The sequence below is a fragment of the Amphritea atlantica genome, from assembly GCF_018860855.1.
Classification (GTDB): Bacteria; Pseudomonadota; Gammaproteobacteria; order Pseudomonadales; family Balneatricaceae; genus Amphritea; species Amphritea atlantica_A.
Genome location: NZ_JAHKQE010000019.1, coordinates 173,014 through 229,921, shown reverse-complemented (window position 1 = coordinate 229,921; position 56,908 = coordinate 173,014). Strand labels below are relative to the sequence as shown.

The window sequence follows — 56,908 nt, the reverse complement described above, 5'->3', positions numbered from 1 at the left end:
TATTCCAGCAAGTCGGTATAGACATAGGCGATTACATAGGCGGGCACTGCGAACGGCAATAGTAGCGCCCACTCGAATAGCTTGCGTCCAGGAAAACGGCACATGGTTACCAGCCAAGCACCACAGACACCGGTGGCGACAGACAGTACGCCGACACCAAGCATGAGTGCCAGTGTGGTGGTGATATACACCGGCAGCACTGTTGAAATGAGGTGCGACCAGATATTTTCGCTGGGAAACAGTGCCAGATAAAACACCGAGAGGATCGGCAGTGCCACCATCAATGCGGTGCCCCAAGTAGCACTGTACCAACCAAACAGGTAGTTTTTTTGTGGTGTCATCAGAGCTGGGGCTTGCTTGATTGTTGGGATGGCTTGTTCTGCCTGCATAACGCTGTCTTCTTAAACAAAAAACGGTAGCGCGCAGACTACCGTTTTGATGTCGAATTGTCCAAATATGTCGGCGTAGGCTTAGTTATCAAAACCTACTTTATCAACCATACGTGCTGCGGTTCCGCGTAGTTCGGCAATTTTTTGCAGGCTGACGTTATCCTGTTCGAAGTCGCCCATATATTCGTCGAGCAGTGCTGAACGCTTGGTGCCTGGGCGAATTGGGAATTCAAAGTTAGCTTCAGCATACATGGATTGTGCTTTGGCTTGGCTGAGGAACTCCATCAACTGAATTGCTGCTTGTTTGTTAGGCGCATATTTTGTGAGAGCTGCACCGGAGATACTCATGTGCGCGCCGCGACCTTCCTGATTCGGGAAAACCAAGTTAACTGAGTTGGCCCATTCTTTCTGTTCGGGTTGTTGCTCGTTAGTCAGCATTTTGCCGAAGTAGTAAGAGTTACCCAGCGCTAGGTCACATACACCCTCTTTAACGGCTTTAACTTGAGCGCGGTCGTTGCCCTGTGGTTTGCGGGCAAGGTTAGCTTTCAGACCTTCGAGCCACTGTTCTGCTTCGGCTTCACCGTGGTGAATGATCATAGAGCCGATCAGTGACAGGTTGTAGGTGTGCTTACCGCTGCGGGTACAGATGCGGCCTTTCCATTTAGGATCGGTTAGCTCTTCGTAGGTTTTAATTTCACCGGGTTCTACCCGATCTTTAGAGGCGTAGATCAGACGGGCACGGCTAGTTAGGCCAAACCAATGATCATCAGGATCACGGTAGTGAGCTGGAATATTTTCCTCTAGTACTTCGCTGTGAACGGCTTGCGTCAGACCCTTAGCAACCACATCGTAAAGTGGACCAATATCAGAGGTTAGTACGATATCGGCAGGTGAGTTTTTACCTTCGTGTTGCAGGCGCTCAATCAAACCTTTTTTAGCGAATATTACATTGGTTTTAATGCCCGTCTCTTCACTAAAGGCATCTAACATTGGCTGAATCAGAAACTGTTGGCGGTAAGAGTAGATGTTCACTTCATCGGCAGCAGACACATGGGTTGCGGCTAGAGTGAGGGGGAGAGTAAGAAACGCCAGTTTTTTCAAGTTATTACGCATTATAGGGATACCTGATCGATGAGACCGCATGCAACTAACGGGTAACGGCGAATGCGTTGCGCCCGAGAGCGTTGAGTCATTGTGTTGCTAATGGGAACTATTCTTATTTATAGAGGACTTAATGTCAATGGTAATGCGTATGATTCTCAATTAAATTGATCGAAATCAGTTTGACAGCCAACGTTAAGCGCTAAATTTATGCTGTGGGCCCGTTTCACACGGGGAACAGCTTGGACAATAACACCGGCACGGCATTTTCGACCCTGAGGATGCGGGGGCCGATATGGATGGCTGCAAAGCCAGCATCCTGCAATTTTTCCACTTCATAGGGGATAAACCCCCCTTCAGGGCCGACGGCAAGGGTTGTTTTAACCGACTCTGCGGGTGGGCAAATCGCGGCGTTATAAGGGTGGGCGACCAGTGCGCGGCTGTGCTGTGCGAGTGCTGGTAGCTCATCTTCGACAAAGGGTTTAAAGCGTTTACGTAGATGAACTTCGGGCATCTGGGTGTCGCCTGCTTGCTCAAGGCCAAGCAGTAACTGTTCTGTTAGGGATTGTGTCTGCAACAGCGGGGTTGACCAATAACTCTTATCAACCTTGTATGAGTTGATCAGATAGATCTGTTTGACCCCCATACTGGTAACGGTTTGCAGGGTGCGCTTGAGCATTTTGGGGCGAGGCAGCGCCAGCAGCAGGGTAAGGGGGAGCGGTGCGGGTGGTTGCTGAGTCAGTTTAATCTGTAATGTGATGCTTTGCTCTGTCAGGCTGAGGACAATGCCTTGGCCAATTTCGCCATTGAGCAAACCCACTTTGAGCGACTGATCTGGCACCGGTTGGTGAAACTGTTTGATATGGTGAAAACGTCGGTCGCTGATGACGACGGTATCGGCGGCGGTAAAATCACTTTCAAAAAGCAGAATCAGATTCATGGTGTCCCAGCGTAGCATCAATTTAGGTTCGCCATTCTAAAGCAGCCTTTTGCAGTTATCTATCTTGCCGTGAATGACTACGACATATAGTCGATTAAGCCATCGGCAAATGCTTTTACTTTGGCCGAAAGATGTTGGCGGTGCGGGTAGATAATATTCACCGGTATCTGTTTGTGGCAGATGTCTGCCAATACGGGGACGAGTTCACCGGTTTGTAGCATTCCATTGACGGCAAAGTCCGGACAGTAAGCGATCACCGTGCCGCTGCGGGCCATATTCGCGGCGGCGAGGGCGCTGTTAACGCGGACAACAAATGTCGGACGGACTTCAATTAACCCGTCGTCCGTTTGAAAGCGCCAGCTGGCCCCTGCTCGATGGTTGCTGTCAAAGACGCAGGGCAGCTTGTTAAGCTGTGTTAGTTGATGCGGTGTGCCGTAGCGTTTTAAATAGTCAGGACTGGCACAGAGCATCATCTGCAAAGATCCGGCGGAGCGGGCGATTAGGTTGGAGTCGTCCATCTGGCCAATACGAATGCCTAGGTCAAAGCCTTCAGCGATCAGGTCCGTAAAGCGATCATTCAGCACTAACTCAATGGTTAGCTCCGGGTTGTCTGTCAGCATCTGGGCGATATAGGGCATCAACACGAGCTCGCCGAAGGTAGTGGGGGCGGCAATCCGTAGGCGTCCAACTAATGTACGGTTTTGATGCTGCAGCTCGGCTTCGAGTGTGGCGATATCATCGATTATTTTCTTCGCTTGTTCATAGTAGCTCTGACCTTCGGGGGTCAGTTTCATGCTGCGGGTCGAACGGGTAATCAAGCGAACTTTAAGCCACTCTTCTAATTGCGATACGTGAGTACTCAGCAGTGCTTTGGTTTTACCCAGTTGTCGTGCTGCGGCGGTAAAGCTGCCTTGTTCCGCCACCGCGATATAGGAGGTCATCAGGTTGAGCTTGTCCATAACTGTTAAATATATCCGAACAATAAGTATAGTGAATGGATTATTGTTTATTTTTCCTCTGTGGTCAAAAATCACCTTATCCAATACATAGTTTTTTTAAGGAACAGATAGAGATGAATACACAACAGGCATACGCAACCACCTTGCTTCGCATCACTCTGGGCGTGATGTATCTGGCTCATGGTTTACTCAAGCTATTGGTGTTCACACCTGAGGGCACCGCCGGCTATTTTGCCTCTTTAGGTGTGCCCGCCTTTATGGGGCCGTTGACCATGGCGATTGAGATTGCCGGTGGCACCGCATTGGTATTAGGCGTTTATGCTCGCTGGGTCGCGTTGGCCTTGGTGCCGGTATTACTCGGTTCTATTGTGTTGGTACACGGGGCAAATGGTTGGGGCTTTGGTAATCAAGGTGGTGGTTGGGAATATCCTGCGTTTCTGATCGTCGCATCCTTGGTACAGGGCTTATTAGGCAATGGTCGTTGGGTGTTGTTCGATGAAAATAAGGCGGCTGAGCGATCCTTGAAAGTGAAAGCAGCGGTTTAAATACCCAAGTTTATGGTGAGGCCCCCGACTCATGGGGTCTCTTCCCAGGAGGACGAGTGATGTTAGTTAACGGCAAATGGCAAAAGAAATGGGATCCGGTACAGAGTAAAGATGCTCAAGGGCGGTTTGTACGCCAGAGTAGTGCTTTTAGAGCTGTCCCTAGCGCTGCGCGTGTGATGGCTGCGGTTGATGGCGATGCCGAGGCGTTAGGGTTGAAGTTGTATGTGGCGTATATCTGCCCTTGGGCGACCCGCGCGCTGATTGCGCGATCACTGTTGGGCTTGGATCAGCATATCCCGATCAGTGTCGTTGATCCGGTGTTGAGTGATAGCGGTTGGCAGTTTGGAGACTTTCCTGGTAGTACGCCGGTAACAGAGGAAGCCGTCACCTATATTCATCAACTGTATACCGCTAGTGATCCCACCTATAGCGGGCGGGCCACGGTGCCGGTGCTCTGGGATGTGAATGCCGGTGCGATTATGAATAATGAGTCGGCCGATATTCTACGCATTTTCAACCATGACCTGCGACCGTTACACTGCTCTGAGAGTGATCTATTACCGACTGCGCTGGCTTCTCAGATTGATCAATTTAATCAGGGGATCTATGAAAGCTTAAATAATGGTGTCTATAAGGCGGGGTTCGCTTCCTCTCAGCAGGCCTATGAAGAGGCGTATACTGGCGTGTTCGATACGCTGGATAGTTTAGAGCAACACTTTAGTGAGCATCAGTTTGCCGTGGGTGAACAGCTGACAGAGTGTGATATTCGCTTGTTTGTCACCTTGGTGCGTTTTGATCCGGTCTATTTTAGCCTGTTTAAAACCAATCGGCAGCGCATCGGCGATTATTCCGCTTTATCGGCTTATCTGGAGCGTTTATTACAGGTCGATGCCTTTAGTCAAAATACTCGAATTGATCATATTAAGTCGGGTTACTATTCGATTAAGGCATTAAACCCTAATGGTTTTGTCCCCGCTGGCCCTCAGCTTAGCTGGTATCGTTATTTACAGGATGGCTAACAATGTCTAAAGCACCGGTTATGTTTATCAGTCATGGCTCGCCAATGTGGGCGCTAGATCCCGGTGAAGCCGGCGCGCAGTTGATGCAACTGACTGCGCAATTTGCACAGCTCAACGCCGTGGTGATTATCTCCCCTCACTGGATAACCGCTGAGGCCGAAGTGACCTCGTCGTCGCAGCCTGACACCATTCATGATTTTGGCGGTTTCCCCGCGGCTCTGTATCAACTGCAATACCCGGCTCCCGGTAGCGCTGTGATTGCGGGCCAAGTGGCTGATTGCTTAAGCTGCGCGGGCATTAAGGTATCCCTTAATCATCAGCGTGGACTGGATCATGGTGCTTGGGTGCCGCTGCGGTTTTTATTGCCGCAGGCGGATATTCCTGTGATTCAATTATCTCTGCCTGCGAACTTATCACCCATGCAGCTGGTGGCTTTGGGTGAGTCATTAGCACCCTTACGGGAGCAGAATATTGCCGTGATTACTTCGGGCAGCATCACCCATAACCTGCGGGATATTGTGCGGCATGAGGATGCAGCGCCAGCGGACTATGTGGTGCGCTTTCAAGCATGGGTTCGACAGCAGGTGAGTGAGCGGCAGATTGCGGCGCTCTGTCAGCCGCAGCTGGAAACGGAAGCGTTTAGCCGTGCCCACCCCTCAGCTGATCACTACTTGCCGCTGCTTATCGCGATGGGAGCGAGCAGCGCAAGCGATAGTTTAAACGTGCTGCAAAGCCCAATCTTATATAGCGCACTATCAATGGAATCTTACCTTTGGCAATAAGGTTGTTTGAGGTTTGCCATCTCTCAAAAGTCTGGCTCTATCTAGGCTTTTGAGTAGTAGGGATAAGATGGCGTTTTAAAATAATGGTTTATTTGGACCTATTTGCAACTGGCTCCGTGTTTTCTTAATTTTCAGAGCTAAAGCCGAATGAATAGAGTGGCGATGTTTATACATCGATTTCGCCTGCCGGCAGTAAAGCCTGAAAAGACTGTTCTGTTGCGGACTGAGTTGAACCCTGCCACGAAAGTCGGTTGCTATAGCCATTACAATATGTCGAATATGCTAGGCGAAGAGCTGCCCGCAGGCGCTTTTGTCATAATCTGTGCGATTGCCGCGATGGTGCAGTTGAATAAAGATGATTATTTTTGTGTTCGTTATCAGGGTTTGGGTACAATCAGAGGTAAATGTGTATAACTGATTGAGGTGTAAGAGTGACGGGCGAAAGTGGTATTGAACAACAGCTGACCGAACCGGGTCAGGAAGGCCCTGTCACTGTCAGTATCTCCCGCAAGATCATTCCGGGGAAAGAAGCGGACTTTGAACGCTGGGTTTCCGCCGTCGTTGAAGAGGCGTCGGTCTATCCTGGTCATCAGGGCAGTAATGTACTGCGGCCATCCGCCTCCACGGGTAACTGCTATGTGCTTATCTACCGGTTTGATAATTATCAGAATTGTCAAAATTGGGAAGAATCTGAGGTACGACGGAAATGGCTAAAAAAACTTGAGCCAATCATTGAGGGAGAGCCTGAGGTACAGCGTGGCACCGGACTCGAGTTTTGGTTCGATCTGCCCGAGCTGCCGGTCAGTAAACCGTCACCCCACAAGATGACGTGCGTGTTGCTGGTGGTGGTATATGCGTTGGTGATGGCGATCAATGTGCTGTTAGGGCCATTCCTTAATAGTCTCGATCTATGGTTGAGATCAGTGGTGATTGTGCTGTTACAGGTATTACTGCTGACCTATATCGTGATGCCCCGCGTCACCCGGTTGCTGCAATCTTGGCTATTTCGTCAGGGGCCTAAATAGGGCGATTAAAAAGAGGCAAACGCCATACCTATCGTAATGGTTAAATCGATAAAACCTCCTGCGGGAGGTTTTTGCGTTTAATGGCCGCGGTACTCAACTGAACCGCGAGAGATGGTATGATGGCGGCCCGATAATTCCTGTCTATAAAGGTATTGAGTGAAATCCGATCTGCTGAATGATGAGGTTCGTCCTACCCTGATTAAAATGACGCTGCCGATGATGCTCGGTATCGTTAGCCTGATGCTGTTTAATGTCGTTGATAGTTATTTTGTCAGCCAGTTAGGTACCCATCAACTGGCGGCACTGGGGTTTACCTTTCCGGTTTCATTCACGGTGATTAGCTTATCGATCGGCTTGAGTATTGGCACCTCTGCAACCATCGCTAGGCTGATCGGTTCGGGGAACGAATCCGGTGCCCGACAACTAACCACCGACAACCTATTAATGACCTCCCTGTTGATGATCACCATCGCGGTGTTGGCTATTCAGGTGATCGATCCGTTGTTCCGCTTATTAGGGGCAGGGGACGACTTACTCCCCTATATCGACCAGTATATGTCGGTGTGGTTTGCCGGAGCGGTTTTCTATGTCCTGATTATGGTGTCTAACAGTTCATTACGGGCCAGCGGCGATACTCGTACACCCGCATTGTTGATGGGGATCTCATCGTTACTTAACTTGGTGCTTGATCCGTTAATGATTTTTGGTTGGGGGCCGGTGCCGGCGTTAGGGATTCAAGGGGCCGCGATTGCTAGCTTTATTGCTTGGAGTGTGACGGCGGTTATTGCTTTATTAAATCTTTATTTTAATAAAGGTTTATTGGTGCTGCGGATAGAATCGGTTTCTGTTGCGCTGCAGCACTGGTTGATGGTGATGAAAATTGGTTTTCCCGCGGCGCTGTCGAATATGATGACACCGATTGCTGCGGCTATTATGACGGCGATTGTGGCAACCCACGGGCCTGAGGCTGTGGCGGCATTTGGTGTTGGCAGTCGCTTAGAATCACTCTCCTTACTGGCGAATTTGGCACTGTCGATGACTCTGCCACCCTTTATCAGTCAGAACTTTGGTCGTGGTCATATCGAACGTGTTCGCGGAGCTTATCTGTCCGCAGTAAAGTTCGCGCTGCTATGGCAAGCCGTTGTTTATCTTCTGTTACTCCTCTTTGCCGGCGGCATTGGTTCGCTGTTCAGTGACAATGAATCGGTGATTAGTTTAATCGGATTGTGGATTTTTATTGTGCCCCTAGGGTTTGGCTTTCAGGCGGTTACCTTTCTCACTGCATCCAGCTTTAATGCTTTACATCAGCCAATTAGAGCGATGCGAATCAGCGTGTTTCGGCTGTTTTGTCTCTATGTGCCGTTGGGATTATTAGGTAATTATTTGGCCGATTTGCAGGGAATGTTTATTGGTTTTGTCATTGCAAACATGTGCACTGCAGCAATGGCTTATTGGTGGATGCGGCGACATCTCAACCGCTTGTGACGCTTTGACAACAGAGAAATAAGTTGTATCTTGTCTTTAGGCCGTATCGAGCGATCTGTAAATTTTTGAGCTAGATCAATGGATAGTTTAATTGTTTATTTAAGTGCTGTTTTACGTGCTGAGTATGAAATAATTATGGCGATAATATTGGGTTGAGTACTCAACCAAAGTCATATTATCACGCTGGTTTGTTATCTATATGATCGGTGTGGATTGAAAATAATTACATAATAACTACAACGCTAAACAACGACTCGAAACAATTAACTCTCAAAAAGCAAAGGGGACACGAGCATGACACAGAAAATTGCTCTAGTTACAGGAGGTACTGGTGGTATTGGCTCCGCCATCTGTCGGGCATTAGCTGACGCAGGTGTCAAGGTTGTTGCAGGTTATAACTCCGGTGGTAACCATGAAAAAGCCAAAGCTTGGCAGGCTGAGCAGAAAAAGGATGGCTATGACATTCTGGTTGCCTATGGCGATGTTACCGATGAAGAATCATGTGCTGCCTGTATTAAAACGGTAGAAGAAGTCGCCGGTGGTAGCGTCGACATTCTGGTAAATAACGCGGGTATTACCCGTGACGGTACTTTCCGTAAAATGAGCTGGGAACAGTGGAACGAAGTATTGTCTGCCAACCTCGACTCTATGTTCCATATGACCCGTTTGGTTATCAATCCTATGCTGGATAAAGGCTGGGGTCGGGTTATCAATATCTCTTCTGTTAACGCTCAGAAAGGCCAGTTTGGTCAGTGCAACTACTCTGCGGCCAAAGCAGGTATTCATGGTTTCACTAAAGCATTAGCGCAAGAAGTGGCGGCTAAAGGTGTGACGGTTAATACCGTTTCTCCAGGCTACGTTATGACTCCGATGGTTGCTAAGATTCCTGAAGAGGTTCTGGAAAAGATCATTCGTCAGGTGCCTGTTGGTCGTCTGGGTGATCCATCTGAAATTGGTAAAGCGGTTTCTTACTTGGCCAGCGACGATTGCGGTTATGTGACCGGTTCTGACTTCTCTATTAACGGTGGTCAACACATGTCATAAGCTGTATTCAGCTGATAAAAAAAACCCGCGATTGCGGGTTTTTTTGTGCCAAAAATAAACTATTTCAGGCAGTTATATTGACAGACAACACTCAGATGGCTTGTTGTAAGTTACTGTAGAAGCGGATTTGCAGTGCTTCATGTTGTAATGTTAATGGCTGACATTGCCATTCCAGTTCCAGCCGTTTGAGGTCGCTGTTGTCGGTCGAGGTTTGCCGCTGCTCCAGTGCTTGTTGCAAGCGGTCCATTTGATATTCCATACGTAAGCTTTGATCTTGTTCTGGTGATTCTAGCCCTAGAAGAATTTCCAAGCGAATACAGAGCTGACGTAGCGATTTTTCGGTGATCTTTAGCAACTCCTCTATCTCTATCTCGCCGGAGATAAAGGCTAATAAACGTTCGTAGCGGGCGTTGATTCGAGGACCGAAGTCGTCATTAACGGGGCCGCACTTGGCCCAGGCTGCTTCAATATCATCCAGCGCGAGTTGATCCAGAGTGCCATCCTGAATAAAGTGCTCCAACTGATCACATAACTCGATGCGGCTTAGTAACGCTTGATAGGATGCGTTATCGGCGAGTGGTAAGGGCTGCGTTTCAGTGGTTGAATGTGCTTGTTTATGATTTTGCTGCTCTTGGTTGAGCTTTTCAAACACTAGATTGCAAGCTTTACGGAAGGCTGGCCAAAGCGCTTGTTCGAGGCTATGGAAGGTATTACCCGCCTCTTTCCAACGCTTCTGCAGTTTTTTGATATCAGTCGCGGCGGCGGCTATATCATCCTCTAATAGAAGTTGTTCTGCTTGTTCTAGTAGGGCTTTTTTCTCGCTTGCGACCTGATCACGATGTGCTGAAATTTTATGATCAATCTGTTTTAGGAGAGCATTAAACTCGGTTTGCACCTGACGTCCAGGAGTTCGGTCGACGGGGGCATATTCTTTCCATTCCCGTTTAGCGGTACGGCTAACCTGTTCAATCAGTGACCAATCGGCCTGTTGCCAATCAAGCTGTTCGAGAAAATGACTTAGCTCTGCTGCCAAGTTGATCCGTTTATTGAGGTTGTCGGTACGCTGCTGTTTCTGCTGCCGAAAGTATTGCTCGCAGGGGGCGTAGGCTTGATCTGAAGCGGCTTTAAAGCGCTGCCAAGCTTTATGGGAGTGTAGAGGGTCGTCGCTGTCGAGTGCCTTCCACTGTAATTGCAAGGCGTTAATCTGTTTCGCTAGATGAGGAGGTTCTTCAATACTCCCGATCAGCGCTTCCATCGCTTCGCAGAGCTCTTCTTTCTTGGTTGATACAGCAAAGCCCTGCCAGTTTTTTAGTTCACTCAAGCGGGCGGTGAGACCTTTATAGCGCTGCTGTAGTGATTTAGGCATGGTGCCGTTGAGTTCATCGAACTGCGTTTCGGCTTTTTGTTCCAACTGACTTGCACGTTTAATCTGACCGGCTTCTATCTGTTGCTCTAGCTGATCTAACAGCTCAGAAAGGTCTTGATTACTGTGTTGCTGTTCACGTTTTAGTCGATTGATCTGCTGCAGTATTGATTCACGTCGTTGGTTAAGGCTTTGTAGTGGTTCGGGTGACTTTATATCGTTAGGCCAGTTGAGCTGTTTGGTGAATCGATCAATCTGCTCTAACTGGTCTTGTAGTAGGGGCTTCTCTGCGGTATCAGGCAGCTCTGCGTCTAATAGCGTGATGATTGCGGGTTGTTGTTGCAGCCACGCCCGACCTGCTTGCTGATAATGCTCAAAACGTTGCTTCAGCGGCTTGATAAGGCTCGAGGCTTTGTTTTTATTGATGTCATGCAGTTGGGTGCAGGTATTGTCCCAGCACTCCTGTTCGGCATCGAGATCGGCTTTACAAAAGAGTTCGCCGGTGATCAATGATGCGCAGCGTTTAACCGCGTCTTCCAGTTTTTGTCGTAGCGCTGTTTGCTGCAGTGCTTCGCTGTGTACCTTCTGCTGTTCAGCCTGCTGCTGCTCGTGTTTAACCTGCTCTGCGTTAATCGTTTTCTGGCAACCTTCAACTAGCTCGGCATAACGCTGATCCATCGTTGCATCAGCGATCTCCGCTAGCGTTGCCCACTGCTGACAAAGGGCATCCAGTTTAGCGCTGTAAAGGGGGAAGTATGCGGTTCTGCTGAGCTGCTCAAGGCTGCACAGCAGCTCCTCTTTACGTAACAACTGTTGCTCTTGTTGCCGTGCTTGTTCTTGCTGCTGTTGCTGTTTGTTACGGATAATTCGGTAAACCGTTTTGTCCCGTCCTCTGATCGCTTTAGCGGCTTGTTCTAACAGTTCAGGTGACTCTAGCTTATCAGCGGCTAACTGGCGTAGTTGTGTACAGTTACCGTTAACGACGACCGAGACAAGGCTGTGCTGATCATTGATGCGGCGTATGGCTTGTTGTTGCAGCTCTGAGTTTTCGCTGTTGAGGGCGATATGTGCGAGCATATTTTCATCTTGAAGGCAGCTTATGCACTCATACTGTTGGCTATAGGTATAGCCGGGATCCAGTATGATTTCACAGATCCGTTTGGCCACGCTACGGCGGATATCGGGGTCCATATCATGGGCCAGAATATCGGATAAAAGATCCGGCGCGGCAATCTTTTCGACGGCCGCTAAACGGACATCTACACTTTGATCTTGTCGAGCCAGTCGGGCAAGTACTTCACGGTGTTCGGTGTTACCCGGACTCAAACGATGCACAGCTCGGATACGAACAGTGGCTTTATTGTGCTGCCAACGGGGTTTGAAAAACTTTGCAAACATTACATCGATCCTACAAGGGCCACTCTATAAGTAACGGTACTGGTGGCAAAAGCCCGTATTCTACCGGCGTTTGGCAGTGCAGGAAAAGCCTTGACATAAAAGAAAAACGTCTCTGTAAGACGACATATAAAGCTGTTTGCCTGTCTGTGGGGCTTTACGGTGATTTATCGAGGTGAAATTTATTTAATCTTATTTATTATTTCGACGTCTCCCTCAACATAAACCCAGTGATTCTGCTGTTTTCGGAAATAAGAACGCTCGTGAAGGTCTGCTTTTTGCTCTGGGGTTTCAAAATGAGCAATAAATTCCACGATGCCTTCTTGATCATCCGGCTGGCCGGCTTCGGTACTGAGGATCTTCAGCCCCGTCCAGGTTGTTGCTTTAACCTGTTCTGCAATCAGCGCAGCATCATCGGGATCGCGCTGCTCAATTGCGGTGGTGTTGATCAGATAATCGACGGCACCGAGCACAAAAGCAGTGTAGCGAGAACGCATCAGTGCTTCGGCGGTAGCCGCGGGTTTATGTCCCTCTATGGCCGCTTCACAGCAGAATGAAAATGGCTTATTTGAGCCACAAGGGCAGGCAAGCGTGGTATCTTTATGATTGTGAAGCATATGGGCCCCGGCTGAGATAGAAGTTACTATTGATAGGCTAGTATAAGGGGCGCAGAAATTAAACCTATTGATCAAAAGCATTAGCCGGTAGACCCGGTGCAAAGGCGAATAGAATGGCGGCATCAGCAACACCCACTTTTTTTTGGCATGACTATGAAACTTCTGGCGCGGACACCAAGCGTGATAGACCGTTGCAATTTGCCGGTATTAGAACCGATCAGGACCTAAATATCATCGAAGAGCCGGTGATGTTTTATTGCAAGCCAGCAGAAGATCTGTTGCCCCATCCACAAGCCTGTCTGATTACGGGTATTACACCGCAAAAAGCGTTACAAGAAGGTTATTGCGAAGCCGAGTTTATGGCTATGGTGCACGAACAGTTGGCACGGCCTGGCACTTGCGGTGTGGGTTATAACAGTATTCGCTTTGATGATGAGATTACTCGCTATGCGCTGTATCGTAATTTTTACGACCCCTATGGCCGAGAGTATCAGAACGGTTGTTCCCGCTGGGATATTATCGATATGCTGCGGTTGACTCGAGCACTCCGGCCTGAGGGTATTGAGTGGCCAATCTATGAAGATGGCCGCCCGAGCATGCGTTTAGAAGACCTGACTAAGGCGAATGGTATCGATCATGGCAATGCGCATGATGCGTTGGCGGACGTTCATGCCACCATTGCGATGGCTCGGCTGGTCAAAGAGCGGCAACCGAAGCTGTATCAATATGCCCTAAACAACCGTGATAAGCGCACCATACAGGGCTTGCTGGATGTGCTGACCATGAAGCCGGTACTGCATATCTCATCCATGTACCCTTCTGAATGGGGTAATGCCGCCGTGGTGGCACCGGTAGCTCAGCACCCAGTGAATAAGAATGCGGTATTAGCCTTTGATCTGCGATGTGATCCTACGCCGCTGCTCACCTTACCGGCAGATGAAGTACGACGCTTGATATATACCCGGACTGAGGATTTGGCGGAGGGGGAACAGCGCATCCCGCTGAAACAGATTCACACGAATAAATCGCCTATTATTGCCCCCGCGTCGATGTTAACGGCGGTAGAGGCGGAGCGTTTGAATATCTCTGGCGATCTGTGTCGTACGCATTTGGCAATGTTACGTAACAGTCCCGATTTGAAGCAGAAACTGGCTGAGGTTTTCTCCGTCAACGATTTTGAGGAGGATTTTGACCCTGACCACATGCTTTATAGTGGCGGATTCTTTGGCGATGCCGATAAGAAGAATATGGAGATCATTAGAAGTACTCCGCCGGATCAATTAGGCGCGCTGGACTTGGCGTTTCAAGATACCCGTTTAGAAGAGATGTTCTTGCGCTATCGTGCCCGTAACTATCCGTTTAGCCTTAATGAAGAGGAGCGTGCGCGGTGGGAAGAGTTCCGTCACCTGCGCTTACTCGGGCCGAACAATGGGGGTCATCTAACCATGACTGAACTCTTTAGTCAGTTGAATGAACTGTATCAACAGCCGGATCTGTCCGCCTCCCATAAAGAGATTCTGGAAGAGTTGGCGTTGTATGCTGAAGCGATCTATCCGATGGATGAGGTTTACTGATGAACTGTTCTGTTAGCACAATGACATTTGCTTTGCTGACCTTGGCTGTCAGCGCGAATGTTATGGCTGACAGAAAAGAGGATCTTGTTAATCCTATTCGCTATGAGGTGATTCAGCCTGTCGGGGGGGATCTGCCCGTTGATCCGAAAACCGTGTATGAATATAAGCGGCGTGGTTTTGTGGATAGCGAGCCGATGATCGAGGTTAAGCCTTATGTGCTGCCCGAACGGCAGTTGCCGCCACCCACGGTGGTGCCTTACAGCGAACCCGAACCGGTTGAGCGGGTTGTCAGTGTGAAAAAGAAAGCGCCGCCACTGACCGGTGAGGATAAGGTCTTTGCGCAGATTGCGCGGGATCAATTGGAAATTCAATGTGCACTGGATGACACCCTTGACCAGTGTGAAGGGATTGAAATTGTTCAGCCCAAAGAAACGAAACCCCGCTCGCGCAGGGTTATCGAGCGTCAAATTCAGGCGTCTGGGACAAACTGATCGGCCTGTTTAAGTTTGGCTATCTCACTATCACATATTTTCTGCAAATCCTGCTTCTCTACTCCCTGTCTGTGTTGTTCACCAAACGAACGAACGGTTAGTCGGCGAAGCGGTAGCTGGGCATAGCATTTGTGAAGGTCCTCTAGGGTTAATGCTTCAATAGCATGGGTGAGCTGTTCGCGGCTATCAAAGTTGAGATCCCCTCGATCAATCTCCTGCCAATATCGCTCGCTAAGTTCGCCCATACGATTTTCTTTGCGGTTGATACGGGAGATCAGGCTTTGCTTAAAGGCATTGAGCTGCTGTTCATCCATGGCGGTTAAGGTTGTTTCCATCGAATCGATGAATTTATTGATCTGCTGCTCTAGTCCCAGAGGGTTAGTATTTGGGGATTGAACCACAAAGGCGAGTCCCGGCGCTTTGCGCATGGGTAGGGCGGTTTCGAAAACAACATAACCTAGCTGTTGCTCTGTTCTCAGGCTGCTGTAAAACGGTGCCGATAACATCTCCCCAAGCAACGCATATTCAGCGCGGGTTTGGGTGTTACTACTCTCGCCTTGAAAATAGACACTAATGGCGGAATCGTTATGATCCAAGGGGAGCGTCTGAGTGAGTTCAGTATTTTCTTGCAACAGAATAACGGGTAATGCATTGCTGTTATGCAACGTTTTTTCAGAAGGTAAGCCCGCTTCAACCGTTTGAGCCATCTGTAATGCTTCCGCTGGCGTTAGGTTTCCGTGGGCCAGCATTCGCACTTCGACCTGACTGAGGAGTTGAGGTACAAAGGTGTGTAGTTTTTCTAGGGTAAGGGAATCTAGAGCGGCTAGCTTTTTGTCAGTGCTCCAGCTTTGCAGTAGTAGGTTATACACTTCACCGATAGCTTGGTTGAAGGGCTTATCTTTACGGCTGTTTTCCAATTCCTGTGTGTATTTTTCTTTAATCCGCGCGAAATTAGATTCGTTGAACTGAGCGTGCTGTAGGCTGGTTATGACCTGCTTTAGCAGTTTCTGCTGTTTATCATTATAACCAGAGATACGCACACTCAGACCGCGCATATGGGGATAAATACGGGTGTTTAGTCCTGCCAAAGAGGCATCGTAGAGTGTTTCGTTGAGCTGGTCGTTGATCAACTTGGTATAGAGGGACGTCATCACCGCGTTTTCAGCCGTTTGATTGGCCTGTGGTGAGATAATAGAGAAAAAGAAGTCGGCTTTTGGCAGTTTGAAAATATTGTCCTGTTTATGCCAAAGGGAGAATCCACCCTCTTGGAGAATTTTTTCTGGGTGTTGCTGCTCATGCTCAATCGGTTTAAGCGCAAAGTTATCGGCAATATAGGGGTTTAGTTGACGAATCTGTAAGGCGGCAACGGCCTCTGGCTGGCGCCATTTTTTTAGTCGATCGGTATCGATAGGGTTAACACTGTACTCGGCCTTGAACCAAGGGTCTTGTTGATCCGTTTGGACGCTTTTTGCCTGCAAGGTGATCAATAGATTATCCGGCGTCATCTGCTGCAGAATATTTTCGATTAATGCAGGGTCAAACTTTTCCATTAAATAGTCAGCACTGATAACGGCATCAGCTGGGTAGAGTTGCAAGTTGTGCGATAGCCGAGTGACTTCATGGATCGGTTCAGACTGCTCTTTGAAGCGAAAGCTGATCTCGCTTAGTTGCTGCTCTTCTTGATAAAGTTCGGCGGAAACCCCTTGCTGTTTCAATAACTGAATGGCGGCAAAAGTCGTTTCAATAACCTCATTGTAGTTTTTAAGCCCCTCATCGGTCAGCGATATGGACAGCTCAATCGATGATTGGTCGGGTAGATCGGTGCCCCGATAAGCGCTTAGGCTGTTGACCCAGCCTTTTGATTTAAGTGCTGAGAATAAGCTGCCTTTACCCTCATAACCGAGCATTGATGCGATATAGTGAGCGGGTTTTTCACGATAGTATTCGCGGGTGGCCTGAATGGGGAAGGTCAGCGTTAATTGTTGTAGGTCTTTCAACGTTTTAATGTTTTGTTGTTGCGGCAGGTGCAGATAGAGCGGCACAGCGGTTATAAATGGCGTGGCATGACGATTTTCTACGGGGGAGAACTTTGCTTCAACCAGTTTTTTTAGTTCGGCAACAGGGGCTTTACCCAATACCACCAGTGACATCAGGTTGGTAGAGTAGTAACGATGATAGAAATCGATCAGATCCTCTCGCAGTTTGCCGTGGTCATTGGATAGGGTTTTCAAACTACCGACGGCAAATCGACTCATGCTGTGCTGAGGGTTAATCAGATGTTTGCCCGCAGAGTATCCTCGGCGACCATCGTCCCGCAGTTTTGATTGGTATTCGGAGTTGACCGCATGGCGTTCACGATCGACATATTTTTCGGCAAACAGTGGATCGATAAAGAAGTGTGAAAAACGGTCGAGAGCGGGTTCCAATTCATCGGCTTTAATATCGAAGAAATAATTGGTGTTTTCAAAGGCGGTAAAGGCGTTGTGAGTACCGCCATGATTACTGATGTACTCTTGATAACTTCCTGCTTCAGGGTATTTTTCGGTGCCAAGAAAGAGCATGTGTTCGAGAAAGTGGGCCAGCCCTAGGCGGTTGTCTGGATTAGCATTCGAGCCGACACCAATATTCACTGAGGCGGCTGCTTTATCGGTGCTTGGGTCGGAGATGACCAGCACTTTCATTTCGTTAGGTAGGGTGAACGCCAGATAGTCTCGCTGATCGGTGGGGCTTTTTTGGATGGCGGCATAGGCAACGTTGGTTGTAAAAAATAACAGTAATACAAGGGTGTAGATTATGTTTTTGTTGTGTCCTGTGTCACGCATAAACTCGAGCCTCTGGATGTTATCGCGATTATATTCAAAATATTGACTACATTGATTGAAAGGGTGCTATCAACTTTCAATCTTCAGCTGGCCGTTATGGGTCGCTGTATTACCGATCAAGGTTCTTGATCAAAAACCCTGTTGTTTTTTGTTCAGGGGTTCCTGTTATATCTCATTGCTATCTGCTTATATATAGCCAGCGATAACCAATCAGGAAGTTGGACAGAGATTTTCGGTGTCAGTTCGATAGTTTCTCTATTACCTCGGGATGTTTTACAATCCCACTGTAAGTTTTTGTTGTTATAACTATTTCTCATACGTGGATGGATTCTATGAATCGCGAAAAGGTGATTTACGCTTTCTTTATTATGCTTGCCTTAACCATGAACTTTGGTTTTTTCATTGGCGATATGGATGATCCTGCACATCATAATGTCTATGAGTTTTTTGCCGCTATTGTGGTGAGCATTATCTGTACCGTGCTCAAGTTTGGTGACCGGACACATCTCGGTGCCTTGATGCTGGCAACGAGTCTAGTCGCTGATCTACAGCTGGTGGTTGCTGCATTGATTTGGGGCTATGGGACTCAGTTGTCGACTAGTGGGGTGACCACCGAAATGTTCAGCAGCGTGATCTCGATGTCGGGTGGCGCGCTCTTAGCGAACATTGTGTCGGTTATCTTGCTTATGGTTGAGACCGTCGTCGTGCGCCGTTAAGCGGCCTGCGTTATGAATGATATCTTCTATTTGATGCTCCGCCGTCTGCGGCACCCTCTGATAACACTGATTGTTGTCTATTCGGTGTCGATCTTGGGCTTTGTTATGATCCCAGGTCAGGATGATCAGGGTAATGTCTGGCCGATGGATTTTTTCCATGCGATCTACTTTGTCAGCTTTATGGGGTCAACCATCGGTTTTGGTGAGATCCCCTATGCCTTTACCTCAGGCCAGCGAGCTTGGACCCTGGTTACCATCTACGGCACAGTCATTGCGTGGTTGTACTGTATAGGTTCCTTGTTAGCTTTGTTTCAGGAGCCCGTTTTTCGCCGAATGCTTCGCCGACGTTCTTTCGCTAATGAAGTAAAAAACTTCAATGAGCCGTTTTACCTCGTCTGTGGTTACGGCATTACCGGTAGTGCCATTGTTGAAAAGCTTTGTGAACGAGGTATTCGTTCGGTCGTCATCGATATCGAACAGGAACGTATCGATGAACTAGAAATTGACGGTTTGGTGCTACGGGTGCCGGGGCTGTGTGCCGATGCGTCCTTGCCTGAAACGCTTGACGATGCGGGGTTACAACATCCCGACTGTATTGGTGTGTTGGCGCTGACCAATGATGACAATGTTAACCTGTCTATCTCGATTGCCAGTAAATTATTGGTACCTCAACGGATTGTTGTGAGCCGAACAGAGTCTGACGTGAATGCTCGTAACTTAGCCTCTTTTGGCACCGATCATATAATCGATCCTTTTAAAGATTATGCAGAATATTTATCACTAGCGGCACATGCGCCTTATACCCATCTGGTTTATGACTGGCTGGTGAATCCTTTTCATCGTCCGCTCTCCAGTGCTTATAAACAAGCCAGTGGACTGTGGATCATTTGTGGTTTGGGGCGCTTTGGTAAAGCGTTGTATAAGGAATTCGCTAAACAGGATGTTGAGCTGATACTGCTGGATGATAATGCGGCGCAACTGAGAGGCTATCGGAATACAGTGACGGGGTTAGGCACTGAAGCGGCAACTCTACAGGCCGCCGGTATCAATGAGGCGGTCGGCATCATCGCGGGAACCCATAACGATGCCGATAACCTGTCGATTATCATGACCGCGCGCGAGTTAAATCCGAAATTGATTACCGTGGTGCGTCAAAATCTGAATAGTAATACCTTGATCTATCAGAACTCTAAAGCCGATTTTATTATGGAACCGGGTAAAATTATTGCTAACCGGATTCTGGCGAAGCTGAAGACCCCTCTGTTGCCCGCCTTTATTGAGCAGATGAAGTTACAGGATGATGTTTGGGCACATACTTTGTTAAATCGGATGAGCAGTGTTGCGGGCGATGAAGAGCTGGACAGCTGGTCGATCACCGTGAGCCCGACGATGACCCCCGCGATCTGTGCAATTACCGCAGAAGGGCTCGAAGTGAAACTGAGTAATCTGATGAAAGACCCTCGTCATCGCAAGGATCAGCTGCCCTGTTTTCCATTGATGTTTAGGCGTGATGGTAAAAGCAAACTGCTGCCGGGTGAATTGATGGTGCTTCAGGAAGGTGACGAGATACTTTTCTGTGGACTGGCGGATGCGAGTAATCAGATGAGCTGGAGTATCAATAATTACAATATATTGTTTTATCTACAGACCGGTGAAGAGCCGAGTCATAATCTGTTGGCCAAACTGTTGAAGCGAATCTAATCTAATGCCTTATTTCTTGTTGTCCATGACGGTGCTTTTTTGGGCCGGTAATTTTGTAACGGCTAGGGGGGTTCATGGTGACTTTCCACCATTGACCATGTCCTTTATGCGTTGGGGCTTGGCACTGCTAATTATTCTTCCCTTTCTATTGCCACGTTTACGACGTAAATGGCCGATCATCAGTGCTAATCTGCCGATTTTAATCGTGTTATCGGTCTTAAGTGTGGTCTGTTTTAATTCTTTTATCTATCTGGGCGTACAAACGACCCAAGCGACCAATGCCACACTGATGCAATCGGCTATCCCCATTATTATTCTGATATTCACCTCACTGTTTTTGGGTGAGACGGTGGTTCGCAGGCAATGGTTGGGGGTTTGTATCTCATTACTGGGGATTATCGTCCTAGTATCCAAAGGCGATCCTGATATCTTGCTCACTTTCTCGTTTAATACGGGTGATCTATGGATTTTGGCCGGTGTGCTTTGTTGGTCGATATATTCGGTGATGTTGCGCTTGAAACCGATGGATCTGGATGGTTTTACGTTTTTTGGTTTTACCGTTGTGATCGGTGTTATCGTGTTATTTCCCTTTATGCTATGGGAGTTTCTGTCTGGTGCGCGGCCAGTGTGGAACCCTCAGACCTTGTCGACGATCGTTTATATGGCGATCTGTCCATCGATACTGGCCTATATCTTCTGGAATCGTGGAGTCGCTGAGCTGGGGCCTGCGAAAGCGGGACTGTTTATCCACCTGATGCCGCCATTCGGCTTGATTCTGTCAGTTATCTTTCTGAATGAAGCGGTCGAACCTTTCCATTTTATAGGTATCGGGCTAATATTCAGCGGCATCTATTTAGCGATCATTACCGGTCGTAGACATAACGAGAAAAAGTCACCCGCCTAAGTTAAACATGGCTAAGTGATTCACTAAAACGAAGGAGTTTCTATGCGTACACTGTTGGTTTCATTTTTTGCACTGATTATCAGTTTTGGTCTGATAGTCCCTGATGCTGAAGCGAAACGGTTTGGGGGAGGCTTTAGCTTTGGCAAATCCTATTCAACCCCTAAACGAGTTCAACCTGCAGCACCAACGCAGCAAAAAGCCGCACCAACAGGAAGTAGCGCTAAGGCTGCGGGTCAGCCTCGTCGTAGTGGCTTTGGTGGTTTGATGGGTGGTTTGTTAGCAGGCGGATTACTCGCAGCGCTGTTTATGGGCGGCGGCTTTGATGGCATTCAATTTATGGATATTTTATTGATTGGGTTGTTGATCTTTGCCGCAGTGAAAATCTTCTCCGCGATGAAAAAGCCTTCTCAGCCACAGTATGCCGGCGCGCAACACCGTCAAGCATCTGACGTATCGGAAACGCCAGAGACTCCCGTCTATCCGAATGATGCTGCCGCCCCGAGCGCTGGTGGATTTGAGTTTGCCGCTGGCGAGCTGCAATTGCCTGAATGGTTTAATGAACAAGCATTTATCGAAGGTGCGAAGGGCCATTTCAGTCATCTGCAGAAGGCTTGGGATAACAGTGACTGGGATGATATTAAAACCTACACGACACCAGAACTACTGGCGACATTACAACAGGAACGCGCGCAACAAGCGGATGGTCAGAAGACTGAAGTTGTTTCTGTAATGGCCGAGTTGGCAAACTTTATCGACAATGGGGATCATGTTATTGCCTCAATCAACTTCTATGGTTGGTTGAAAGAGGATAGCGATGAAACAACCGAATTTAGTGAGATCTGGCACTTGCGTCGAGATATGGATGGCGCGGACACTAATTGGGTGATCGTGGGTATTCAACAGCCTTGATCGATTAGCTTTTGCACAAAAAACGCAGCCATGAGCTGCGTTTTTTTGTGCTATCGAAAGAGCAAAGGCAGAAAACTTACATCTCTTTACGGGTAAATACCCAAGTATCTGCTTTGGACTGCTCTTCATCATATTGATAACCGGCTAGGTCAAACTGCTTTAGCTGCTCTGCATCACTCACTCTATTTTTGATCGCGTAGCGACACATGAGTCCTCGGGCTTTTTTGGCGTAGAAACTGATGATTTTATACTGACCATTCTTCCAGTCTTTGAATACTGGGGTAATGATGCGGCCATTCAGTGCTTTAGGTTTAACCGATTTGAAGTACTCGGTGGAGGCTAGGTTGACCAGCACCGGTTCATCACCCTCAGCTAATACTTGGTTGAGGTCATCGGTGACGATGTTTCCCCAGAAGGCGTAGAGATCTTTACCTCGAGGATTAGTAAGCTTAGTGCCCATCTCTAGGCGGTAAGGTTGCATCAGATCCAGTGGCTTAAGTACGCCATAAAGCCCAGAGAGAATACGTAGATGCTGCTGAGTGAAGGTTAGATCTTCGTCGTTGAAGTCTACCGCATTTAAGCCGCTGTAGACATCACCATTAAAGGCCAGCACTGCCTGCTTTGCATTATCAGGCGTAAATGGTTCAGACCAACTTTCGTAGCGGGCGACATTGAGTGCCGATAACTTATCACTGAGTTTCATTAGTTCAGCAATATCTTGGACCGAGTATTGGCGCAACTGCTCAATGAGTTGTTCGGACTGATCCAAGTGCTGCGGCTGTGTATAACGCTCGGTGGTGGCCGGCGTCTCGTAATCGAGATTTTTTGCGGGGGAGATAACCAGTAGCATAGTATTCGAGTGTCATTGGCTGATAATGCTTTGATCCTAAACTAAAAGGGCCGGCTCTGGAAAGAGCTGGCCCGATTAGTTCTGTTTATTAGCGTGATAGTGGTATCTCGCTATAAGGCTGATGCTTAGGAATGAAGCCTAGTATTCAGGTCATCCACTACTTCGCTCCAGTCTGAGTCGCAATCCAAGCACTCTTTGATAAAGTTAGCCTGACTATCGTTCCAGAAAGAGGCTTCACTTAGTTTAATGTCTTGATTGGAGAGCGTATGCGTACGGATAAACTGATCGATATAGGCATCATCATTAGGCATGCCCAGTTGTGCAAAGAGTGCGTTAATTGTATGTGTTGATCTGTCCATCTCAACCTCTAGTAATATAGTTAATTGCAGCATCCTTAGTTTTGGCTAGGACAACTGTTTTGTCAATGTGTCGTTGGCCTCGACTTAATTGGGTTTGCTGCGGTCTTCAGGTTTACTCGATATTGTTTGGTGTTGGTCATGCTTTTGTTTGTTATCTAGCTTGATATAGATAGCTAATGAGCCAAAGGTGCCAATCGCCACGAGCATCGCAATGAGATACGGGTTTGAATTTTCATTACCAACGGCGCGGGTATACATCGCAGACACTAACATGCCGCCAACAAAGCATAGTGCCGTCATAATAATATTATTGACAATGGTGCCCGGCTGATAATTCGGCGCGCGTTTTAGCATGATAAACAGTGTTATGAGCAGTGAGCCGAGCACAATACAGGACGGGATAATCGATGACATAGTGATTCCTTACATAAGAGATGGCTATTTGTACCACCGATCACCGTTTGAAAAAACCCTCCAAGATCATCTCAACCGCGATTACCTAGGCTAGAGCGCTACTTTTCTTGTATCATAGAGCGCAATTTTCGTTAGCTTCAGTATAAAAGATAAGCAGATGACCAAACAGACCGTTCTGACAGGGATTACAACCTCTGGTACTCCACATATTGGTAACTATCTAGGTGCCATTAAGCCCGCTATCGAGGCGAGCTTGAATAGCAATAACAACAGCTATTTTTTTCTCGCCGATTTTCATGCACTGATTAAATGTCACGATCCAGAGCGGGTTGCTCGTTCTACCCGTGAAATCGCCGCGACCTGGTTAGCATTGGGCTTGGATATCGATAAAGCCACGTTCTACCGCCAGACGGATGTACCTGAAATTACCGAGTTGACTTGGATTCTCACCTGCATGACCTCTAAGGGGTTGATGAACCGAGCACACGCTTACAAAGGCTCTGTTGATGCTAACCGTGAAGCTGGGCGTCAGGATGACGATGATATCACCATGGGGTTGTTTAGTTATCCTATTCTGATGGCTGCCGACATTTTGATGTTTAACGCCGATATTATTCCGGTGGGTAAAGATCAGATCCAGCATATTGAGATGGCGCGAGATATCGCCGGCCGTTTTAACCATACCTATGGCACGCTGTTTAACCTGCCGGAAGCTCAGGTTGATGAGCAGACCCAGCTGATTCCTGGGTTGGATGGCCGCAAGATGTCTAAGAGTTATGACAACACCATTCCGTTATTCAGTACCTCGGATGATCTGTATAAATTGATTAAGCAGATCAAAACCGATGCGCTTCAACCTGGTGAACCCAAAGATGCGGATAACAGCACTATTTTTCAGCTGTATAGCAACTTTGCATCGCCGGCAGAGCAGGCGCAGATGCGGACTAAGTTTGACAATGGTATTGGCTGGGGCGATGCCAAAAAAGAGCTGTTTGAATATTTGGATAACTACCTGAGTCAGCCCCGGGAAGAATATAACCGTCTTATGGGCGATCTTGGTTATGTCGAAGAGCAGTTACTGAAAGGCGCCGATAAAGCTCGTCAGTTTGCTTCGCCAATGTTGGAAAAAGCGCGTGTCGCCGTCGGTATTCGACCTTTAAACTGGCAAGGGGCTGCGAATCCTCAACAGGAGGCTAAGCAAGAGAAAGAGCAATCGGCCGAGCAGATCGCCCGTGCTGAAGAGGGACGTCGTCGCGCGATTCTGATGCAACTCAAACCGTTACTGGATCGGGTTAACAACGCTGCCGATAAAGCTCAAGAAGCTGCTTTACTACTGGCTGAAAAAGAACAGCAGGTTGCTGGTTTGAAAAAGAAAGCCAAACAGAAAGCACAGAATGAGCTGGACCTGTTGCGCGAAGAGTTGGCTGGCTTACTTGGCTAATAACGCCCGTTAGATTGAAAGGAGAACGTGCCATGTTGACGACCTTGATCTCAGCCTCTGTGTTGGCTGAACGGTTGAACGATAGTGATGCCCAAACGGTGGTGCTGGATTGTCGATCTTATTTGCTGGATCCCGGTCAGGGATTACGCTGTTATCGAGAAGGGCATATTCCGACGGCTGTTTTTATCGATATGGAAACGGATCTTTCAGCGCCGATAACGTCGACCAGCGGTCGTCACCCGCTGCCTGATTTCACCCAGTTGTCGACAACCTTGGCTCAATCAGGCATCAGTGCTGCTACTCAGGTAGTGGTTTATGATGACTGTAGTGGTGCTATGGCGGTGCGGGCTTGGTGGTTGCTGCGCATGCTTGGACATACCGCTGTCGCGGTGTTGGACGGTGGTTATCCTGCTTGGCTGGCGGCTGACTATCCCATCACGGATAAGGTTGCGCAGATGGTACCGGGGAATTTCTCCGGCGAGCCTGACATGAGCATGATTTTACCGTTGCAACAGGTGGCTGAATTTACGACCACTGGCTTGTTGATCGATGCTCGTAGTGCCGAGCGCTATCGTGGTGAACAGGAGCCGATCGATCCGGTCGCCGGACATATTCCCGGTGCTTTTAATCGACCCCTGCAACAGAACCTTACTGCCGATGGATTGTTTAAGCCGGTGGCGGTATTGCAGCAGGAGTGGCGGCGTTTTATGGGTGATTATGAGCCGCAACAGGTTGCTCATTATTGTGGCTCTGGGGTGACTGCTTGTCATAACTTATTGGCGATGGAGCATGCTGGGCTGCATGGCTCGAAGCTTTATCCTGGCTCTTGGAGTGAGTGGATCCGCGATCCGCAGCGGCCGGTGGCAACCGGTGCTGAGCCTCAACGCTGAAAACGCTTAGATGGATTATGAGGCTACTCGTCATTACATGTTAAGTCGTCCCGAGGCTTGGGAGGATTTCCCTTTTTATCCCCATATCGCGGTCATGAAAGTTCGTCATAAGATGTTCGCCACGCTGTCGATGGATGGCGATATCGCGCGCATGAATCTTAAGTGTGATCCGGCTGAAGCGCAGATGTTAAGAGATATCTTTAGTGCTGTTTTGCCGGGTTACCATATGAATAAACGTCATTGGAATACGGTGTTGCTCGATGGCAGCATTCCTGCCGGTGAGTTGCAGCGCATGATCGACCGTTCCTATGGTTTAGTGGTTAAGGGGCTGCCTCGGAAAGATCGTCTGCCGTTAGAGTTGCAGTATGGTGCTGAACGGTTGTACCGCTAAAGTTTGATACCCCGTCTATCTGATTGAAAAACCAAGTGTGTTCGATGATTCATCGAGGGATTTGTGCTCAATCGATGTGCTTTATTGGACTCATTGAAAAGCAATACTTACTTTCCGCTAATAGATTCATATACTGGTGAAAAATTATATCCACAATGGAGTTTGTTATGACCCGCTTTCAGTCAGGTGTTGTTGCTGAGGCCAACACAGACGCTCAATTTATTACCCTTAATATGGTTCGATCAGCCGATGCCGTGATGCATTTACGCGAGGTCTTGGCACAGATTCCGGCGACTGAATCTCAGTTTAGGCAGCAGTATCCAGAGGCGGATTTTCATATCACCGTTGCCATTGGTAGTGAGTATTGGGATCAATTAAGTCCGGCGCAGCGGCCAGCTGAACTTGCTGCGTTTCCGGTATTCAGTCACGGGAATGTCAATGCTCCCCACACACCGGTTGACCTGTTACTGCATATTCGTTCTGAACGACATGATCTTAACTATGAAGCCAGTGTCATGTTAACCCGTCGTTTGGGCGGTGATGCAACACTGGTCGAAGAGATGCATGGTTTTCGTTATTTTGAGATGCGTGATATGACTGGCTTCGTCGATGGAACGGAAAACCCAGAAGGTGATGACCGAGTTCAAGTCGCAGTGGTGGGAGATGAAGATCCTGACTTCGCCGGTGGTAGTTATATTCACTTGCAGCGTTATGAACATAATCTTGAGGCTTGGAATAAGATCAGTGTTAAGCAGCAAGAAGATATTTTCGGTCGGACGAAAGAAGACAATATTGAGTATGAAAGTGCCGATAAAGCGGCTTTCGCACATACTAAACGGACCTCTTTGAAAGACGCTGAAGGTAACTCTATTGAGATCTTACGTCATAGCATGCCCTATGGTGATCTAACCCGCAGAGGGTTGATGTTTATTGCTTATGGTCGCTCGGCTGAGCCTTATACAAAAATGCTCGAAAGTATGGTGATGGGAGATGAAGCGGGTCATCATGATCATTTGCTAGATTATACTCAGGCGTTGACTGGTCAGGCTTTCTTTGCTCCTTCAGTGGCATGGTTGGAAAGACTGGCTTGAGTCCCTATATTTAAAAAGGTCAGATTTAAAAGTGTCATAAGTTTGTCAAATATTCTGGATAGACTACACTTATCGGATAGCGATATCCTAGACGATCTGGAGCTTAAATCGGTAGTTTAGTCGTTGTAGTTCACGTAGATGAACACAGTGATTAGGCTGTAAAAGTAAAGTGCAAAATAAGAGACGGAGCCAACTATGCAAAAAGAGGCGATACAAAAAACAATTGCAGTACTCGGTGTTGATGGCGAAAACTTTGAAGTGGATGGGCATTTTGAAGGTGATGAACGAAAGGCGCGTTGGTATACAGTAAAGAAGCTTAGTGATGGTCAGGTTTTTGTCGATCATCTGGCGACCTTTCCAAGTCATGATGAGATTCGGAAAATGGCATCCTGAGGTTGATACTGTTTTACTACCGAAGGGTTAATTAAGCGAATAGATAAACATAAAAAAAACCGGGCTTGGCCCGGTTTTTTATTAGATGTTCAGTTACTGCACGGTTTCATTGTCGCTGAAGCTGCCTTCAAACAAGACAGTGGATAAGTAACGCTCGCCAGAGTCTGGCAAAATAACCACGATCATTTTATCTTCATTACCTGGTTGCTCGGATACCTTGATGGCGGCGCTTAGGGCTGCACCGCAAGAGATACCGGCCAGAATACCCTCTTTCAGCATGAGTTGACGTGCTGTTTCGATAGCGTCTTCGTTGCTAACCTGCTCAACCTGATCAATGAGTGAAAGATCAAGGTTTTTAGGTACGAAGCCCGCGCCGATACCCTGAATTTTATGGGGTGCAGGCTTGAGTTCTTCGCCGTTAATCGCTTGAGTAATAATGGGCGATGCGGTGGGTTCGACTGCCACACTGGTAATCGCTTTGCCCTGCTGCTGTTTAATATAGCGGGAGATTCCGGTAATGGTTCCGCCTGTGCCAACGCCAGCGACTAGAATATCGACCTGACCGTCAGTATCATTCCAGATCTCAGGGCCGGTGGTCTGTTCATGGATCTGTGGATTAGCTGGGTTTTCAAACTGTTGCAACATCAGGTGTTGAGCTGGGTTGCTGCTGACAATTTCCTGAGCTTTATCGATAGCACCTTTCATCCCCTTAGCCGGTTCAGTCAGTACAATATCGGCCCCCAGTGCTTTCATCAATTTACGTCTTTCAATGCTCATGGAAGAGGGCATGGTCAGCGTTAGTTGATATCCACGAGACGCAGCAACAAAAGCCAAAGCGATGCCGGTATTGCCGGAGGTTGGCTCGACCAGTGTCATACCTGGTTTGAGCGAACCATTTTTCTCGGCTGCCCAGATCATGTTGGCACCAATGCGGCATTTAATTGAGCCGGCAGGATTACGGCTTTCCACTTTTGCGTAGATTTTTTTACCTGGAGCTAAACGGTTTAGGTGGACCAGTGGGGTTTCACCGATCGTCAGGGAATTATCTTCAAAGATTTTCATATGGGTACCAGTAACGACTAAAAACCGGCCGCTAAAGCGTTTGTAAGTAGACGCCTGCCGACCGTACTTAAAAGAGGAAACTAAGCTATTTAAACTTATTCCTTTAAGATATAAAAAAATGATTTTCTATATCTAAACTGGCATTGATTTAAACGCAATAACTTACTTATATCAAGTAGAACAATACATGGATGTTAAGCCTATTGAATCGAGCTATTGATCGATAGTGGTTTTATTTTATCAGTGGATGAATTGTTTGGTTGGCGGCCTATAAGCAGGTGAAACGAATAGTGTTGAGCGATAAAGCCTTAAGTTTTATCGGTTTAAATATTAGCGAATTCTGATATGGTGTCGTTTTATCTTTTATCGCTGAAGGTATTTAGATGCGTTTGTTGATGACACTGATTGCCCCACTACTTGGCTGGATTGCTTTCCGCCTGTTTCATCTCTCATTTATGAAGGGCTCCCGTGCTAAGCACCAGCTCGTAATGAAGCTGTTTCGCTATGCTGCCGATTATGGCAGTGTGCGTGCTCTATCGGTGTATGGTCACCTGTTATTTTTTCGAGGCGAGGGGATGACGAATCGGATACAGGGGCTGATCTATCTTGAACGGGCTGCTGATAAAGGTGATAGCAAAGCGGCCTATCAGTTAGGAAAGGTGTTTGAAGAGGGTTATTCGACCTATCCGGCCGATCCTGTCAAAGCGGTGAAATATTATCGTCAGGCGGCTGAGAGTGGCCATATACTGGCGATTAAACGGATGGTAGATATCTGCACTAACGGTGAGCTTGAACAGGCTCAGTCAGGCGCTGACGCAGCGAGTTGGTTAGCGAAATTAGAGGCCGAAAATGTTTAAGTATCTCGTTTAGGCTTGATCTATTGGTTGGCTTATCCGACGGTTAGCCGGATAAGCCGCAGGCTTTGATGATGAATCAGGGTTTCTTTAGTTCGGTTTTGAATATGAGAGATGTCTGCCCATCAGCTGGGACGTCGATCTGCCAACGTAGTTGGCTAGCGTTGACTCGGTTATAGGGTTGGTTGCTGTCGGTGACTTTCCAGTTGTTATGGAAGTTGGCGGTGATCTCAATCTGTTTAGCCTGATCACTACTGTTGCTGAGTTCCAGTTGGTAGCCCGTCAGGAAGCTATCGTAGGTTTTTTCAAACAGTGTTTGCTGTTGTTTAATCGTTAGATCGAATGCTTTACCGATCGGCAGATTAACATCCTGCCCTTGGCTGCTATTGCGTATGCTGGCACTACCAATAAAGTGTCGGATGCCATCATTATCTGGGCTGAAGACTCTGGCCGTACCGGCGGGCAGTGGGAAGCCTAGCCCCTCTTTTTTTGTATTACTAAAGCTGATCTGTATCTCCGGTTTCTGTGCGTAAGTTTGGCGATCCATTGAAGGTGATACTTGAAACTGATAATGGTAACTTTTTGTCGCACTCACCTTGTCGGCACTGATCAAACTGACCTGTTTGGTTTGGCCGTTCAATAAACTGGCCCGTTGTGGCAGGGTGTATAGTTGATAATCTTGAAAGGCTTGAGGTGCGCCATTATCCGCCATGGATTCAGCCATCAGCGCCATGGTTTTTTGACGTATCATCGGAGCCTGAGTCTGATTGACTTGACCGGCCATCAACAATACCTTGGCATCGCGAAAATCGACCCCGGTATGGTTGTTGAGGGTGGCGAGACCATCGAGTTCAAGCTGGTCGCCAGCACTATTAAGTACCAAGGCATAATCCATTTGCCAACTGAGCCCTTGTGTCAGGTAGGTCAGCACGGCATCACTCGCTTTACTGGTGCCAGCCGAACGGATTTCTAAGCTAGGGCTAGCCTGCATTCCTTCAGGCAGTGCGGGGAAGATAAAACGCCAGCCTTGCTGATTAACCGGTAACGTTTCGATATGGCCATCTTTTTCGATCAGCGCTTGGTTACCGTCAGATCTGAGTAAGCGTGCTTCAGTGATTGTCTCGCTGCCAGTCACACTGTTAAAACGTGCTAGTTGAATGATCTTGCCGCTATAGGCATTAAGCAGTGCGGGCACAGAGATCAGATTATTATTGAGGTTTTGTTCTAGGATCTTACCCGCATTTTCGACCTGCAGGGTTTGGCTCATAATCTGATGGCTAACATCTTGAATGTAGAGGGTCTGGCCCGGATTAATACGCGGTAGTGCACGAACATCTCTGACCAGTCCAAGGTTTTGATTATACAGGGTGATGGATAGATCCTGCTGTTTCTCTGCATCGACAGCCAAGGGGGCGGCATAAATGTGCGTGCTCGCAGTGACTGTCGCTAGGCCCAACGTGGCGATTAATCCTAGGGGGGCGAGTGTTAGGGGTTTAAACATTAATTTATTCCTCAGCGATTTTGTCGGATAGGTCGAGTGCTATACGGAATCCCCAGCTGTTTTTGCTGCTGTCCGGCAGATAGCGATAGCGACTCGATGAACGGATGACTCTACCGATATCGAACCAAGAGCCGCCGCGCATCACCCGAAAATCACAATCGCCATCGATCATAGCCGAGCCATCATTCGGTGCGCCAAAATAGGAGTCTTGATAGCAGTCCTCAACCCATTCATCGACATTACCGTTCATATCATGAATGCCCCATGAATTAGGCGGAAAGGATGCAACCGGTGCGGTTTTTTTGCCGTCCCACTCGGTACCACATTCACCGCAGACGGCCCGTTGGGGTTCGAGTTGATCGCCCCACCAGTAATTCGTGTCGGTACCGGCACGGGCGGCATACTCCCATTCAGCCTCTGTTGGTAGACGATAGGGTTGTCCCGTTAGTAGCGCTAACCATTGCACATAGGCTTTGGCATCTTTCCAACTGACATTAATGACAGGGCGATTGCCACGGCCCCAGCCCTCATCATCGGGTAGGGGGCGGCCCATTGAGCGAGCATAGTAATCATAGTCGTTAAAGGTGACTTCATTACGTGATAGCGCAAAACGGTGACTGATGGTGACCTGATGTGCGGGTAGTTCGTTATCATCGCCGACGAGTTTTTGATCCCCCATGGTAAAAAGACCACGGGGCATAATGATCATTTGCGGACCTTTAAAGCCATCATCGAGCTGATCGGTAAAAACGGTTAACTTATCCGGGTCGGCAAATTTCGCATTGAGGAGGTCTTTGTGCAGCGTGTTAACTTCATCTATTTTATGGTTCAGTTCTGACTGCAGCGCGTCGGTTTCAAGTGTGCGTTGCTCACGTTCTAGTCGCAGTGTTGTTTGCAGGTCGGCGATATCGGTTTGAACTTTTTGTAGCGCTGCTTGGGTCTGACTCAGAGCCAGTTCAACCTCGTTGGTGTTTTGGAGACCGATAGCGAAGGCAATACTAAAACCCAGCAAAAAGCCAAAACCAAAGATCAGTGCTGATTTTATCCAACGAGTCATGGGTAGGCGCCACCGACGGCCTTGGCCGTCTTCGGGTGCAAGCAGAGGTTCTGGAATCTCTTCGTCAGCTTGTGGGCTTGGTTTATCCTCCGCATCGAACATTTGCTTGAGTAGCGTACAGGCTTGATGAGGACGTTCTTCAGGATCGGTAGCGAAGCCGGATTGAAGTAACGCCCATTGTTCAGCATTGAGAGACGCCGGCTTTTTTAGCTCTTTACGCACTCGAGTGGATTCATCATCTGTTACCAAAAAGGGGGCTTTACCACTGAGCAGTTGATAGGCAATACAAGCAAAAGAGTAAATATCGGCTTGCATCGTTACGGGTGCAGGATGAAATGACTCGGGCGCCTGATAGGCTAAATGCGAAGACGGCGTATTGCTCATTTCGCCGGTGGTTCTCATGGCTTCATCAAAGGCAAAGTTGGCCAGTTTTACCCCGCCTTGTTTGTTGATATAGATTGATTCCGGACAGATGGCTTTGTGTGCCTGTCCAGCTCCGGCGTGGGCATTATCAGTGGCCGTTGCTAGTTGCTGTAACAGGCCTTTCTTTTGATTGTCTTTGAGCTTGCTGATTTGGCCACTATTGATCAGCTTATCCAGCGTTAGGCCATCCATCAGTTCCATGGCAAAAAACAGCAGCACCCCTTTATGCCGAAACATGCCGTAATATTCTGCTAAATGAGGGTGTTTGAACTTTTTGCTGAGAACGATATGTTTTTGTGCCGAATCAATAAATCCTTGGTATTTGAGCAGCGAGGGCTCAAATATCTGTAGCGTCACAGGTACCTGTCGGCTCGTCGATAGGTCTTCTGCATACCAGAGCTGGCCAAACCGGTTAGGTTGTAACAGGCTTGTGAGTTTGAACTGATGATGATCCGGGCCAATAATTTGATCCGGTTTGAGTCCGTCGTAAATCGGTTCTTGTGAAGTCGTCATCGCATACACCCGTAATCGAGAATCCTTGCGGTTTTATTCGATAATAGAGTATGACTAACAAAGAGTTAAGCATCATAGCGATTTAATCTCCGGTATCGGGTCGGACACCGGAGATATTGCTGGCTGAGCAGCCCTGATGGGGCGGAATAATCGCTTACTCAGTGATCAGCGGAGGGAAGCTTTTAATTAATTCATCGACCGCTTTCATCTGGGCGAGATAGGGTTCTAGCTTGTCTAATGGTAGTGCGCAGGGCCCATCACATTTTGCTTTAGTTGGATCGGGGTGAGCTTCGAGAAAGAGTCCCGCAATGCCTTGAGCCAGACCCGCTCTTGATAGTTGAGCGACCAGCGCACGACGGCCATCGGCTGAATCACTTCGTCCGCCGGGCATCTGTAGTGCGTGGGTAGCATCAAACATAATGGGATAACCCATCTCTTTCATAATGGAGAAGCCGAGCATATCAACCACAAGGTTGTTGTAACCAAAACTGCTCCCGCGTTCACACAGTATCAGATTACTGTTACCCGCTTCTTCGCACTTGTTGAGAATATGGCGCATCTCTTGTGGGGCGAGGAACTGGGCCTTTTTGATATTAATCACCGCGCCGGTTTCTGCCATGGCTTGGACTAGGTCGGTTTGACGGGAGAGAAAAGCGGGTAGTTGAATAATATCGCAGACTTCGGCTACGGGGGCGGCCTGATAGGGTTCGTGAACATCGGTGATCAGTGGGACGTTAAAGGTCTCTTTGATCTCTTGCAGAATTTTCAAGCCTTCATCTAAGCCTGGTCCGCGAAAAGAGGTCAGCGATGAGCGGTTAGCTTTGTCGAAAGAGGCTTTAAACACATAAGGGATGTTGAGTCGGTTAGTGACTTCAACATAATGCTCTGCGATCTGCATTGCTAGGTCTCTTGATTCCAGCACATTCATGCCGCCAAACAGCACCATTGGCATCTCGTTTGAGATTGAAATATTCCCGGCTTTAACCACTTTCTGTTGCATATTTACAAATCCTGTCAGTTTTTTATACGGGGTTGATTATACGTTAATCTTTTCAGATGTAGGGTATATTTATAGGCTGTTGGTTTAAAAAAAAACTGCCACGGGAGGTCGGTATGTCTGACACACCACAGGTCGATGATGAGGCGTTGACGTTATTGGACTGTTTACTTGAATCGAGTCAGACCCTGCAGTTAGCAACATCGGGCGAGTCTGGACCTGAAGCTAGCTATGCGCCTTTTGTTTTTTCGCAGGGTGCGCTGTATATCTACATAAGTCAGTTGGCCGGTCATACGGCGAATGTGATTCGCTCGTCAGCGGTTGGGGTTATGTTGATTGAAGATGAAGCAACTAGTCGAAATCAGTTTGCCAGAAACCGAATAACGTTACAGTGTACTGCTGAAGTGGTCGACGCTGATTCGTCTGAGTATGAGGCAAGGATGACGTTATACCGACAAAAACATGGGGCTACCGTTGATCTGTTGCGCAGCTTACCTGACTTTATGCTATTTCGTTTAACACCCCTGCAAGGGCGACTAGTCATCGGCTTTGGTCGGGCTTTCACACTCCAGATGCCCGGTTTTCATCTGCAGCCTATTACGGCTAAGTAGTGCGAAAGAGTGTGGTAGCCTAAATGGGTAACTGTGCAGCGTTATGCTACTTTCAGTTACGGATTACTTATCCGCCTTCCATCATGTAAATAACGACGGTTTTGACCAAAAAAGCCGCCAGCCCAAGGCCTAATGCGAAGAACAGTACGATGGTGCCAAACTTGCCGGCATTCGATTTTTTGGCGAGATCATAGATGATAAAAAATATGTAAGCGGCAAAGACCGTGATGCCGACGTTGAGAGATATTGCTTCAATTTCTGCCAAGCGCACGTTGTAATCCTTCTGATGAATGGAAACGGACCTCGATTTTACCGATTGAGGCAGGACCTGTGCAATTATATTCGTAGAAAAAATCCCCAATTTTACCGGATATCTTAGGTATAAGCTTATGGGGTGTTGGGTAGACTAAAGATAAAAGGGATAAAGATATAAATGCTAGAGCGTATTTAACTGTAGCGTTGGTTCAAGTTAGGGCCCACGCTGACAGTTTGTCGGCGTGGGTTTCTTAAACTTATTCGAGCCGCTACCGCTTACTTTTCTTTTTTGTATAAAGCATAGGTTGTAAACAGGGTGATAATAATCGCCGCCGGTCCAACGACCATCAGCGCTTCAGCCATCGTAATGCCAAACAGCAACTCGGGTGTCCAGCCGCATAGTTCCCAAGGCTCAAAAACGGCAGGAAACCATTTGTCCAGTGCGAACCAATCCGGCAGGCCAGATCCCATGCTGCAGCTACCTTCAGTTAAATGGCGCTCAATCGCAAACGTTAGCCAAGAGCGTTCTGTCAGTCCTATTGCGGCAATAACCGTTAGCAGGCTAATGAAGAGGCTGATAGGGCGGCTTTTATGGCCTAGCAGCCCTAGTATGCCTAGTAGAATAAAGGCCATCACCCATATACGGATATGAATACAGAGCACGCAGGGGCCATAATTTAGGCCATATTGATAATAGAGCGCTACCGCTTCCATGATGACACCGGCAACAATCATCGCTAGCCAATACCATTGGCTGCGCACAAAATAGCAGAGGGCGTTGAACATTGAACAATCCTGTTGTTAAACGATTAATGGTGAGTCGTGGCTGATCTGATTCCTGAAAACTAAAGAAGTTCAGCTAGTGCTTTAATCTTACCGCTAGGTCAGACTGAATCAATAGCACCAGTTGAGATCGCCGGTATAAATAAGTGTTTGTCGCCCGTTGGTTTTATCAGGAATGCCGCGGCTATTTACTCCTGAAAATGAATCTGACTATTAAAGGCGATAACGACGCGATCTTTCTGTCCAAAATAGGGCATAGCGGCATGTTTCAAGTAGGAGGGGAATATTACCACCTGACCTTCAACCGCTGAGAAATCCCAGCTTCCAGTGCCGTTCAGGTAAGAGGTGCCGGCATCAAGATACTGATCTGCCCCATGGCGTGGATCATAAAAGCGGTTGATACCATTGCGGCTATGGATGTCGCACTCGCCGGCATCAATATAGTAGATGCCACACCAAGAGCAGTTAGGGTGTGCATGGGTGTCGTGATAACCACCGTTTTCAGTAATATGAAACCAAGATTCGACAATATCTGCCCTAGCTTGGGCGCCTTCCGGCCAAAACGGTTCGTTAACGGCGCTGGCAACCGTCACCAACATCGCTTCAATAAACTCGCGCAGTTCTGAAATAACCGGTTCTGGACGCTGTAATAGGTCCAAGGTGCTTTCATAGAGAGCGTGTTTGGCGGTGGGAGCAACATCGCTCTCGATCGCCTGATGCTGGCTATCCCGCAATGTATAGATAAGTTTTAGCAGGGGGTCTCTGATGTCACTGTGTAATGGATTTTGCACAGTGAACATCTGAGTTTCCCAGACACTGATATCTTCTATAAGGACGTCCGGTTGCTGCATAGTGAGAATCTTATTCCGTCGTGTTGAGAATGTTCATTAAAGCGTGGGCATGGTCTGCCGCTTCGTGGCCGAGAGGGGTGAGGTAGCCGCCATCAAACAGGGTGATGAGTTTTTTATCAAACAGGCGCTGAGTGGCATCAACCAGTGCTTGTGCAGCAACATCTTGATGTACCTTAAGTCCTTGATGATCACTGCTTTGACTAAAGCGAATGAGCATGTTGATCTCTTCCATAATCTCGTTAGTGTAAGGCATTATGTAAATCTCCGTGCTATTACATTTTTCCCACACATTGGCACAGGATAACGATGAGGTACAGAGGAAGCGCTAATTAATCTGATAGTTATTGATTTGGAGTGTTCTTTTGAGGAGAGATACGGCCTCTTTAGTGGCGGTAAGTTCTGTTGTAGTCGGGTTGTGCTGTATCGAACGAAAAGCCACGAGTCTCCCCTTCAGGCGGTTGTGTCTCACAAGGATCAAAACAACAACGCCCGGCGAAAAAACGGGGCAAGACTTGAGAGCGAAAGAAGGTATGAAGACGGCAGGTCGTCTGGGTGGATTGCCGTTGCGCAAAGAGCGCTCAACATTGTCTTCGTTCGCAAGCTCACTTCGTCTCGAACCACATCGGCGGTTATTCGCTGAACAGGGCTCACCCTTGCAGGGCCATTGCCGCTAGCGTCAATGTTGTCTCACTGCGTTCGACTCTCAACCACCCCTAATTCTCATAATCGCAGACATAAAAAAGCCCCGCTATTAACGAGGCTAGTTCATTCTTAATAAGATAGTGGTGGGTGGATGATACCCCTTCGTCGGGCCGTTGCGCAAAGAGCGCGCAACGTTGTCTGCGTTCGCAAGCTCGCTTCGGCTCGAACCACGTCGGCGGTGCTCATCCATCCCCCACTCACTAATTAGATCGTAAGCGACAGGCACAAAAAAGCCCCGCTATTAACGAGGCTTGATTGTTTAAATAACTGGTGGTGGGTGGATTATTCCCCTTCGGGCCGTTGCGCAAAGAGCACGCAACGTTATCTTCGTTCGCAAGCTCACTTCGACTCGAATCACGTCGGCGGTGCTCATCCATCCCCCACTCACTAATTAGATCGTAAGCGACAGGCACAAAAAAGCCCCGCTATTAACGAGGCTTGATTGTTTAAATAACTGGTGGTGGGTGGATTATTCCCCTTCGGGCCGTTGCACAAAGAGCGTGCAACGTTGTCTTCGTTCGCAAGCTCACTTCGGCTCGAACCACGTCGGCGGTGCTCATCCATCCCCCACTCACTAATTAGATCGTAAGCGACAGGCACAAAAAAGCCTCGCTATTAACGAGGCTTGATTGTTTAAATAACTGGTGGTGGGGGGTGGATTCGAACCACCGAAGCTCGCGCGTCAGATTTACAGTCTGATCCCTTTGGCCACTCGGGAACCCCACCACAGAGAGCGCGTATACTATTGATTTGCGGGGCTGCTGTAAAGCGAAAAGATGATTCTTTTTCAGATTAGCTAAGGTCTTTTCTGTCATTATTAGAATTAATCAACTTGCCGTTTTTAATTAAAATTTTTCTTATTTTTGGGCTATTTTCTACAATGCCGATGGCACGGGCTTTTGGCCTGTTTTTAGGGAGCGACTACACCCATAAAAGGCCAAAATCAAGAGTTGTAATTTTGTTGTTTATCACTATATTTAGTGGCTGTTATTTAGGTGCGCACTACATGTAGTGTGACAGTGGCCGTGTCAACACAAGCCTTTGACGCCGTGTTGGGTACATCGCTCAACTCGATATCTTTACTACATTCTTTATTAGAACTCCGCCGCTGGAAAGGTTCAGTGAAGAAACCTTATTTTTTCATATTTGGGAACGCGAAATGCAAGACATATTGGTAACGAAGCGGGATGGTCGACAGGAAAAGCTGGACCTTGAAAAAATTCACCGAGTCGTTATCTGGGCCGCCCATGGTCTTCAGAATGTCTCAGTTTCACAAGTAGAACTCAAAGCCCACATTCAGTTTTATGACGGCATTAAAACCGCCGATATCCATGAGACGCTGATTAAGTCAGCGGCAGATCTGATTTCTGAAGATGCGCCGGACTATCAGTATCTGTCCGCTCGATTGGCTATTTTCCATTTGCGTAAACGCGCTTTTGATAGCTTTGAACCACCCCATCTGTTGGCTCATGTCACAAAGATGGTGGATGCGGGTCGTTATGATAAGCACCTGATTGAAGATTACAGCGAAGAAGAGTTTAACCTGCTGAACGAATACCTCGATCATAGCCGGGATATGAACTTCAGCTATGTTGCTGTTAAGCAGCTGGAAGGCAAGTATCTGGTTCAGAATCGAGTGACCCACGAGATTTATGAGAGTCCGCAGATTCTTTATATGCTGGTGGCGGCCTGCTTGTTTGCCAACTACCCGAAAGATACTCGTTTAGAATATGTGCGTCGTTTCTATGATGCCTGCTCTCTATTTAAGTTGTCTCTGCCAACACCGATTATGGCAGGGGTACGGACACCGACCCGTCAATTTAGCTCTTGCGTGCTGATTGAATCGGGTGATTCGTTGGATTCGATTAATGCCACCGCCAGTGCGATTGTTAAGTATGTTAGCCAGCGGGCTGGTATCGGTATCAACGCCGGTCGTATTCGTGCGCTAGGTAGCCCTATCCGTGGCGGCGAAGCATTCCATACCGGTTGTATTCCGTTTTATAAGTATTTCCAAACCGCAGTAAAATCCTGTTCACAGGGTGGCGTTCGTGGTGGTGCGGCAACGCTGTTTTACCCGCTTTGGCATCTTGAAGTTGAATCCTTGTTGGTATTGAAAAACAACCGCGGTGTAGAAGAGAACCGAGTGCGTCATCTGGATTATGGTGTGCAGCTGAATAAGCTGATGTACACCCGTTTGATCAAAGGTGGCGATATTACCCTGTTCAGCCCCCATGAAGTACCAGGGCTATATGATGCGTTCTTCGCTGATCAAGATGAATTTGAGCGTCTCTATCTGAAATATGAACAGGATGAATCTATTCGTAAGAAGACCATTAAAGCCGTTGAGCTGTTTGGTATTCTGGCTTCAGAGCGTGCTTCTACTGGCCGTATCTATATTCAGAACGTCGATCACTGTAATACACACAGTCCCTTCGATGCCAAGGTTGCGCCCGTTAAGCAGTCTAACCTCTGTCTTGAGATTGCGTTGCCAACGAAGCCACTAAACGATATTAATGACCCAGAGGGCGAGATCGCCCTGTGTACACTGTCTGCCTTTAACCTCGGGGCACTGGATAACTTAGACGAGCTGGAAAACTTAGCGGATCTGATTGTACGTGCACTGGATAGCCTGCTGGATTATCAGGACTACCCGATTAAAGCCGCGAAGATTGCCTCGATGAATCGCCGCACACTCGGGGTTGGGGTAACAAACTTTGCCTACTACCTCGCTAAAAACGGTGTGCGTTATTCCGATGGCTCGGCAAATGGCCTCGTACATAAAACCTTTGAGGCCGTGCAGTATTATTTGCTAAAAGCATCTAATCAGCTGGCGAAAGAGCAGGGGCCTTGTAAATTATTCCATGAGACTAATTACGCCAAAGGGATTCTGCCTACTGACACCTATAAGCGGGAAGTGGATGAGTTTTGTGATGAACCGTTGCACTACTTCTGGGAAACGCTGCGTGAAGATATCCGCGAGTTTGGCCTGCGCAACAGTACATTGACAGCCCTGATGCCCTGCGAAACCTCTTCACAGATCACTAACTCAACCAACGGTATTGAACCTCCGCGCGGTTATGTGAGTGTTAAGGCCAGTAAAGATGGTGTAATGAAACAGGTTGTGCCTGATTATGCTGAGCTGAAAGACGATTATGAGCTTCTGTGGCAGATTCCAAATAACGAAGGCTATCTACAGCTGGTGGGGATTATGCAGAAGTTTGTCGATCAGTCTATCTCGGCGAATACCAATTATGATCCAGCTAAATTCCCTGGCGAAAAAGTGCCGATGAAGAAGCTGCTGCAAGATTTGCTGACCGCCTATAAGTATGGGGTTAAAACCCTTTATTACCATAACACCCGCGATGGTGCGACCGACCAGCATGATGATATGAGTGGTTGTGAGAGCGGCGCTTGCAAGCTATAACAGCTTGCATCACTCAGCTTTAATGGATTTCAGGCCGGCCGTTTAGTTTAATGACCGGCAATTAGTTTTGACCTCCCTGATATCAGGGTAAGAGTAATGACGCGACATGCTATATTCAACGTTTGATCCGACTTTCAACGATGCTACTAAAGAGCCGATGTTTTTTGGCCATAACGTCAATGTCGCCCGTTACGACAAGCAAAAATACCCCATTATTGAAAAGCTGATCGACAAGCAGTTGTCTTTCTTCTGGCGACCAGAAGAGGTTGATCTGTCGACCGACCGTAAAGATTTTATGGTCATGCCTGATCACGAAAAACATATCTTTCTCAGTAATTTGAAGTATCAGACGCTGTTGGATTCTGTGCAGGGGCGTTCACCTAATATGGCGTTTTTGCCGGTGGTATCGCTACCGGAGCTTGAGACTTGGCTAGAAACCTGGTCTTTCAGCGAAACGATTCATAGTCGTTCTTATACACATATTATTCGTAACATCCTTACCGAGCCGTCCGAAGTGTTTGACGAGATCGTGACCAACGAAGAGATCGTCAAGCGGGCTCGCAGCGTGACACGTTTATATGATGAGTTCATCGAACTGGTCAATGTATATATGATTCAGGGTCCTGGTGAACACACGATCGATGGTAAAACATACGATGCGAGCCTGTATAACCTTAAAACGAAGCTGTATCTGACGTTGGTGTCGGTTAATGTGCTAGAAGCGATCCGTTTTTACGTTAGCTTTGCCTGTTCATTCGCCTTTGCGGAACGAGCCATTATGGAAGGCAATGCCAAAATCATTAAATTGATTGCCCGAGATGAGGCGCTGCACCTGACGGGTACTCAGTTTATGCTCAATATGTTGGCATCCGGTGCTGATGATCCTGAGTTCAAAACCATCGCTAAAGAGTGTCAGCCGCAGGTGTATGAGATTTTCCGCGAGGCGGCTGAACAGGAAAAAGAGTGGGCGGGTTATCTGTTTAAAGATGGTTCGATGATCGGTCTAAACGCGCGAATTTTGTCTGACTATGTAGAATATATTACCAATGTGCGGATGAAGGCACTCAACTTAGACGAAATTTTTCCTCAGAAGCAAAACCCTCTGCCTTGGATGAATGCATGGTTGGTCAGTGACAATGTGCAGGTAGCACCTCAAGAAGCGGAAATTAGCTCATACTTGGTCGGCGCAATTGACAACGAAATGGGTGAAGATGACTTCAATGGTTTCGACCTCTAAGGAACAGGTCATGTCAGGAATTCCAAGAATAAAGGTGAATAATCACAGCACCTTTTATTATCAGTATGAATACTCTTTACTCGATGCCATGGAGGCTCAGGAAATTCCTGCGCCCTATAATTGTCGAGGTGGATACTGCGGTTGTTGCCGAGTTCGCCTGATAGAAGGTGAGGTGGAAGAGGTTCAGGATGCACTGTATGACACCGTGGGTGATGAGATTCTTGCCTGTTGCTGTAAACCGGTTTCCCATATTGAGATTGAAATTCCAGAAGAGTGATCGGTTTAATCCGATGGCGTGGTTAATCGCTCATCATCCCGTTATTCTATTAAGGTTGTTTTTCGGCCAAAATCTTACCTGTTGTTAAGGCTATTTTTAATCGATTTCTGCGTTATAAACCCCTCTCTAGCGACTCTTCAACCTCCGTTAATTCCTGCTATCGTAAACCCGATAACCGATTCCTTGATCAGACCATTGATACATTCGGTCAAAAAGTTCCTAACAGGCTGAAACCGCTAAGCTCATCTAACAGATTCTATTATCCACAGCTAGTGATTAAGCCCAGTAGTGATTGCTAACCTATTGAAAATAAATAGAGTTGTTCTAGTGTGCTGCTTTTATAGACAATTACCGCTAAGCCCCGTACTATGGCCTTCACAGCCAGTTACTAAAAAGTAATACACTGATTTATCCACAGATTTTGTGCATGACAAAAAACTTGAATGAGTCACTCTTTATAGGCATACAGTGTACGGCGCTAGATGCTACGGATGCCAGCTTGCTTGTCAGTGACAGGTACAGTGGTAGTGCCGTTGTACGATTGTCATTTTGGCTCTAACGCTAGAGTGATAACGTTATGCAAGGTCTGTAGCGGGGGCGTTAGCGTTGTGTAAAGGTAACTTCAGTCAACTCTCTTCTGAAGTGAGAGGTAAACTTCGATAGAATAGGGGTTCCTTTGATTTCCGATCAAATTCAGGCTCAGTATTAATGAATAGAAAAAAGAAAATAAACAGTATATTGAAAAAGCGTGCAAAGAAAGCCAACGCGAAAGTGCATGTGTCGGGTAAGCCCCGTTATATCTCTAAAGATGAACGTGCCAATATGGAACAGCAGGACGCTGAGCAATGAGTGGAACTCAACAGAACAATCCGCTTCATGGTGTGACACTGCAACAGATCGTGATCGATCTACAGGACGAGTATGGTTGGGAGGAACTCGGACGGCGGATCAATATTCGCTGCTTTCAGAGTGACCCGAGTGTTAAGTCGAGCCTTAAGTTTTTACGTAAAACCCCTTGGGCTAGAGAAAAGGTCGAACAGCTGTGGATTCACTTGCAAGGGCGTAATACTCGCTGAGTTATACTGCGAGTGTTACCTCCTTTAATCTCTGCTATAAATCCAGCCTGCCTGTTAGCCGCTCTAATTCTCTAAATGAATCCTAAAGCCAGAAAGCGGTGCGACAGTGCCTATCAATTAATTCTCAACTCCAACGATAGCGATTAATAGACGTCCAAAGGGCGACACTGTTATTTTTCGGGGGTATTACCGTTTCTGCGGACTCATCGCGAGCTATCGAATAACAGCACTCTAGCGATAGGCTTAACCCTGCTTAGCCTAGCCCCTCAAATCGCGCGTAACGACTTACGCTATTTTTATGGTGATGTAGTCACTATGATTCGCTTAAAAAAGATTAGAATCATGAGTGATTTTTTCGGCTTTTTGGGTTGCATTTTCATAAAAATATTTGGCCAAGAGTGTCCGCCAATGACGACAGAAATATAGTGAGTAACTACTCTCTTCCGAAGCCGCGAAAGAAGGGCTGTAATCAAATTGCAATATTTAATTCACAGCAGGCTCTACATTTTTATGTAGCCACTTTAAGGCTGATGAAAAACTATTATAAATTCCTGTTGAAATACGTAACTTATTGAAAAATAAAGGCTAATAATCGTGTGTCGTTTATGTGTACGATTTGTGTCAGGGCCAATAACCACGGGCGTTTTAGCCATCTGCCCCAATACTACTAACAGTTTTATCCACAGAAAATGTGTACAACTAATCCAGTGCATAACTGCTATTCGTTGAGCGACCTATTTTGTGATTGACGCTTAAACATGACAGTTAAATCACGTTTTTCTGGTGCGCTGTATTTGATCATTTAGCTGTGTTTACTCGGTTTAAACTTAAGCAATAGCGTGATGGGCGGTATGATGTTCAAAGTGGAGTGATTGATATGTGATGCGGCTGAAGTGGCTAGCGAGTCATACAGACTTTCACTGATGGCTAGCTTGGAATAAAAAGATCAGCATTGAATAAATAGTTGAATGACAGGGTGACAAACCGCCAGGCTGAGCGACGGTTTGCTGATGCTGCAAAGAGAAAGAAAAATTTACTCCACCTTATCTTTATATTCACAGAGGTCTTCAATCAGACAGGAACCACAGCGGGGTTTACGAGCGATGCAGGTGTAACGCCCATGCAGGATAAGCCAGTGATGGGCGTCGAGAAGGAATTCCTTAGGGATGAAGCGTATCAGTTTTTGTTCGACTTCCTGTACGTTTTTACCTGTTGCGATCTTCGTGCGGTTGGATACTCGGAAAATATGGGTATCCACCGCCATCACCGGTTGGCCAAAAGCGGTATTGAGTACCACATTAGCGGTTTTGCGTCCTACGCCAGGTAACGCTTCAAGGTCTTCTCGGTTATCAGGCACAACGGAGTGATGCTGCTCAATTAGCATTTTACAGGCTTTAATAATATTCTCGGCTTTAGCGTTATACAGACCGATGGTTTTTATATAGGTTTTTAAGCCGTCGATCCCTAGTGCATAGATCGCTTCGGGCGTGTTGGCGATAGGAAACAGCTTACGCGTTGCTTTATTGACGCCGACATCTGTCGCTTGAGCCGATAGGGTGACAGCAACTAATAGTTCAAATGGGCTGCTGTACTCAAGTTCGGTCTTTGGATGTGGATTAGCTTCCCGTAGACGGGCAAATATTTCATAGCGTTTAGCGGCGTTCATTCGTTCCGTTCATTGTCAGTTGAGTAGGTCTGTATGGTATCGGGCTGGGTTAGTGCGGGCAAGGGCGGTGTAAGCAGCTCTTCTGGTGTTAACGGCCTCTGAGACTAAGTGTTGAGGTTAAAACCCATATGCTGAGGGGTATTCATCGAGTGGCTGATATATAGTTGAGCTAGTTGTTGATGGGTTTCAAAGGGGTATGTATGGTGAATCTGCCTTTAGCGGAGGATAGAAAGCTATTAGTTGTCTATCGGGTTGAACCTGGTTGTTTAGGGCCTGAAGGTAAACATGTGGTGGCTGAGTTTTGTCGTTTTGCTCAGGGGCAGATTCAATCTCAAGATTCCGATGTGATTAGATGGAATATCGTACCGAGAAACAGTAAAACACTTCCAGAAATAGAATATAATGTGGTCGGTAAGAGAATAAGCTATTCTCAAGCTGTTCGGTACTTAGCGTTGTTCGGTAAAAGCCTCGATAGATTCGAAGGCCATTTGGGTGAAAGGATTGCATTATTTATAGAGGATTTTATGAGTCGACCGTAGTCGTCTCATCACTCAGTTTCTTTAAACCTCCGCTGATACGTTTGGCCACACGATTAAATGGTATTGAGTATTCATACCAATCACCCTTATGGAATTACAATGAAAAAGACGTTTCACTTAACGCATCCTAAGCTCACTGTGCCAAGGCATGTTGATGCTATTAAGCATGAAGTTAAAAAATATATAAAAAGAGAGCGTAATAAGACGCTGCCGGATGATGCAGACTTCTGGGATTTTGATTGTCGTTTTGGCGATGATGAAGCAACCAGCACAGAGATTCATCTGTCTGAAATCAGTAAAAAAATATCGGAAGTTGAAGCTAAAAACCAAGAATCTTTCTATTTGGAAATTTTGGCTAAGCCGGCCTATCGCGCTGAAAAGCCTGAATAACGTGATAATGCGTTAAAGAAAAGCGACCCGATGGTCGCTTTTTTTGTCTTTATTCAGTGGCGGTCATCTTTGCCATGGGTGTCGTACCGAATGCTCTGTTATCGATGATGAGTAAGCTCAGTAAGACACAGATGCTTGCTTTCAGTTGCCTTTAGCGATGTTCACCTAATAATCCGCTTGCTTCACCCTTATCTCGTTTCGCCGCTTTTTTCTCTTTGGCGGTCATGAGTGGTTTTTTCTTCGACTCTTTCTTGCTGTTCTTATCTTTGCTCATGTTAGTGCTCCAGGAAATATTGAATATTTACAGAACAACCACAGTCACTCTTTTTAACAGAACGATCAGGCGCCACAGAGGGTTACCGAGTCTATTAAATGGGTAGAGTAATCATGGAGCTTTTGAACTTAGCCGAGGCTACACAGGAAGGATTGCAATGATGTGCAGGAAGGACAGATCATCATAGCACGCAAAGAGGAAGACCGTGAGGATCATTCACTGATTGCTGCGAGACCTAAAAAGAGGTGGCTCGCAGCAAAGTATTGTATTTAAGAGATATTACCGGTTACGCGTACCCGGCGGGTTTCACCGCCTGATTCTGTGGGGACGGCAGGCGCTTTACGTTTCTCTTCTAGGCGTTTATCGATAATATTTTTCACGGCGATGAGCAGTCCCATACCGACAAAGGCACCCGGCGGTAGGATGGCGAACAGAAAGCCGACATAGTCTTCGACAATCACTATTTTCCAGCTTTCAGCCGCAGGGCCAAACAGTAGCTGCATATCGCTGAACAGCGTGCCAAGGCCAAGCACCTCACGCATACCACCTAACACCATGAGCACTAACGTGAAACCGAGTCCCATCATGGCGCCATCGAGCAGTGACGCGCCGACAGGGTTTTTAATGGCAAAGGCATCGGCACGACCCATGATAGCGCAGTTGGTGACGATCAATGGAATAAAGATGCCGAGAATGGTATACAGCTCATATGTGAATGCCTGCATTAACAGTTCGATACAGGTCACGAACGAGGCGATAATCATGACGAAAACCGGTAAGCGTACCGATTCAGGAATAAATTGACGGAACATTGAGATACTTAGGTTTGACCCCATCAGCACGATAGTACTGGCGAGCCCAAGCCCCATAGCATTTACCACGGTGCCAGTAACGGCTAGCAGCGGGCAGAGTCCAAGTAACTGAACCAACGCAGGGTTATTATCCCAGAGCCCATCGAGGGTGATTTTTTTGTAATCATTGGCCATATTATTTAGCTCCCGGTACTGAATTTAGATCGGCGTTGTTGTCCAGTAGTGCGGCTTTATGTTCGCGAAAATAGTGAATTGCCCGCCCCGTGGCATTAACAACGGCCCGTGGGGTGATCGTTGCGCCGGTAAACTGATCAAAACGGCCACCATCTTTCTTCACGGCCCAAGTAGGATCGTTCTTCCCATCATAGCGCTGACCATCAAAACTGTGTAACCAGTTCGATTTTTTTAATTCTACCTTATCACCAAGCCCTGGGGTTTCTTTGTGGGCCAGTACTCTGACACCGGCAACAGATTCATCAGCATTGATACCGACAATCATATCAATATTGCCGGTATAACCATCAGGAGCGGTGACTGGAATAATAATGGTGGTGACTCGACCATCACGGCGTGCTCGGAATATATCGACCGGTTGATCGCTGCCCGTTAGCGCCGGTTCATTGATCGTTACGGTATCTTCCAGCAGGTTGTTATCGATACTTTCTTTAGGCACGATCTGATATAGCGCTTTGGCCCGTGCTTCTTGTTCGTTGACCCGTATTTGCTCTTTGGTATAAACCTGAGTCAGTGCGATAGCCCCCGAGGTGATAACGGCAAAGATACTTAGTCCCAGAGCGCTGTTACGAATAGCGGTTAACATATCCATTACTTCATCCCCCGGTTAGGTTTCGCATGGCCATAGCTGCGGGGCTGAGTGTACTGATCGATAAACGGAGCACAGAGATTCATCAGCAATATGGCGAAAGCGACAGCATCGGGATAGTTACCCCAGGTGCGGATAACAAACACTAGCAGGCCAATACCGGCACCAAACCAGAGTTTACCTTTATTACTGGTGGCTGAAGTAACCGGGTCGGTAGCGATAAAGAACGCCCCCAACATAGTGGCTCCAGTGGTCAGGTGAAAGAATGGATCGGGATACTGGTCGGGCATTAGCATGTAAGAGAGTGTTGCCAGTAGCGTAAGACTTGCCAGCATGGCGACGGGGGTGTGCCAAGTGAAGATTTTTTTATACAGCAGAAATATGCCACCCATAAAATAAGCGGCACTGACCGCGTGCCAAGCACCAATGCCATTAGCCAGTAGGGCATTTTCGACCCACATCTCTTCAGTCGTAAAACCATCGCGGTGGCGCATAATATCCAATGGTGTTGCCATTGTATGGGCATCTACAGCCGCACCAGCGGTACCAAAAATGGCGCTTAGAGTATCGCCTAGCGACACGACTGCCCAGCCGTCACCGTTCATCATAAAGGGGCCTGCCCAGCTAGTCATCTGTACCGGGAAGGAAACCAGTAAGAGGGCATAGGCGACCATGGCTGGATTAAAAGGATTGCTACCCATACCGCCGTAGAGTTGCTTAGCAATAATAATGGCGACAATGATACCTACGGACATCACCCACCAAGGGGCAAATGGGGGCAGGGCGAGTCCCAGCAATACGGCAGTCACTAGGGCGCTGTAGTCCGTTAGATAAAAGCTGATAGGGCGTTGACGCAATTTAACACAGGCCGCTTCCAGTGCGATGGCCAGTAGTGAGCCCCAGAGCACTTGGATGAGCGTGCCCCAGCCAAAAAAGAAGGTCATTGCCGCCAGCCCGGGAAGGGTAGCCATCAACACAGTAAGCATCACGCTACCGGTGTTGCCTGGTCGGTGTGCGTGGGGTGATGTGATTCGGATCAGTGCCATTCTATCTACTCAGGTGTGCCGCTTTGTTTAAAAAGATATTTTTTGTCAAAAAGATTGAACAAAATATCTGCTTAAAAAGGATTAAAAAAGAAAACTTAGTCATATCCGGCCTAGTTAGAAAAACGTTCTAGGGTTGCATTTAGCTGCTCAGCTTTTGCACGGATAGTTAGAAGTTCTGTTTCCAATGGTTGTTTACTATCATCTTCCGCTTTACTCAAGGCGCGTTCCGCTTTGGTAACGGCAGCCCGTGCTAAGGCAGCATCGATCTTCAGCTGTTTGAGATCGATTCCCTCACTGGCTGCTGCAGCGATTTTTTCTGCTTCAGCTGCATCGAAAGTGGCTTTAGCCTTATCATGCCGTGCTCTCAGTGCTTCTATTTCTGCCACTAATGGAGTGTTATCTTCACCTTCTGGCAGTTCATTCAGCTGTTTTTCTGCCTTCTTGAGCTTGGTGCGCATAATCGACACCTGCTGCTTCAGTGCTTTAAGGTCAATAACCGCAGGCTCTGCGTCTGGCGCGGGCTGTGCCGATTGATTGCCGCTTTTTTGCACTAGCTCATCTTGCAGGTCTTTAAGTTTACCTTTTAGTTTTTCAACGCCAGCAGCCATCTTCTCGGCAGCGGGGCTAGCGGATTCAACGGCGGCTTTCCAAGCACTTTCTGCTTTGTTGACTTTAGCTTGCAGAGTGGCGATTTCAGTTTCTAAGGCTGAGGTATCAATGGTGGTAACTGTGGGTTGGGCCACTGAGCGGGACTTATCCAACTCATCTTGCAGGTCTTTCAGTTTGTCTTTTAGCTTATCAACGCCGGCGGCCATCTTCTCGGCGGCGGGGCTAGCGGATTCAACGGCAGCTTTCCAAGCGCTCTCTGCTTTGTTGACTTTAGCTTGCAGAGTGGCAATTTCGGTTTCTAAGGCGGAAGTGTCGATGGCAGCATTGGCGGTGTTTGTGCCGTTCTCGGCGTCTTGATAGGCCTGTTCCGCTTCGGCCGATTTTGCTTGTAAGGCTGTTACTTGGGTTTTTAGTGCCTCAATATCACCTTCGCCACTGGCTTCTGCTGTCGCCAGTTGTTTTTCCGCCTTCTTCAGCTTAGTGCGAGCGATCGCGGCATTACTTTTCAGTTGTTTCAGGTCAGTTTCAGGCGCTGCTATCGGGCTTGGCGCGTTTTGGGCGTCGGTGTAGGCTTTTTCTGCTTGATCTGATTTGAGCTGAAGCTGCTTCAGAGTCGCTTGCAGTGTTTCAATGCCATCCAAACCTTTGCTTTGGGCGTTGGTGAGTGCTTTTTCAGCTTTTCTGAGCTTCGTGCGGGCAATAGCCGCGTTACTTTTTAGCTGCTTCAGGTCTGGAACAGTCGTATTGGTACTGCTCGTGGTCGCTGAGGCGGCTTTACTAAAGGCCGCATCCTTCTTCGCTGCTTGAGCGGCAGCGGCTTCGATCGCCCGTTGTTTGCGGCGTTCCTCTTTTTCAATTTTGTCCCGTTCTAAACGTGCTAAACGGGCTTCAAAGCGAAGGCGGGCATGGTCCGCTTTACGCTGTTCATCATCCTCTTTGCGGATCTCAGCTTTAGCGAAACGGTAATATTGTACCAGCGGTATATTGCTTGGGCAGACGTAAGAACAAGCGCCACACTCGATACAGTCAAATAGATTGTGATGTCGGGCTTTCTCAAACTCTTTGCCTTTGGCAAACCAGTAAAGCTGTTGCGGTAGCAGCTCGGCCGGACAAACCTGCTCACACATACCGCAGCGAATGCAGGCCTGTGCCGGTGGTTGTGGCGGCATTTCATTAATACTGGCGGCGATCAGACAGTTGGTGGTTTTGATGACCGGTATCTGCTCATTGGTGACGGTGATTCCCATCATCGGCCCACCAATAATCAACCGTTGCATCTGTTGGCGGTTAACGTTGGCAAGGTTTAACAGGTCGGCTATCGGGGTACCGATACGGACTTCATAGTTCTGTTTATGGGCCGCAGATTCACCGGTGACGGTAATGATGCGTGAAATCAGTGGCTCACCCTGGATGACAGCACGATAGACCGCCGTGGTAGTACCGACGTTTTGGCAGACAATGCCCACATCCGCAGGGATCTTACCGCTCGGCACTTCAACGCCGGTGAGCAGTTTGATGAGTTGTTTTTCGCCGCCGGAGGGGTATTTCGTTGGGGTGATAACGATATCGAGATTCAGGTGGCTTTTATCCAGCGCGTCATGTAGCGCACGAATCGCCTGAGGCTTGTTATCCTCGATGCCGACCATGATGTGCAAAGGCTTGAGCAGGTGGGCGATAATCTCAATACCACCCAGAATTTCATCTGCCCGTTCACGCATCAGCATATCGTCGGCAGTAATATAGGGTTCACACTCGGCGGCGTTGATGATCAGCGTATTGACGATATGATCATCGCCTAGGTGTAGTTTTACATCGGTTGGAAAGCCTGCGCCCCCCATGCCAGCCACACCGGCTTGACGGATATATTCGATGAGTTCTGGTTTTGTTAGCTCGGTGTAATTCTCAAGCCCCTGATGTTCTATCCATTGGTCTTGACCGTCAGATTCTATGACTATGCAGTCGGCATCCATACCCGACATATGAGGCACTGGGTGAGGCCCAATAGCGACCACGGTGCCTGAAATCGAGGCGTGAATATTGGCGCTGATACGGCCAATCGCCTCGGCTACTCGTTGGCCCTTTAATACATGATCGCCTACTTTGACAATAGGGTCTGCTGGTAAGCCGATATGTTGCTGCAGTGGCAGAATAATACGGGATGGCAGCGGGGCTTGTGTAATGGGCGCGCCAGTTGATTGCTTTTTATTCTCCGGTGGATGAATACCGCCGTGGAATTGATGTACTCGAATGGTATTTTTCATCCCTTAATCTCCAGCGCAATGCCTGGCTGGCGGTCGGTGGCAATCAGTTCTATACCCGGTTTTGGGGCTGGCCACTGCCAATTATTGAGTGTGGGTTCGAGGGGTAGCATATCAATACAATCTACAGGACAGGGTTCGACACACAGATCGCAACCGGTACATTCCGACACGATAACGGTGTGCATCTGTTTGGCAGCCCCAAGAATTGCATCTACTGGGCAAGCCTGAATACATTTGGTACAGCCGATACATTCATCTTCGCGGATGTAGGCGACTTTTTTGATCGGTTCTTCAGCGTCTTCGGCGTCCAGCGGAAGGGCTTCTACATCCAGTAGGTCGGCGAGGGCTTCAACCGTGCTCTGGCCACCCGGCGGGCATTTATTGATCGCTTCACCGTTAACAATGGCTTCCGCATAGGGGCGACAACCCGGATGCCCACATTGACCACATTGAGTTTGAGGTAGTAGGGCGTCGACTTGATCAACCAGTGGGTTGCCTTCGACTTTAAAACGGATTGAGGAATAGCCCAGCAGAATGCCGAACACTAGACCCAGTCCTAACAATACCAGCACGGCGACTAATACAGCGCTCACGGTAACTCCTTAAAACTGAACTAAGCCGGTAAAACCGAGGAAGGCGAGTGACATCAGACCCGCAGTGACCATACCGATAGCCGTTCCCTGAAAAGGAACAGGAACATCGGCCACGGTGATACGCTCCCGCATAGCGGAAAACAGAATCAGCGCTAGGGAGAAACCAACCGCGGCACCAAAGCCGTAAACAATCGAATCGACAAAGCCGTTCATCTTTTTGATATTCAGCAGAGCGACACCCAGTACCGCACAGTTGGTGGTAATCAGGGGCAGAAAGATGCCGAGTAATTTATAAAGCAGCGGGCTGGTTTTGCGCACCACCATTTCAGTGAACTGCACCACCACGGCGATCACCAGAATGAACGAGATGGTTTTCAGATAGGTGATTTCAAGTGGGGCCAGCAGATAGGTATACACCAAATAACTGCAAACCGATGATAGGGTTAGCACAAAGGTGGTTGCCAGCGACATGCCCATCGCTGTTTCTAGCTTGTTGGACACGCCCATAAAGGGGCAAAGGCCAAGAAACTGAACCAGTACGAAATTGTTCACTAGAACAGTGCTGATAATAATTAGCAGGTAATCAGTCATAATACTCGTTACATCATCGCCGGTATTCGTTGTACCGGAGCTGGCTGAAAATGAGAAAGTGCTAAAGTTTACCGATTTTAGCGACCTTTCGGTATAGCTTTATGGTTGATGTGCTTCAACTTTTCTGGACTTGGATCATAAAAAGCAATATGAGTGGGTCAGATTGTCTTGGCAAGGCATTATATCAGGCTGATCCGCTAAAGCTTATGGATAACATAAACTTTCTACAATACCTCGGATAAATATCAAACTGGGCGTGAACTTATGTTCAGCCCAGTTAATGGTTCATCCATCTGCGCGGAATCAGATCGCACTGTTATCGCGTAACAACTCCAGAACCGTATGGACTTGAGCGGTAACCGACGGTTGTTCACTCAGTTCAGGGCTGTTTAGATCAACCTGCAGTGCGTCTTCAGGCAGTGCGCTTGCTGCGGCATCGGTGAGTACTAATAGACCGTTTTCATTCAGCAGCGCTGCGATTGAACCGACTTCGCCTTGGTGATTGTCGTTCAACAGTACGGTAATCGCCCGTCCCTGATTGAACAGCTGTCGCTCTAGGGTGTAGAGCAGGGTGTTACGTTGCTCTTGAGTGCCACCCTGAATCGCCAGCGTGATCGCTTTCTGGCCGAAACGCTGTTCTCGTTCTGCTTGGCTGATGGTTGGGCTATGGCTGATCTGCTGGTCATTGATCAGATTACCTTCCGCATCATCTGCGGCAATCATACCGGCGGCGACTGTGATATTGCTCAGTCGATCGATCACAATAAATGAACCGGTTGTGTGGTGTGAACGGTAATCGTCGGTGACAACAGGGCGCTCTAGGGTGATTTCACAACGGCCAATTTCGTTCAGCTTCAGCGTTGCTGCTGGGTGTTGTTGTTGCGTATTAACATCGACACAGTGACGAATACTGCTGATACCACCGGCGACCGTTTGGGTGGCCAGTTTAATGTCGTACTGACGCCCAGGGATCAGTTCTTGTTCGGCCATCCAAACAACCATCGCATCAAAGCGGTTGCTAACCTGAGTCTTATCGTTGCTGTGAACAATCATATCGCCACGGCTGATATCGATCTCATCTTCGAGGGTCAGGGTGACAGCCATCGGAGGGAAGGCTTCTTGTAACTCGCCTTCATAGGAGACGATCGATTTTACACGGCTGCTTTTACCTGATGGCAAAACAGTAATCTCGTCGCCTGGGCGGACAATACCTGAACCGAGTGTGCCGCAATAGCCACGGAAGTCGAGGTTAGGACGGTTAACATACTGAACTGGAAAGCGTAACTGATCGAAATTCTGATCATTAGCGATCTCGATGGTTTCCAGATGCTCCATTAATGGCGCACCTTTATACCAAGGCATGTTGTCGCTTAGATTGACGACGTTGTCGCCTTTTAGCGCCGACATCGGCACAAAGTGGATGTCGTTTAGCTCTAAGTCAGCAGCAAAGTCTAGATAATCCTGTTTAATCTCTTCGTAGCGGGCTTCGCTGAAGTCCACCAGGTCCATCTTGTTGACAGCGACAATGGTGTGCTTAATCCCCAGTAGCGCCGTAATAAAGCTGTGACGTTTGGTTTGTACCTGCACGCCATAACGGGCATCAATCAGGATAATCGCTAGATCGCAGGTGGATGCGCCAGTCGCCATGTTGCGGGTGTACTGCTCATGCCCTGGAGTATCCGCGATGATGAATTTACGGGTAGAGGTTGAGAAGTAGCGATAAGCGACATCGATGGTAATACCCTGTTCACGTTCGGCTTGTAGGCCGTCAACTAACAGTGCGAGGTCGAGCTCTTCACCGGCATTACCGGATTTAGCGTTATCGGAGTGCAGGGCAGCGAGTTGATCTTCATAGATCATCTTTGAATCGTGTAGCAGACGACCAATCAGGGTCGACTTACCATCATCTACACTACCGCAGGTCAGAAAGCGCAGTAGTTCTTTGTTTTCATGTTGTGCCAGATAAGTTTCGATATCGCTGGCGATCAGATCGGACTGATGACTCATGATTATGTTCCGTATTCTAAAATTCTGTACAGTGCAGTAAAAGACGTTGAGTAGGCATAACGGATTAAGTGCGCCGGTGAAGGGTCTCAGCGACGCCCGCCGTTTTAGAAGTAGCCTTCCATCTTTTTCTGTTCCATTGAGCCTGCGCCATCGTTATCAATCACTCGGCCCTGACGTTCTGATGTGGTGGCTAACAGCATCTCCTGAATGATTTCAGGCAGGGTTTGCGCTGTGGATTCCACGGCACCGGTGAGCGGATAACATCCTAGGGTACGGAAGCGCACCATCTTCATTTCCGGCACTTCGCCTTCTTCGAGAGGAAGACGGTCATCATCGACCATAATCTCTACGCCATCACGGACTACAATCGGGCGCTTAGCGGCAAAGTAGAGTGGCACAATTGGAATACCTTCAAGGTAGATATATTGCCAGATATCCAGCTCGGTCCAGTTGGATAGTGGGAATACCCGGATACTTTCGCCTTTGTCGATGCGGGTGTTAAAGGTGTTCCACAACTCGGGACGTTGACTCTTAGGGTCCCAGCGATGGTTTTTATCACGGAAGGAGAATACGCGTTCTTTAGCGCGGGATTTCTCTTCATCACGGCGCGCACCACCAAAGGCCGCATCGAACTTGTATTTGTTCAGTGCCTGTTTAAGGCCCTGGGTTTTCATTATATCGGTGTGTTTCTTCGAACCGTGGGTGAAAGGGCTGATATTCATATCAACGCCTTCCTGATTGGTGTGCACAATCAGTTCCATGCCCACTTCTTCCGCCATCTTATCGCGGAAGCTGATCATCTCTTTAAACTTCCACGTCGTATCCACATGCATCAATGGAAATGGCGGCTTGCCAGGGTAGAAGGCTTTGCGTGCTAGGTGCAGCATCACGGCGGAATCTTTGCCAACGGAGTAAAGCATTACCGGATTTTCAAACTCCGATGCAACTTCGCGAATAATGTGGATGCTTTCTGCTTCCAGCTGACGCAGATGGGTCAGTCTGTGTTCCGGCAATTGACTCATATTGATTAGCTCTTCTTACATACCTGAAAAATGTCGAGGTGGCGTGGAGATGATAAATCCTAATGGATTTAGACAGCATCAATCGCGCGGCACCGTATATTGGGGGCTATTATGGCAGAACTACCTTTAAAATTAAAAAGAATATGTTGGAATGTTTTAATATCTTTTTTGCATAAGGGTGTCTGTTGATTGTGGTACTGGGAAAAAGCGGAGTCTTGTTGATCGCTTATTCCATAAAAGAATTAACAAATTAATAATTATTATTTTACGTTATAAGGCGAGGTCGCTATGATGGCATGCTCTGAATTTGCGCTATTCCGTCTGCAAGAGGACGGGTAACTTTTTATGGCAGCTGAGAACGTTGATGGAAGTAGCTTACAGCTTTGCCGGCCTGGTGGTTGGTTTTATAGTGGGTCTGACCGGGATAGGGGGTGGTGCCCTGATGACGCCGATTCTCATCGTCATTTTTGGTATTCCGCCGATTACCGCGGTGAGTACGGATTTGATTTATGCGGCGATCACTAAGTTTGGTGGCAGCATCTCTTATGCGCGCAAAAAATTGGTTGAGTGGCGGGTGGTGTTTTTGCTGCTCGGTGGTAGTATCCCCGGCGCGTTACTAACACTGTATTATCTCGATGGTTTAGATGGTCTGGAACAGATTGAACACCTGATGAATATCACCTTAGGTGTTTCATTAGTGTTAACCTCGGTGGCAGTGTTTTTTCGGGCTAAGATCCGTGCGTCAGTGGTTAAACTGGAAGGCACAGTGTTTGAGAAGCATGGGCGGCGATACCGTCCCTATGTGACATTGTTAGTGGGGATCGTCTTAGGTGGCTTGGTGACGCTCTCCTCAGTAGGCGCGGGCGCTTTAGGCACCGCGATGCTGATTTTTCTTTATCCACGGATGACCATGCAGACACTGGTCGGGACCGATCTGGTTCATGCGGTGGTGTTAACCAGTATTGCTGGTGCGGGTCATTACGGCATGGGCAGTGTCGATCTTTGGTTGCTCTTATGTCTGGTAATAGGTTCATTGCCAGGG

The 56,908-nt window shown here is 47.8% G+C and carries 56 protein-coding genes and 1 tRNA gene (2 of these 57 running past the window's edge); 28 read left to right on the top strand and 29 right to left on the bottom strand.

The genetic code is table 11. The features are described from left to right. The 4 genes from KO512_RS08225 to KO512_RS08210 form a co-directional block, all read right to left on the bottom strand. A protein-coding gene (locus KO512_RS08225; RefSeq protein ID WP_215951848.1) for an ABC transporter permease crosses the window boundary here: on the bottom strand, positions 1-389 show its start. It extends 1,306 nt beyond the left edge of the window; 389 of the gene's 1,695 nt are visible here — the first part of the coding sequence; the start codon lies at positions 387-389; its stop codon lies beyond the left edge, outside the window. 81 nt (positions 390-470) lie between these two features. After that, positions 471-1,502, bottom strand: coding sequence for a Fe(3+) ABC transporter substrate-binding protein (locus tag KO512_RS08220; protein WP_215951847.1), 1,032 nt, complete (start codon positions 1,500-1,502; stop codon positions 471-473). A gap of 214 nt (positions 1,503-1,716) precedes the next feature. Then, entirely contained in the window at positions 1,717-2,430 is a 714-nt protein-coding gene (locus KO512_RS08215; protein WP_215951846.1) for a 16S rRNA (uracil(1498)-N(3))-methyltransferase, read from the bottom strand. A gap of 77 nt (positions 2,431-2,507) precedes the next feature. Further along, on the bottom strand, positions 2,508-3,389 hold the full coding sequence (locus KO512_RS08210; protein WP_215951845.1) for a LysR family transcriptional regulator: 882 nt from the start codon (positions 3,387-3,389) through the stop codon (positions 2,508-2,510). A 113-nt stretch (positions 3,390-3,502) separates the two neighbouring features. Here KO512_RS08210 and KO512_RS08205 point away from each other — a divergent pair, with 113 nt between their 5' ends. From KO512_RS08205 to phbB, 7 genes are all read left to right on the top strand, one after another. Next, complete coding sequence (locus tag KO512_RS08205; RefSeq protein ID WP_215951844.1) at positions 3,503-3,934, top strand: DoxX family protein; 432 nt, start codon at positions 3,503-3,505, stop codon at positions 3,932-3,934. Positions 3,935-3,993: 59 nt separating this feature from the next. Then, a complete protein-coding gene (locus KO512_RS08200) occupies positions 3,994-4,953 on the top strand; it encodes a glutathione S-transferase family protein (RefSeq protein ID WP_215951859.1) in 960 nt (319 codons plus the stop codon). A gap of 2 nt (positions 4,954-4,955) precedes the next feature. Continuing rightward, entirely contained in the window at positions 4,956-5,735 is a 780-nt protein-coding gene (locus tag KO512_RS08195; protein ID WP_215951843.1) for a DODA-type extradiol aromatic ring-opening family dioxygenase, read from the top strand. A 162-nt stretch (positions 5,736-5,897) separates the two neighbouring features. Then, complete coding sequence (locus KO512_RS08190; protein WP_215951842.1) at positions 5,898-6,149, top strand: hypothetical protein; 252 nt, start codon at positions 5,898-5,900, stop codon at positions 6,147-6,149. 17 nt (positions 6,150-6,166) lie between these two features. Next, on the top strand, positions 6,167-6,760 hold the full coding sequence (locus KO512_RS08185; protein ID WP_215951841.1) for an antibiotic biosynthesis monooxygenase: 594 nt from the start codon (positions 6,167-6,169) through the stop codon (positions 6,758-6,760). Between the two features lie 156 nt (positions 6,761-6,916). Beyond that, positions 6,917-8,245 carry an MATE family efflux transporter gene (locus KO512_RS08180; protein WP_303493513.1) on the top strand — a complete coding sequence of 443 codons (1,329 nt, stop codon included), beginning with the start codon at positions 6,917-6,919 and terminating at the stop codon, positions 8,243-8,245. Between the two features lie 294 nt (positions 8,246-8,539). After that, positions 8,540-9,289 carry an acetoacetyl-CoA reductase gene (phbB, locus tag KO512_RS08175; protein ID WP_215951840.1) on the top strand — a complete coding sequence of 250 codons (750 nt, stop codon included), beginning with the start codon at positions 8,540-8,542 and terminating at the stop codon, positions 9,287-9,289. 91 nt (positions 9,290-9,380) lie between these two features. Here phbB and KO512_RS08170 read toward each other — a convergent pair whose 3' ends face one another. Continuing rightward, complete coding sequence (locus tag KO512_RS08170) at positions 9,381-12,050, bottom strand: DUF349 domain-containing protein (protein WP_215951839.1); 2,670 nt, start codon at positions 12,048-12,050, stop codon at positions 9,381-9,383. A gap of 179 nt (positions 12,051-12,229) precedes the next feature. Continuing rightward, positions 12,230-12,664, bottom strand: coding sequence for a YchJ family protein (locus tag KO512_RS08165; RefSeq protein ID WP_215951838.1), 435 nt, complete (start codon positions 12,662-12,664; stop codon positions 12,230-12,232). 113 nt (positions 12,665-12,777) lie between these two features. On the opposite strand from KO512_RS08165, the gene sbcB reads away from it, so the two are divergent. Next, on the top strand, positions 12,778-14,238 hold the full coding sequence (gene sbcB, locus KO512_RS08160) for an exodeoxyribonuclease I (protein WP_215951837.1): 1,461 nt from the start codon (positions 12,778-12,780) through the stop codon (positions 14,236-14,238). Further along, positions 14,238-14,729, top strand: a complete 492-nt coding sequence (locus tag KO512_RS08155) for a hypothetical protein (RefSeq protein WP_215951836.1) — start codon at positions 14,238-14,240, stop codon at positions 14,727-14,729. The genes sbcB and KO512_RS08155 overlap by 1 nt, the downstream gene beginning before the upstream one ends. Here KO512_RS08155 and KO512_RS08150 read toward each other — a convergent pair. Then, on the bottom strand, positions 14,708-17,551 hold the full coding sequence (locus KO512_RS08150; RefSeq protein ID WP_215951835.1) for an insulinase family protein: 2,844 nt from the start codon (positions 17,549-17,551) through the stop codon (positions 14,708-14,710). The two genes, KO512_RS08155 and KO512_RS08150, sit on opposite strands and share 22 nt — an antisense overlap. 332 nt (positions 17,552-17,883) lie before the next feature. Between KO512_RS08150 and KO512_RS08145 the strand changes: the two genes are divergently transcribed. From KO512_RS08145 to KO512_RS08130, 4 genes are read left to right on the top strand one after another with little or no spacing between them, the layout of a single operon-like run. Next, positions 17,884-18,267: a DUF6394 family protein gene (locus KO512_RS08145; RefSeq protein WP_215951834.1), complete on the top strand. Its 384-nt coding sequence runs from the start codon at positions 17,884-17,886 to the stop codon at positions 18,265-18,267. Positions 18,268-18,279: 12 nt separating this feature from the next. Further along, positions 18,280-19,968: a potassium channel family protein gene (locus tag KO512_RS08140; RefSeq protein ID WP_215951833.1), complete on the top strand. Its 1,689-nt coding sequence runs from the start codon at positions 18,280-18,282 to the stop codon at positions 19,966-19,968. A 4-nt stretch (positions 19,969-19,972) separates the two neighbouring features. Then, the gene (locus KO512_RS08135) at positions 19,973-20,872 is read left to right on the top strand and encodes a DMT family transporter (protein ID WP_215951832.1); all 900 of its coding nucleotides are present in this window, start codon (positions 19,973-19,975) and stop codon (positions 20,870-20,872) included. A gap of 42 nt (positions 20,873-20,914) precedes the next feature. Then, a complete protein-coding gene (locus KO512_RS08130; RefSeq protein ID WP_215951831.1) occupies positions 20,915-21,781 on the top strand; it encodes a Tim44 domain-containing protein in 867 nt (288 codons plus the stop codon). Positions 21,782-21,857: 76 nt separating this feature from the next. Here KO512_RS08130 and yaaA read toward each other — a convergent pair whose 3' ends face one another. The 3 genes from yaaA to KO512_RS08115 form a co-directional block, all read right to left on the bottom strand. Then, positions 21,858-22,631 (bottom strand): peroxide stress protein YaaA, encoded by a 774-nt coding sequence (gene yaaA, locus KO512_RS08125; protein WP_215951830.1) that lies wholly within the window; start codon positions 22,629-22,631, stop codon positions 21,858-21,860. Positions 22,632-22,756: 125 nt separating this feature from the next. Then, positions 22,757-22,990: a DUF2789 domain-containing protein gene (locus KO512_RS08120; RefSeq protein WP_215951829.1), complete on the bottom strand. Its 234-nt coding sequence runs from the start codon at positions 22,988-22,990 to the stop codon at positions 22,757-22,759. Positions 22,991-23,074: 84 nt separating this feature from the next. Further along, positions 23,075-23,404: a hypothetical protein gene (locus KO512_RS08115; RefSeq protein ID WP_215951828.1), complete on the bottom strand. Its 330-nt coding sequence runs from the start codon at positions 23,402-23,404 to the stop codon at positions 23,075-23,077. 157 nt (positions 23,405-23,561) lie between these two features. On the opposite strand from KO512_RS08115, the gene KO512_RS08110 reads away from it, so the two are divergent. The 5 genes from KO512_RS08110 to KO512_RS08090 all read left to right on the top strand — a co-directional run bounded on the left by KO512_RS08110 (position 23,562) and on the right by KO512_RS08090 (position 27,610). Beyond that, positions 23,562-24,845, top strand: a complete 1,284-nt coding sequence (locus tag KO512_RS08110; RefSeq protein WP_215951827.1) for a tryptophan--tRNA ligase — start codon at positions 23,562-23,564, stop codon at positions 24,843-24,845. A 32-nt stretch (positions 24,846-24,877) separates the two neighbouring features. Further along, positions 24,878-25,735 (top strand): sulfurtransferase, encoded by an 858-nt coding sequence (locus KO512_RS08105; protein WP_215951826.1) that lies wholly within the window; start codon positions 24,878-24,880, stop codon positions 25,733-25,735. 10 nt (positions 25,736-25,745) lie between these two features. Next, complete coding sequence (locus KO512_RS08100; protein WP_215951825.1) at positions 25,746-26,126, top strand: MmcQ/YjbR family DNA-binding protein; 381 nt, start codon at positions 25,746-25,748, stop codon at positions 26,124-26,126. A 167-nt stretch (positions 26,127-26,293) separates the two neighbouring features. Continuing rightward, on the top strand, positions 26,294-27,217 hold the full coding sequence (locus tag KO512_RS08095) for a Dyp-type peroxidase (protein ID WP_215951824.1): 924 nt from the start codon (positions 26,294-26,296) through the stop codon (positions 27,215-27,217). Positions 27,218-27,412: 195 nt separating this feature from the next. Then, a complete protein-coding gene (locus KO512_RS08090) occupies positions 27,413-27,610 on the top strand; it encodes a hypothetical protein (protein WP_215951823.1) in 198 nt (65 codons plus the stop codon). A gap of 93 nt (positions 27,611-27,703) precedes the next feature. Here KO512_RS08090 and cysK read toward each other — a convergent pair whose 3' ends face one another. Next, the gene (gene cysK, locus KO512_RS08085) at positions 27,704-28,672 is read right to left on the bottom strand and encodes a cysteine synthase A (RefSeq protein WP_215951822.1); all 969 of its coding nucleotides are present in this window, start codon (positions 28,670-28,672) and stop codon (positions 27,704-27,706) included. Between the two features lie 383 nt (positions 28,673-29,055). On the opposite strand from cysK, the gene KO512_RS08080 reads away from it, so the two are divergent. Further along, the gene (locus KO512_RS08080; RefSeq protein ID WP_215951821.1) at positions 29,056-29,529 is read left to right on the top strand and encodes a tetratricopeptide repeat protein; all 474 of its coding nucleotides are present in this window, start codon (positions 29,056-29,058) and stop codon (positions 29,527-29,529) included. A 76-nt stretch (positions 29,530-29,605) separates the two neighbouring features. Here the strand turns inward: KO512_RS08080 and KO512_RS08075 are convergent, their stop codons facing one another. The 3 genes from KO512_RS08075 to kdsA form a co-directional block, all read right to left on the bottom strand. Continuing rightward, on the bottom strand, positions 29,606-31,027 hold the full coding sequence (locus tag KO512_RS08075) for a DUF4139 domain-containing protein (protein WP_215951820.1): 1,422 nt from the start codon (positions 31,025-31,027) through the stop codon (positions 29,606-29,608). A 4-nt stretch (positions 31,028-31,031) separates the two neighbouring features. Then, positions 31,032-33,020, bottom strand: a complete 1,989-nt coding sequence (locus KO512_RS08070; RefSeq protein WP_215951819.1) for an SUMF1/EgtB/PvdO family nonheme iron enzyme — start codon at positions 33,018-33,020, stop codon at positions 31,032-31,034. A 154-nt stretch (positions 33,021-33,174) separates the two neighbouring features. Further along, positions 33,175-34,020 carry a 3-deoxy-8-phosphooctulonate synthase gene (gene kdsA / locus KO512_RS08065; RefSeq protein ID WP_215951818.1) on the bottom strand — a complete coding sequence of 282 codons (846 nt, stop codon included), beginning with the start codon at positions 34,018-34,020 and terminating at the stop codon, positions 33,175-33,177. Between the two features lie 113 nt (positions 34,021-34,133). Here kdsA and KO512_RS08060 point away from each other — a divergent pair, with 113 nt between their 5' ends. Next, complete coding sequence (locus KO512_RS08060) at positions 34,134-34,628, top strand: HugZ family protein (protein WP_215951817.1); 495 nt, start codon at positions 34,134-34,136, stop codon at positions 34,626-34,628. 67 nt (positions 34,629-34,695) lie between these two features. Here the strand turns inward: KO512_RS08060 and KO512_RS08055 are convergent, their stop codons facing one another. From KO512_RS08055 to KO512_RS08035, 5 genes are all read right to left on the bottom strand, one after another. Next, a complete protein-coding gene (locus KO512_RS08055) occupies positions 34,696-34,899 on the bottom strand; it encodes a DUF2788 domain-containing protein (RefSeq protein ID WP_215951816.1) in 204 nt (67 codons plus the stop codon). Positions 34,900-35,159: 260 nt separating this feature from the next. Further along, entirely contained in the window at positions 35,160-35,669 is a 510-nt protein-coding gene (locus KO512_RS08050; protein ID WP_215951815.1) for a disulfide bond formation protein B, read from the bottom strand. Positions 35,670-35,854: 185 nt separating this feature from the next. After that, the gene (locus tag KO512_RS08045; protein ID WP_252734909.1) at positions 35,855-36,466 is read right to left on the bottom strand and encodes a putative 2OG-Fe(II) oxygenase; all 612 of its coding nucleotides are present in this window, start codon (positions 36,464-36,466) and stop codon (positions 35,855-35,857) included. 61 nt (positions 36,467-36,527) lie between these two features. Further along, a complete protein-coding gene (locus KO512_RS08040) occupies positions 36,528-36,770 on the bottom strand; it encodes a TIGR02647 family protein (RefSeq protein WP_215951813.1) in 243 nt (80 codons plus the stop codon). Between the two features lie 1,091 nt (positions 36,771-37,861). After that, positions 37,862-37,945 (bottom strand) — tRNA-Tyr (locus KO512_RS08035). Between the two features lie 433 nt (positions 37,946-38,378). Here KO512_RS08035 and nrdA point away from each other — a divergent pair. From nrdA to KO512_RS08010, 5 genes are all read left to right on the top strand, one after another. After that, positions 38,379-40,643 carry a class 1a ribonucleoside-diphosphate reductase subunit alpha gene (gene nrdA, locus KO512_RS08030; protein WP_215951812.1) on the top strand — a complete coding sequence of 755 codons (2,265 nt, stop codon included), beginning with the start codon at positions 38,379-38,381 and terminating at the stop codon, positions 40,641-40,643. Positions 40,644-40,749: 106 nt separating this feature from the next. Beyond that, a complete protein-coding gene (gene nrdB, locus KO512_RS08025) occupies positions 40,750-41,880 on the top strand; it encodes a class Ia ribonucleoside-diphosphate reductase subunit beta (protein WP_215951811.1) in 1,131 nt (376 codons plus the stop codon). Between the two features lie 10 nt (positions 41,881-41,890). Continuing rightward, positions 41,891-42,157, top strand: a complete 267-nt coding sequence (yfaE, locus tag KO512_RS08020; protein ID WP_215951810.1) for a class I ribonucleotide reductase maintenance protein YfaE — start codon at positions 41,891-41,893, stop codon at positions 42,155-42,157. 708 nt (positions 42,158-42,865) lie between these two features. Next, positions 42,866-43,006 carry a DUF2986 domain-containing protein gene (locus tag KO512_RS08015; RefSeq protein ID WP_215951809.1) on the top strand — a complete coding sequence of 47 codons (141 nt, stop codon included), beginning with the start codon at positions 42,866-42,868 and terminating at the stop codon, positions 43,004-43,006. Beyond that, the gene (locus KO512_RS08010; RefSeq protein ID WP_215951808.1) at positions 43,003-43,233 is read left to right on the top strand and encodes a VF530 family DNA-binding protein; all 231 of its coding nucleotides are present in this window, start codon (positions 43,003-43,005) and stop codon (positions 43,231-43,233) included. The genes KO512_RS08015 and KO512_RS08010 overlap by 4 nt, the downstream gene beginning before the upstream one ends. A 1,033-nt stretch (positions 43,234-44,266) precedes the next feature. Here the strand turns inward: KO512_RS08010 and nth are convergent. Then, complete coding sequence (gene nth, locus KO512_RS08005; protein WP_215951807.1) at positions 44,267-44,899, bottom strand: endonuclease III; 633 nt, start codon at positions 44,897-44,899, stop codon at positions 44,267-44,269. Positions 44,900-45,099: 200 nt separating this feature from the next. On the opposite strand from nth, the gene KO512_RS08000 reads away from it, so the two are divergent. Both KO512_RS08000 and KO512_RS07995 read left to right on the top strand, forming a co-directional pair. After that, positions 45,100-45,438, top strand: coding sequence for a hypothetical protein (locus KO512_RS08000; protein WP_215951806.1), 339 nt, complete (start codon positions 45,100-45,102; stop codon positions 45,436-45,438). Between the two features lie 99 nt (positions 45,439-45,537). Next, positions 45,538-45,828, top strand: a complete 291-nt coding sequence (locus tag KO512_RS07995; protein ID WP_215951805.1) for a DUF6172 family protein — start codon at positions 45,538-45,540, stop codon at positions 45,826-45,828. A gap of 151 nt (positions 45,829-45,979) precedes the next feature. On the opposite strand, the gene KO512_RS20285 is transcribed toward KO512_RS07995, so the two are convergent. From KO512_RS20285 to cysD, 9 genes are all read right to left on the bottom strand, one after another. After that, entirely contained in the window at positions 45,980-46,102 is a 123-nt protein-coding gene (locus tag KO512_RS20285) for a hypothetical protein (protein ID WP_289847218.1), read from the bottom strand. A gap of 269 nt (positions 46,103-46,371) precedes the next feature. Continuing rightward, complete coding sequence (locus tag KO512_RS07990; protein ID WP_215951804.1) at positions 46,372-47,088, bottom strand: electron transport complex subunit E; 717 nt, start codon at positions 47,086-47,088, stop codon at positions 46,372-46,374. Between the two features lies 1 nt (position 47,089). Next, complete coding sequence (gene rsxG, locus KO512_RS07985) at positions 47,090-47,740, bottom strand: electron transport complex subunit RsxG (protein ID WP_215951803.1); 651 nt, start codon at positions 47,738-47,740, stop codon at positions 47,090-47,092. Beyond that, the gene (gene rsxD, locus KO512_RS07980) at positions 47,740-48,783 is read right to left on the bottom strand and encodes an electron transport complex subunit RsxD (RefSeq protein WP_215951802.1); all 1,044 of its coding nucleotides are present in this window, start codon (positions 48,781-48,783) and stop codon (positions 47,740-47,742) included. The genes rsxG and rsxD overlap by 1 nt, the downstream gene beginning before the upstream one ends. A 110-nt stretch (positions 48,784-48,893) precedes the next feature. Then, a complete protein-coding gene (gene rsxC / locus KO512_RS07975; RefSeq protein ID WP_215951801.1) occupies positions 48,894-51,653 on the bottom strand; it encodes an electron transport complex subunit RsxC in 2,760 nt (919 codons plus the stop codon). Continuing rightward, the gene (gene rsxB / locus KO512_RS07970) at positions 51,650-52,246 is read right to left on the bottom strand and encodes an electron transport complex subunit RsxB (protein ID WP_215951800.1); all 597 of its coding nucleotides are present in this window, start codon (positions 52,244-52,246) and stop codon (positions 51,650-51,652) included. Before rsxB ends, rsxC begins: the two co-directional genes overlap by 4 nt. Positions 52,247-52,255: 9 nt before the next feature. Beyond that, positions 52,256-52,837, bottom strand: a complete 582-nt coding sequence (rsxA, locus tag KO512_RS07965; RefSeq protein WP_215951799.1) for an electron transport complex subunit RsxA — start codon at positions 52,835-52,837, stop codon at positions 52,256-52,258. Between the two features lie 303 nt (positions 52,838-53,140). Continuing rightward, positions 53,141-54,844, bottom strand: a complete 1,704-nt coding sequence (cysN, locus tag KO512_RS07960) for a sulfate adenylyltransferase subunit CysN (protein ID WP_215951798.1) — start codon at positions 54,842-54,844, stop codon at positions 53,141-53,143. Positions 54,845-54,948: 104 nt separating this feature from the next. Then, a complete protein-coding gene (cysD, locus tag KO512_RS07955; protein WP_436792274.1) occupies positions 54,949-55,866 on the bottom strand; it encodes a sulfate adenylyltransferase subunit CysD in 918 nt (305 codons plus the stop codon). 364 nt (positions 55,867-56,230) lie between these two features. On the opposite strand from cysD, the gene KO512_RS07950 reads away from it, so the two are divergent. Then, a protein-coding gene (locus KO512_RS07950; protein WP_215951797.1) for a sulfite exporter TauE/SafE family protein crosses the window boundary here: on the top strand, positions 56,231-56,908 show its 5' portion. 108 nt of this gene lie beyond the right edge of the window; the window shows 678 of its 786 coding nt (coding positions 1-678); it begins with the start codon at positions 56,231-56,233; its stop codon lies off the right edge, out of view.

Excerpts from the sequence above, each read along its gene's own strand:
- KO512_RS08220 (WP_215951847.1), bottom strand. The coding sequence starts at position 1,502 with ATGCGTAATAACTTGAAAAAACTGGCGTTTCTTACTCTCCCCCTCACT.
- KO512_RS08215 (WP_215951846.1), bottom strand. The coding sequence starts at position 2,430 with ATGAATCTGATTCTGCTTTTTGAAAGTGATTTTACCGCCGCCGATACC.
- KO512_RS08210 (WP_215951845.1), bottom strand. The coding sequence starts at position 3,389 with ATGGACAAGCTCAACCTGATGACCTCCTATATCGCGGTGGCGGAACAA.
- KO512_RS08205 (WP_215951844.1), top strand. The coding sequence starts at position 3,503 with ATGAATACACAACAGGCATACGCAACCACCTTGCTTCGCATCACTCTG.
- KO512_RS08200 (WP_215951859.1), top strand. The coding sequence starts at position 3,994 with ATGTTAGTTAACGGCAAATGGCAAAAGAAATGGGATCCGGTACAGAGT.
- KO512_RS08195 (WP_215951843.1), top strand. The coding sequence starts at position 4,956 with ATGTCTAAAGCACCGGTTATGTTTATCAGTCATGGCTCGCCAATGTGG.
- KO512_RS08190 (WP_215951842.1), top strand. The coding sequence starts at position 5,898 with ATGTTTATACATCGATTTCGCCTGCCGGCAGTAAAGCCTGAAAAGACT.
- phbB (WP_215951840.1), top strand. The coding sequence starts at position 8,540 with ATGACACAGAAAATTGCTCTAGTTACAGGAGGTACTGGTGGTATTGGC.
- KO512_RS08170 (WP_215951839.1), bottom strand. The coding sequence starts at position 12,050 with ATGTTTGCAAAGTTTTTCAAACCCCGTTGGCAGCACAATAAAGCCACT.
- KO512_RS08165 (WP_215951838.1), bottom strand. The coding sequence starts at position 12,664 with ATGCTTCACAATCATAAAGATACCACGCTTGCCTGCCCTTGTGGCTCA.
- sbcB (WP_215951837.1), top strand. The coding sequence starts at position 12,778 with ATGGCGGCATCAGCAACACCCACTTTTTTTTGGCATGACTATGAAACT.
- KO512_RS08155 (WP_215951836.1), top strand. The coding sequence starts at position 14,238 with ATGAACTGTTCTGTTAGCACAATGACATTTGCTTTGCTGACCTTGGCT.
- KO512_RS08150 (WP_215951835.1), bottom strand. The coding sequence starts at position 17,551 with ATGCGTGACACAGGACACAACAAAAACATAATCTACACCCTTGTATTA.
- KO512_RS08145 (WP_215951834.1), top strand. The coding sequence starts at position 17,884 with ATGAATCGCGAAAAGGTGATTTACGCTTTCTTTATTATGCTTGCCTTA.
- KO512_RS08140 (WP_215951833.1), top strand. The coding sequence starts at position 18,280 with ATGAATGATATCTTCTATTTGATGCTCCGCCGTCTGCGGCACCCTCTG.
- KO512_RS08135 (WP_215951832.1), top strand. The coding sequence starts at position 19,973 with ATGCCTTATTTCTTGTTGTCCATGACGGTGCTTTTTTGGGCCGGTAAT.
- KO512_RS08130 (WP_215951831.1), top strand. The coding sequence starts at position 20,915 with ATGCGTACACTGTTGGTTTCATTTTTTGCACTGATTATCAGTTTTGGT.
- yaaA (WP_215951830.1), bottom strand. The coding sequence starts at position 22,631 with ATGCTACTGGTTATCTCCCCCGCAAAAAATCTCGATTACGAGACGCCG.
- KO512_RS08120 (WP_215951829.1), bottom strand. The coding sequence starts at position 22,990 with ATGGACAGATCAACACATACAATTAACGCACTCTTTGCACAACTGGGC.
- KO512_RS08115 (WP_215951828.1), bottom strand. The coding sequence starts at position 23,404 with ATGTCATCGATTATCCCGTCCTGTATTGTGCTCGGCTCACTGCTCATA.
- KO512_RS08110 (WP_215951827.1), top strand. The coding sequence starts at position 23,562 with ATGACCAAACAGACCGTTCTGACAGGGATTACAACCTCTGGTACTCCA.
- KO512_RS08105 (WP_215951826.1), top strand. The coding sequence starts at position 24,878 with ATGTTGACGACCTTGATCTCAGCCTCTGTGTTGGCTGAACGGTTGAAC.
- KO512_RS08100 (WP_215951825.1), top strand. The coding sequence starts at position 25,746 with ATGGATTATGAGGCTACTCGTCATTACATGTTAAGTCGTCCCGAGGCT.
- KO512_RS08095 (WP_215951824.1), top strand. The coding sequence starts at position 26,294 with ATGACCCGCTTTCAGTCAGGTGTTGTTGCTGAGGCCAACACAGACGCT.
- KO512_RS08090 (WP_215951823.1), top strand. The coding sequence starts at position 27,413 with ATGCAAAAAGAGGCGATACAAAAAACAATTGCAGTACTCGGTGTTGAT.
- cysK (WP_215951822.1), bottom strand. The coding sequence starts at position 28,672 with ATGAAAATCTTTGAAGATAATTCCCTGACGATCGGTGAAACCCCACTG.
- KO512_RS08080 (WP_215951821.1), top strand. The coding sequence starts at position 29,056 with ATGCGTTTGTTGATGACACTGATTGCCCCACTACTTGGCTGGATTGCT.
- KO512_RS08075 (WP_215951820.1), bottom strand. The coding sequence starts at position 31,027 with ATGTTTAAACCCCTAACACTCGCCCCCCTAGGATTAATCGCCACGTTG.
- KO512_RS08070 (WP_215951819.1), bottom strand. The coding sequence starts at position 33,020 with ATGACGACTTCACAAGAACCGATTTACGACGGACTCAAACCGGATCAA.
- kdsA (WP_215951818.1), bottom strand. The coding sequence starts at position 34,020 with ATGCAACAGAAAGTGGTTAAAGCCGGGAATATTTCAATCTCAAACGAG.
- KO512_RS08060 (WP_215951817.1), top strand. The coding sequence starts at position 34,134 with ATGTCTGACACACCACAGGTCGATGATGAGGCGTTGACGTTATTGGAC.
- KO512_RS08050 (WP_215951815.1), bottom strand. The coding sequence starts at position 35,669 with ATGTTCAACGCCCTCTGCTATTTTGTGCGCAGCCAATGGTATTGGCTA.
- KO512_RS08045 (WP_252734909.1), bottom strand. The coding sequence starts at position 36,466 with ATGTTCACTGTGCAAAATCCATTACACAGTGACATCAGAGACCCCCTG.
- KO512_RS08040 (WP_215951813.1), bottom strand. The coding sequence starts at position 36,770 with ATGCCTTACACTAACGAGATTATGGAAGAGATCAACATGCTCATTCGC.
- nrdA (WP_215951812.1), top strand. The coding sequence starts at position 38,379 with ATGCAAGACATATTGGTAACGAAGCGGGATGGTCGACAGGAAAAGCTG.
- nrdB (WP_215951811.1), top strand. The coding sequence starts at position 40,750 with ATGCTATATTCAACGTTTGATCCGACTTTCAACGATGCTACTAAAGAG.
- yfaE (WP_215951810.1), top strand. The coding sequence starts at position 41,891 with ATGTCAGGAATTCCAAGAATAAAGGTGAATAATCACAGCACCTTTTAT.
- KO512_RS08015 (WP_215951809.1), top strand. The coding sequence starts at position 42,866 with ATGAATAGAAAAAAGAAAATAAACAGTATATTGAAAAAGCGTGCAAAG.
- KO512_RS08010 (WP_215951808.1), top strand. The coding sequence starts at position 43,003 with ATGAGTGGAACTCAACAGAACAATCCGCTTCATGGTGTGACACTGCAA.
- nth (WP_215951807.1), bottom strand. The coding sequence starts at position 44,899 with ATGAACGCCGCTAAACGCTATGAAATATTTGCCCGTCTACGGGAAGCT.
- KO512_RS08000 (WP_215951806.1), top strand. The coding sequence starts at position 45,100 with ATGGTGAATCTGCCTTTAGCGGAGGATAGAAAGCTATTAGTTGTCTAT.
- KO512_RS07995 (WP_215951805.1), top strand. The coding sequence starts at position 45,538 with ATGAAAAAGACGTTTCACTTAACGCATCCTAAGCTCACTGTGCCAAGG.
- KO512_RS20285 (WP_289847218.1), bottom strand. The coding sequence starts at position 46,102 with ATGAGCAAAGATAAGAACAGCAAGAAAGAGTCGAAGAAAAAACCACTC.
- KO512_RS07990 (WP_215951804.1), bottom strand. The coding sequence starts at position 47,088 with ATGGCCAATGATTACAAAAAAATCACCCTCGATGGGCTCTGGGATAAT.
- rsxG (WP_215951803.1), bottom strand. The coding sequence starts at position 47,740 with ATGGATATGTTAACCGCTATTCGTAACAGCGCTCTGGGACTAAGTATC.
- rsxD (WP_215951802.1), bottom strand. The coding sequence starts at position 48,783 with ATGGCACTGATCCGAATCACATCACCCCACGCACACCGACCAGGCAAC.
- rsxC (WP_215951801.1), bottom strand. The coding sequence starts at position 51,653 with ATGAAAAATACCATTCGAGTACATCAATTCCACGGCGGTATTCATCCA.
- rsxA (WP_215951799.1), bottom strand. The coding sequence starts at position 52,837 with ATGACTGATTACCTGCTAATTATTATCAGCACTGTTCTAGTGAACAAT.
- cysN (WP_215951798.1), bottom strand. The coding sequence starts at position 54,844 with ATGAGTCATCAGTCCGATCTGATCGCCAGCGATATCGAAACTTATCTG.
- cysD (WP_436792274.1), bottom strand. The coding sequence starts at position 55,866 with ATGAGTCAATTGCCGGAACACAGACTGACCCATCTGCGTCAGCTGGAA.